Origin of the sequence: Pleurocapsa minor HA4230-MV1, from assembly GCA_019359095.1 — a bacterium.
Taxonomy (GTDB): domain Bacteria; phylum Cyanobacteriota; class Cyanobacteriia; order Cyanobacteriales; family Xenococcaceae; genus Waterburya; species Waterburya minor.
Map to the genome: position 1 here is coordinate 230,686 of JAHHHZ010000021.1, position 57,671 is coordinate 288,356.

General features: G+C 40.5%; 58 protein-coding genes (2 of these 58 only partly in view). 33 read left to right on the plus strand and 25 right to left on the minus strand.

Annotated features, from left to right (window positions below; genetic code table 11):
* Both KME09_13290 and thrS read right to left on the minus strand, forming a co-directional pair.
* A protein-coding gene (locus KME09_13290; protein MBW4534903.1) for an EAL domain-containing protein crosses the window boundary here: on the minus strand, positions 1-103 show its 5' portion. The gene continues 2,015 nt to the left of window position 1, outside the view; the window shows 103 of its 2,118 coding nt (coding positions 1-103); it begins with the start codon at positions 101-103; the stop codon falls past the left edge of the window.
* A gap of 918 nt (positions 104-1,021) precedes the next feature.
* Positions 1,022-2,830, minus strand: a complete 1,809-nt coding sequence (gene thrS / locus KME09_13295; GenBank protein MBW4534904.1) for a threonine--tRNA ligase — start codon at positions 2,828-2,830, stop codon at positions 1,022-1,024.
* A 173-nt stretch (positions 2,831-3,003) separates the two neighbouring features.
* On the opposite strand from thrS, the gene KME09_13300 reads away from it, so the two are divergent.
* The 4 genes from KME09_13300 to obgE all read left to right on the plus strand — a co-directional run bounded on the left by KME09_13300 (position 3,004) and on the right by obgE (position 5,962).
* On the plus strand, positions 3,004-3,327 hold the full coding sequence (locus tag KME09_13300; protein MBW4534905.1) for a DUF2605 domain-containing protein: 324 nt from the start codon (positions 3,004-3,006) through the stop codon (positions 3,325-3,327).
* Positions 3,328-3,416: 89 nt separating this feature from the next.
* Complete coding sequence (locus KME09_13305; protein ID MBW4534906.1) at positions 3,417-3,719, plus strand: DUF2973 domain-containing protein; 303 nt, start codon at positions 3,417-3,419, stop codon at positions 3,717-3,719.
* 374 nt (positions 3,720-4,093) lie between these two features.
* Positions 4,094-4,786: a nitrogenase gene (locus KME09_13310; protein ID MBW4534907.1), complete on the plus strand. Its 693-nt coding sequence runs from the start codon at positions 4,094-4,096 to the stop codon at positions 4,784-4,786.
* Positions 4,787-4,951: 165 nt separating this feature from the next.
* On the plus strand, positions 4,952-5,962 hold the full coding sequence (gene obgE, locus KME09_13315) for a GTPase ObgE (protein ID MBW4534908.1): 1,011 nt from the start codon (positions 4,952-4,954) through the stop codon (positions 5,960-5,962).
* Between the two features lie 195 nt (positions 5,963-6,157).
* Here obgE and KME09_13320 read toward each other — a convergent pair whose 3' ends face one another.
* Together KME09_13320 and KME09_13325 are read right to left on the minus strand one after the other, a co-directional pair.
* Complete coding sequence (locus tag KME09_13320) at positions 6,158-6,427, minus strand: hypothetical protein (protein MBW4534909.1); 270 nt, start codon at positions 6,425-6,427, stop codon at positions 6,158-6,160.
* A gap of 226 nt (positions 6,428-6,653) precedes the next feature.
* Positions 6,654-6,896, minus strand: a complete 243-nt coding sequence (locus KME09_13325) for a hypothetical protein (GenBank protein MBW4534910.1) — start codon at positions 6,894-6,896, stop codon at positions 6,654-6,656.
* Between the two features lie 655 nt (positions 6,897-7,551).
* Here KME09_13325 and KME09_13330 point away from each other — a divergent pair.
* The 9 genes from KME09_13330 to KME09_13370 all read left to right on the plus strand — a co-directional run bounded on the left by KME09_13330 (position 7,552) and on the right by KME09_13370 (position 16,377).
* Positions 7,552-10,644: a peptidase domain-containing ABC transporter gene (locus KME09_13330; GenBank protein MBW4534911.1), complete on the plus strand. Its 3,093-nt coding sequence runs from the start codon at positions 7,552-7,554 to the stop codon at positions 10,642-10,644.
* Positions 10,645-10,675: 31 nt separating this feature from the next.
* Positions 10,676-12,679 carry a response regulator gene (locus tag KME09_13335; protein MBW4534912.1) on the plus strand — a complete coding sequence of 668 codons (2,004 nt, stop codon included), beginning with the start codon at positions 10,676-10,678 and terminating at the stop codon, positions 12,677-12,679.
* A gap of 40 nt (positions 12,680-12,719) precedes the next feature.
* Entirely contained in the window at positions 12,720-13,496 is a 777-nt protein-coding gene (locus KME09_13340) for a peptidylprolyl isomerase (protein ID MBW4534913.1), read from the plus strand.
* Between the two features lie 80 nt (positions 13,497-13,576).
* Positions 13,577-13,846 carry a 30S ribosomal protein S15 gene (gene rpsO / locus KME09_13345; protein MBW4534914.1) on the plus strand — a complete coding sequence of 90 codons (270 nt, stop codon included), beginning with the start codon at positions 13,577-13,579 and terminating at the stop codon, positions 13,844-13,846.
* Between the two features lie 12 nt (positions 13,847-13,858).
* Positions 13,859-14,326 (plus strand): PAM68 family protein, encoded by a 468-nt coding sequence (locus KME09_13350; GenBank protein MBW4534915.1) that lies wholly within the window; start codon positions 13,859-13,861, stop codon positions 14,324-14,326.
* An 85-nt stretch (positions 14,327-14,411) separates the two neighbouring features.
* Positions 14,412-14,600 (plus strand): DUF29 domain-containing protein, encoded by a 189-nt coding sequence (locus KME09_13355; protein MBW4534916.1) that lies wholly within the window; start codon positions 14,412-14,414, stop codon positions 14,598-14,600.
* 10 nt (positions 14,601-14,610) lie between these two features.
* The gene (locus KME09_13360) at positions 14,611-14,868 is read left to right on the plus strand and encodes a GNAT family N-acetyltransferase (protein ID MBW4534917.1); all 258 of its coding nucleotides are present in this window, start codon (positions 14,611-14,613) and stop codon (positions 14,866-14,868) included.
* Positions 14,869-14,927: 59 nt separating this feature from the next.
* Positions 14,928-15,986 carry a 3-deoxy-7-phosphoheptulonate synthase gene (gene aroF, locus KME09_13365; protein MBW4534918.1) on the plus strand — a complete coding sequence of 353 codons (1,059 nt, stop codon included), beginning with the start codon at positions 14,928-14,930 and terminating at the stop codon, positions 15,984-15,986.
* A 43-nt stretch (positions 15,987-16,029) separates the two neighbouring features.
* Positions 16,030-16,377, plus strand: a complete 348-nt coding sequence (locus KME09_13370; GenBank protein MBW4534919.1) for a DUF3082 domain-containing protein — start codon at positions 16,030-16,032, stop codon at positions 16,375-16,377.
* 18 nt (positions 16,378-16,395) lie between these two features.
* Here the strand turns inward: KME09_13370 and KME09_13375 are convergent, their stop codons facing one another.
* A complete protein-coding gene (locus KME09_13375) occupies positions 16,396-17,346 on the minus strand; it encodes an isoaspartyl peptidase/L-asparaginase (protein ID MBW4534920.1) in 951 nt (316 codons plus the stop codon).
* A 53-nt stretch (positions 17,347-17,399) separates the two neighbouring features.
* Positions 17,400-17,561 (minus strand): DUF2256 domain-containing protein, encoded by a 162-nt coding sequence (locus KME09_13380; GenBank protein MBW4534921.1) that lies wholly within the window; start codon positions 17,559-17,561, stop codon positions 17,400-17,402.
* Between the two features lie 59 nt (positions 17,562-17,620).
* On the opposite strand from KME09_13380, the gene KME09_13385 reads away from it, so the two are divergent.
* The 3 genes from KME09_13385 to KME09_13395 all read left to right on the plus strand — a co-directional run bounded on the left by KME09_13385 (position 17,621) and on the right by KME09_13395 (position 21,702).
* Entirely contained in the window at positions 17,621-18,400 is a 780-nt protein-coding gene (locus KME09_13385) for an RNA methyltransferase (protein ID MBW4534922.1), read from the plus strand.
* Positions 18,401-19,100: 700 nt separating this feature from the next.
* Positions 19,101-20,048, plus strand: coding sequence for a class A beta-lactamase-related serine hydrolase (locus KME09_13390; GenBank protein ID MBW4534923.1), 948 nt, complete (start codon positions 19,101-19,103; stop codon positions 20,046-20,048).
* Between the two features lie 295 nt (positions 20,049-20,343).
* Complete coding sequence (locus KME09_13395) at positions 20,344-21,702, plus strand: TrpB-like pyridoxal phosphate-dependent enzyme (GenBank protein ID MBW4534924.1); 1,359 nt, start codon at positions 20,344-20,346, stop codon at positions 21,700-21,702.
* Between the two features lie 47 nt (positions 21,703-21,749).
* On the opposite strand, the gene KME09_13400 is transcribed toward KME09_13395, so the two are convergent.
* The 4 genes from KME09_13400 to KME09_13415 form a co-directional block, all read right to left on the minus strand.
* Entirely contained in the window at positions 21,750-21,929 is a 180-nt protein-coding gene (locus KME09_13400) for a Txe/YoeB family addiction module toxin (protein MBW4534925.1), read from the minus strand.
* A 225-nt stretch (positions 21,930-22,154) separates the two neighbouring features.
* Complete coding sequence (locus KME09_13405) at positions 22,155-22,337, minus strand: hypothetical protein (protein ID MBW4534926.1); 183 nt, start codon at positions 22,335-22,337, stop codon at positions 22,155-22,157.
* A gap of 96 nt (positions 22,338-22,433) precedes the next feature.
* Positions 22,434-22,721: a hypothetical protein gene (locus KME09_13410; protein ID MBW4534927.1), complete on the minus strand. Its 288-nt coding sequence runs from the start codon at positions 22,719-22,721 to the stop codon at positions 22,434-22,436.
* Positions 22,722-23,143: 422 nt separating this feature from the next.
* Complete coding sequence (locus KME09_13415; protein ID MBW4534928.1) at positions 23,144-23,560, minus strand: hypothetical protein; 417 nt, start codon at positions 23,558-23,560, stop codon at positions 23,144-23,146.
* A 62-nt stretch (positions 23,561-23,622) separates the two neighbouring features.
* Between KME09_13415 and dut the strand changes: the two genes are divergently transcribed.
* A complete protein-coding gene (gene dut, locus KME09_13420; protein ID MBW4534929.1) occupies positions 23,623-24,054 on the plus strand; it encodes a dUTP diphosphatase in 432 nt (143 codons plus the stop codon).
* A gap of 358 nt (positions 24,055-24,412) precedes the next feature.
* Positions 24,413-25,690, plus strand: a complete 1,278-nt coding sequence (locus KME09_13425) for a glycosyltransferase family 1 protein (GenBank protein ID MBW4534930.1) — start codon at positions 24,413-24,415, stop codon at positions 25,688-25,690.
* A 151-nt stretch (positions 25,691-25,841) separates the two neighbouring features.
* Here KME09_13425 and KME09_13430 read toward each other — a convergent pair whose 3' ends face one another.
* Positions 25,842-26,030: a hypothetical protein gene (locus KME09_13430; protein ID MBW4534931.1), complete on the minus strand. Its 189-nt coding sequence runs from the start codon at positions 26,028-26,030 to the stop codon at positions 25,842-25,844.
* Positions 26,031-26,319: 289 nt separating this feature from the next.
* On the opposite strand from KME09_13430, the gene KME09_13435 reads away from it, so the two are divergent.
* Positions 26,320-26,523: a hypothetical protein gene (locus tag KME09_13435; protein MBW4534932.1), complete on the plus strand. Its 204-nt coding sequence runs from the start codon at positions 26,320-26,322 to the stop codon at positions 26,521-26,523.
* Between the two features lie 5 nt (positions 26,524-26,528).
* Here KME09_13435 and KME09_13440 read toward each other — a convergent pair whose 3' ends face one another.
* The 4 genes from KME09_13440 to KME09_13455 form a co-directional block, all read right to left on the minus strand.
* Complete coding sequence (locus KME09_13440; protein ID MBW4534933.1) at positions 26,529-27,404, minus strand: NTP transferase domain-containing protein; 876 nt, start codon at positions 27,402-27,404, stop codon at positions 26,529-26,531.
* A 225-nt stretch (positions 27,405-27,629) separates the two neighbouring features.
* Positions 27,630-28,751, minus strand: a complete 1,122-nt coding sequence (locus tag KME09_13445; protein MBW4534934.1) for an RNA methyltransferase — start codon at positions 28,749-28,751, stop codon at positions 27,630-27,632.
* Between the two features lie 119 nt (positions 28,752-28,870).
* Entirely contained in the window at positions 28,871-30,328 is a 1,458-nt protein-coding gene (locus tag KME09_13450) for a diguanylate cyclase (protein ID MBW4534935.1), read from the minus strand.
* A gap of 369 nt (positions 30,329-30,697) precedes the next feature.
* Positions 30,698-31,924, minus strand: a complete 1,227-nt coding sequence (locus KME09_13455; protein MBW4534936.1) for an MFS transporter — start codon at positions 31,922-31,924, stop codon at positions 30,698-30,700.
* Between the two features lie 391 nt (positions 31,925-32,315).
* Here KME09_13455 and KME09_13460 point away from each other — a divergent pair, with 391 nt between their 5' ends.
* The 4 genes from KME09_13460 to KME09_13475 all read left to right on the plus strand — a co-directional run bounded on the left by KME09_13460 (position 32,316) and on the right by KME09_13475 (position 35,487).
* Positions 32,316-32,540: a Calvin cycle protein CP12 gene (locus KME09_13460; GenBank protein MBW4534937.1), complete on the plus strand. Its 225-nt coding sequence runs from the start codon at positions 32,316-32,318 to the stop codon at positions 32,538-32,540.
* 304 nt (positions 32,541-32,844) lie between these two features.
* Positions 32,845-33,438 (plus strand): DUF3177 family protein, encoded by a 594-nt coding sequence (locus KME09_13465; GenBank protein ID MBW4534938.1) that lies wholly within the window; start codon positions 32,845-32,847, stop codon positions 33,436-33,438.
* A 97-nt stretch (positions 33,439-33,535) separates the two neighbouring features.
* On the plus strand, positions 33,536-33,838 hold the full coding sequence (locus KME09_13470) for a hypothetical protein (GenBank protein ID MBW4534939.1): 303 nt from the start codon (positions 33,536-33,538) through the stop codon (positions 33,836-33,838).
* A 233-nt stretch (positions 33,839-34,071) separates the two neighbouring features.
* Positions 34,072-35,487: a phosphoglucosamine mutase gene (locus tag KME09_13475; protein ID MBW4534940.1), complete on the plus strand. Its 1,416-nt coding sequence runs from the start codon at positions 34,072-34,074 to the stop codon at positions 35,485-35,487.
* A 374-nt stretch (positions 35,488-35,861) separates the two neighbouring features.
* On the opposite strand, the gene acnB is transcribed toward KME09_13475, so the two are convergent.
* The 4 genes from acnB to KME09_13495 all read right to left on the minus strand — a co-directional run bounded on the left by acnB (position 35,862) and on the right by KME09_13495 (position 41,017).
* The gene (gene acnB / locus KME09_13480; protein ID MBW4534941.1) at positions 35,862-38,459 is read right to left on the minus strand and encodes a bifunctional aconitate hydratase 2/2-methylisocitrate dehydratase; all 2,598 of its coding nucleotides are present in this window, start codon (positions 38,457-38,459) and stop codon (positions 35,862-35,864) included.
* A gap of 175 nt (positions 38,460-38,634) precedes the next feature.
* Positions 38,635-39,624 (minus strand): chlorophyll synthase ChlG, encoded by a 990-nt coding sequence (gene chlG, locus KME09_13485; GenBank protein ID MBW4534942.1) that lies wholly within the window; start codon positions 39,622-39,624, stop codon positions 38,635-38,637.
* Between the two features lie 58 nt (positions 39,625-39,682).
* On the minus strand, positions 39,683-40,771 hold the full coding sequence (locus tag KME09_13490) for an ArsA family ATPase (GenBank protein ID MBW4534943.1): 1,089 nt from the start codon (positions 40,769-40,771) through the stop codon (positions 39,683-39,685).
* 51 nt (positions 40,772-40,822) lie between these two features.
* Positions 40,823-41,017 carry a DUF2862 domain-containing protein gene (locus tag KME09_13495; GenBank protein ID MBW4534944.1) on the minus strand — a complete coding sequence of 65 codons (195 nt, stop codon included), beginning with the start codon at positions 41,015-41,017 and terminating at the stop codon, positions 40,823-40,825.
* A 359-nt stretch (positions 41,018-41,376) separates the two neighbouring features.
* Here KME09_13495 and KME09_13500 point away from each other — a divergent pair, with 359 nt between their 5' ends.
* From KME09_13500 to KME09_13520, 5 genes are all read left to right on the plus strand, one after another.
* On the plus strand, positions 41,377-42,396 hold the full coding sequence (locus KME09_13500) for an ATP-binding cassette domain-containing protein (GenBank protein MBW4534945.1): 1,020 nt from the start codon (positions 41,377-41,379) through the stop codon (positions 42,394-42,396).
* A gap of 15 nt (positions 42,397-42,411) precedes the next feature.
* Positions 42,412-43,797, plus strand: coding sequence for a cytochrome P450 (locus KME09_13505; protein MBW4534946.1), 1,386 nt, complete (start codon positions 42,412-42,414; stop codon positions 43,795-43,797).
* Positions 43,798-43,857: 60 nt separating this feature from the next.
* Positions 43,858-44,754 (plus strand): ABC transporter permease, encoded by an 897-nt coding sequence (locus tag KME09_13510; GenBank protein MBW4534947.1) that lies wholly within the window; start codon positions 43,858-43,860, stop codon positions 44,752-44,754.
* Positions 44,755-44,789: 35 nt separating this feature from the next.
* Positions 44,790-45,146 carry a hypothetical protein gene (locus KME09_13515; GenBank protein ID MBW4534948.1) on the plus strand — a complete coding sequence of 119 codons (357 nt, stop codon included), beginning with the start codon at positions 44,790-44,792 and terminating at the stop codon, positions 45,144-45,146.
* An 88-nt stretch (positions 45,147-45,234) separates the two neighbouring features.
* On the plus strand, positions 45,235-45,600 hold the full coding sequence (locus tag KME09_13520) for a DUF29 domain-containing protein (protein MBW4534949.1): 366 nt from the start codon (positions 45,235-45,237) through the stop codon (positions 45,598-45,600).
* Here KME09_13520 and KME09_13525 read toward each other — a convergent pair.
* Positions 45,513-45,716 (minus strand): NblA/ycf18 family protein, encoded by a 204-nt coding sequence (locus KME09_13525; protein ID MBW4534950.1) that lies wholly within the window; start codon positions 45,714-45,716, stop codon positions 45,513-45,515. The genes KME09_13520 and KME09_13525 overlap by 88 nt on opposite strands.
* Positions 45,717-46,084: 368 nt before the next feature.
* Between KME09_13525 and KME09_13530 the strand changes: the two genes are divergently transcribed.
* Entirely contained in the window at positions 46,085-46,285 is a 201-nt protein-coding gene (locus KME09_13530; protein ID MBW4534951.1) for a chlorophyll A-B binding protein, read from the plus strand.
* A gap of 105 nt (positions 46,286-46,390) precedes the next feature.
* Here KME09_13530 and KME09_13535 read toward each other — a convergent pair whose 3' ends face one another.
* Positions 46,391-48,115 (minus strand): ATP-binding protein, encoded by a 1,725-nt coding sequence (locus KME09_13535; GenBank protein MBW4534952.1) that lies wholly within the window; start codon positions 48,113-48,115, stop codon positions 46,391-46,393.
* 149 nt (positions 48,116-48,264) lie between these two features.
* Here KME09_13535 and KME09_13540 point away from each other — a divergent pair, with 149 nt between their 5' ends.
* Both KME09_13540 and KME09_13545 read left to right on the plus strand, forming a co-directional pair.
* The gene (locus KME09_13540) at positions 48,265-49,242 is read left to right on the plus strand and encodes an aldo/keto reductase (GenBank protein MBW4534953.1); all 978 of its coding nucleotides are present in this window, start codon (positions 48,265-48,267) and stop codon (positions 49,240-49,242) included.
* A 135-nt stretch (positions 49,243-49,377) separates the two neighbouring features.
* Complete coding sequence (locus KME09_13545; protein ID MBW4534954.1) at positions 49,378-50,715, plus strand: response regulator; 1,338 nt, start codon at positions 49,378-49,380, stop codon at positions 50,713-50,715.
* A 223-nt stretch (positions 50,716-50,938) separates the two neighbouring features.
* Here KME09_13545 and KME09_13550 read toward each other — a convergent pair whose 3' ends face one another.
* Complete coding sequence (locus KME09_13550) at positions 50,939-52,072, minus strand: glycosyltransferase family 4 protein (protein MBW4534955.1); 1,134 nt, start codon at positions 52,070-52,072, stop codon at positions 50,939-50,941.
* Between the two features lie 197 nt (positions 52,073-52,269).
* Here KME09_13550 and KME09_13555 point away from each other — a divergent pair, with 197 nt between their 5' ends.
* Positions 52,270-53,907: a carboxylate-amine ligase gene (locus tag KME09_13555; GenBank protein MBW4534956.1), complete on the plus strand. Its 1,638-nt coding sequence runs from the start codon at positions 52,270-52,272 to the stop codon at positions 53,905-53,907.
* A 138-nt stretch (positions 53,908-54,045) separates the two neighbouring features.
* Here the strand turns inward: KME09_13555 and KME09_13560 are convergent, their stop codons facing one another.
* Positions 54,046-54,747 (minus strand): ROK family protein, encoded by a 702-nt coding sequence (locus KME09_13560; GenBank protein ID MBW4534957.1) that lies wholly within the window; start codon positions 54,745-54,747, stop codon positions 54,046-54,048.
* A 159-nt stretch (positions 54,748-54,906) separates the two neighbouring features.
* Here KME09_13560 and KME09_13565 point away from each other — a divergent pair, with 159 nt between their 5' ends.
* Positions 54,907-55,515, plus strand: coding sequence for an alpha/beta hydrolase (locus tag KME09_13565; GenBank protein ID MBW4534958.1), 609 nt, complete (start codon positions 54,907-54,909; stop codon positions 55,513-55,515).
* Here KME09_13565 and KME09_13570 read toward each other — a convergent pair whose 3' ends face one another.
* Complete coding sequence (locus KME09_13570; protein MBW4534959.1) at positions 55,516-57,117, minus strand: alpha/beta hydrolase; 1,602 nt, start codon at positions 57,115-57,117, stop codon at positions 55,516-55,518.
* Between the two features lie 297 nt (positions 57,118-57,414).
* Positions 57,415-57,671 carry the 3' portion of a phycobiliprotein lyase gene (locus KME09_13575; GenBank protein MBW4534960.1) on the minus strand. It continues 280 nt past the right edge of the window, so the window shows 257 of its 537 coding nt (coding positions 281-537); the start codon falls outside the window, past its right edge; it ends in the stop codon at positions 57,415-57,417.

Genomic DNA, 57,671 nt, shown 5'->3' on the forward strand with positions numbered 1-57,671 from the left:
CGGTATAGATTGGATTGGGAATTAGTTTACTTAATATTTGAGTATCTAAACTGGGATCGATCGGCGTTTTTTCTGACCGACTTTTATGTAGCTGCCCTAGCATAATGATCGGGACGCTGGGAGGATAATTGTCGAACTTAGATTTAGCCTCTTCTGGAATTAAATCATTAATTACTTCAACTTTAAGAGATTGGCTATAACGTTTTTTGATCTCTGTAATTTCCTCTAGGTTAGCTCTACCTCGATCGCTGGTGTCGTTAATAATCAGGGCGGTATTTGTCCAAGTCTGTCTGGTGGCTTCTAAAACTGTTTCCACAATCGAGCGATCTTCGACAACTCCTGTTAACCAGTGAGTATCTAACACTTCTTGGCTCAATTCTTCAATTCCCAAAAATACTACGGGAATTTGCGGAAAAAACTCTTGATGCTGACGTAGCATAAATTCTAAACTGGGTTCTTCCACAACCATCAACAGATCGATTCCGCCACGCCGATATTTATGATCGAGATATTCGACAAATTTCTGTTCGTCTTGGGCATTAAAATTATATTGGTTGTCAAGAAACTCATGATATATATGATCCTGGGGGGCGATCTCGGCAAATCCCTGTTCAATTGCCAACTGACTTTCCTTGGTAGAAGCAAGCTCAGAATCGTAAGCATGAATTACCAAAATATTTTCTTCGGCATCAACTCTGGGGATATTAAAACTAAGCCCTAGTAAACTAAAAATTACGACAGTGCTTGACTTTTTAACGCAAAAACGAAGTAACGATATTATGCCTATCAGCAATCCATTGGTATGATGTGTCATCGATAAATCAGATCGTGGTAGTGCTTTAAAACTAACGAAATGCCGTAAAATATTTTAGCCAAGCTAAGTGTCAATTAAATATTAAGTGTAGGTGATCGATAGATCGCTACTCTCTAAGAAAATCTTAGCTTTTTAATCATTTTTAGCTAAGAGCGAAGTTGCGGTTAACCTCGCTTTTAAACATCTCAATAAGTTGAAGTTGCCAAATTAAAAGTGACTGTGTTCTGAGATCGCTGTAGTTAGCTTATTAATCACTTCCTCGATCGCGATCGCCCCTAATTCTCCTGAAGCACGTGTCCGAATACTCAAAGTATGATCCGCTACTTCTTGATCGCCAACTACGGACATTACAGGAATTTTTTGTTTTTCAGCATTACGCACCATTTTACCCAAGCGATCGCCATTGGTATCAGCTTCGGCACGAATGCCTGCTGCCCGCATTTTGGCTGCCACTTCTTGAACATATTCATAATGATCGGGTCTAACGGGCAATAAACGCACCTGAACAGGCGCTAACCACAGAGGGAAGTCTCCCGCATATTCTTCAATTAAGATGCCGATTAGCCGCTCCAAAGAGCCAAAGGGCGCACGATGAATCATAATTGGACGCTGACGAGAACCATCTTCGGCAACATATTCTAGCTCAAAACGTTCAGGTAAATTGTAATCGACTTGAACTGTCCCTAGCTGCCATTCTCGACCTAAAGCGTCTTCAAAAATAAAGTCTAGTTTTGGGCCATAAAACGCTGCTTCGCCAATTCCTTCAAAATGGTTCATGTCCATTTTTTTCACTGCTCGACGGATCGCATTCTGGGCTTTATCCCAAGCATCATCAGAGCCAATATATTTATCCGACTCTGGATCGCGGAAGCTAAGACGAGCTTTGAAATTCTTCAGTTGCAAACTCTTGAAGACAGTTAAAATAAGCTCCACCACCTTCAAAAACTCATCATCTAGTTGTTTAGGGGTAACAAATAAATGAGAATCATCCACAGTGAAGCCCCTCACTCTAGTCAAGCCACCCAGTTCTCCAGACTGTTCGTAACGATATACTGTACCAAACTCAGCATAGCGTATGGGCAACTCTCGATAAGATCGCAGTTCACTTTGATAGATTTGAATATGAAAAGGACAGTTCATCGGCTTGAGGACAAAACCCTGTTCTGCTACTGCTGCTGCCTCATTCTCTGCCATCATCGGGAACATGTCTTCTTTGTAGTTTTGCCAGTGTCCCGAAATCTTAAACAGATCGACTTTACCTAGATGAGGAGTGACAACAGGAGAATAACCCCGCTTGATTTGTTCTTGCTTGAGATAATCTTCCAACTGCGATCGCAAAATAGTCCCTTTAGGTGTCCAGAGGGGCAAACCAGAACCCACCGCATCGGCAAAGATAAATAGTCCTAGTTCTTTCCCTAACTTACGATGGTCGCGCTTTAAGGCCTCTTCTTTACGGCGGTGATACTCTGCTAGCTGTTCGGGAGTTTCCCAAGCAGTACCGTAGATCCGCTGTAGTTGAGCTTTAGTCTCGTCTCCGCGCCAGTATGCCCCCGCAACACTTTCCAGTGCGATCGCTTTCGGGTCAATCTCCGCCGTATTTTCTAGATGAGGCCCTGCACACAAATCCCACCACTGTTCGCCCAAATGATAGATCGTAATTGGTTCTTGAATGCTATCGAGAATTTCCAACTTATAGGGTTCATTTTGGGCTTCAATTCGACTTCTAGCCTCTTCTCGACTGACCTCTTCACGGATTACAGGCAGTTGACGGTTAATAATCTTGATCATCTCCTTGCGAATTTGCTTCAAATCCTTCTCAGTAAAAGGATCGGGACTATCAAAATCATAATAAAAACCAGTTTCCGTCCAGGGGCCAATCGTCACTTGTGCCTTGGGGAACAACTTTTGTACCGCCATTGCCATGATGTGAGACGCGGTGTGGCGGATTTTCTGTAATGACTCGGACTCACTGGTGCGGAGTAATTTGATCGATTGTTGTGGTTCTGCTTCAGGCATCGGCTAGTTATTAAAGGCGCAAGTAATACCGTTTCCTTCCCATTTTAGATCGGGATTGCTCTGCAAAATTAAAATCGTTGCTGAATCAAAAAAATAATAGTTATATTAAATTTTGTAAAAAACGCTAAGATTAATGTTGGAATAATAAACAAGTTTTAAAATAAAAGTAATTAATGTCTACCGAACAACCTACTGAAAAGGAGCTACTAAAAACGGTTTTAGAGCCGCTGCTAGAAGATTTTCAATATTGGTTTGGGCGATCGCGCACTTTGTTAGAGTCGGAACAGATGTCTTTCTTCACAGCTCAAGAGCAAGCGGAATTACTAGCCAGAATTGTTCACAGTCAGCAAGAAGTTCAGACAGTAAAAATGCTGTTCCAAGCAACTGAAGGATTAGCGGGTATAGACTCTAAGATGTTGCTTCCCTGGCATCAACTAGTGGCTGAGTGTTGGGATGTTGCCCAAAGATGGCGGGAAAACAAGCAGTTACCAAATTAGAGTTCCGAAATCTAAAACAACAGTAAAAAAGACTCAAATCATTCCTTTTGCAGATTATTGTTATGAGTTTATGAGGGAAAATAATTTATATGTTGCATTTAATTTACATTTTAGCTTTCACGGTAATTGCTCTACTAGCAGTTAGCAATCTGATTCGTAGTTTGGTCACTTTAAGCGTAGAATCTCAGAAATTTTATCCTCCCCAGTACAATGGTTCTCATCAAGGAACGCCTTCATCCAAGCAAATTCATCCCGAATTGCTAGATGAGCAGGGCAAAATAATTGAAGAACCACTACTGTTAATGCGTTCTGTCTCTGTAGATGATGCGCGATCGCGTTTGAATGCCTTGTACGATGCCTCTCCTAATAAAACTATCGATCCTGAAGAATAATACTTGGTGAAAATATTTTATTTAAAAAAAACATTTTAATTTAATTCTGGATTTAATTGTGTTCTAGTTTGGGCAGTCTGATAGTGAAGGTGCTTTGTGTACCTCACTTAACTTTTGTAAGTAACAATTTAAATAACAAATTAAATAACAAAATCTGGGCGATCGCTACAAGTTAAATAGCAGATAAGATGATCTTGGCTGGGATGCGATACGATTTTCCTGGGCATTTTTTCAATCTTAAACAGTTTTGCCTCTGGTTTTCGCTATGATTGGTATGGTCGATTTGGCATCAGGTTTTGTCTGGTGATCGAGATCGATATTTCATTTTTCTCTTACACAAATTTTTGGGTAACCCATAGTAACAACAGCTTTTCATGACTACTATTATAGAATCAGCCTACAGCGATCGCCAAATGGTAGCTTGGTTTAGAGGCTTGTACACCATAGCTTTAGCGGATGGACATTATACTCCCGAAGAACAAGAGTTGATTGGTCAATTAACTCAAGATTTAGTTGATATCAATGCGGTAAATCGTCTGGAAAGCATAACTCCTGAAGAATTAGCGACAACATTAGGTAAAGAACCCGATACAGCCGAAAACTTTCTCCGTACAGCAGTTTTAGTCGCGGTGGCTGACGGAATTTATTCGACATCTGAATACGAACTGCTACATCAATTTAGTGATGCCTTAGAGATTGAAGTAGAGGCGTTAAAATCTCTGGAAAATAATCTCTATCGACCAGAAGTTGCTGTAGAGAGTGATTCGTCTGCTGCTTTAACCCCATCCAAGCAATGTAAATTAAATGTCGATGTACTTCATCCTGTTAAAGATTGGCTCGAAGGAATGGAAGTGAAAGATCCCCGATTAGCTAAATTTATTTGTAAAATAATTCCGCCTCAATGTCCCTTTGAACGAGATATAAATTTATTTGGACGTAAAGTTGCTCATATTCCACCTCTTTGCAAACTTAATCCTCTGTACGAGCAGTTTACAATGTTACGTTTTCGCTCCCTGTCGTATCTAGCTGATGAATGTGGCGAAGATGTGACTAAATATGTTCAATAGCCATTAGCTCTTAGCTCTTAGCTCTTAGCTAATTAAATAGTAGATTTGGACTACTATATTAATTCAAACTCTTCATCTTTTCAAGATAGAAGAGAAGACTTTAACCCAGAAGCTAAAAGCTAATAGCTAGTTAAATTCCCGTAATCAATTATTTGAGCCTAATCAATGCAGTTTATCGATTTAGCAGAAGTAGAAGTAATCGCTGGTAAGGGTGGTGATGGCATGGTAGCATTCCGTCGGGAAAAATATGTTCCTGCGGGAGGCCCTGCTGGGGGAAACGGTGGCTGGGGTGGATCGGTAATTTTGGTAGCCTCAAATCGTCTCCAGACTCTGTTAGATTTTCGCTATGCTCGGATTTTTAAAGCAGAAGACGGCAAAAAAGGTGGCCCGAATAATTGTACGGGAGCTAAAGGAAGCGATCGCCTGATTGAAATTCCCTGTGGTACTCTAATTACAGATGCGGATACGGGAGAATATATTGGCGATTTAACCGTGGACGGGGAAACCCTCTGTGTGGCTGCTGGCGGTAAAGGCGGTTTAGGTAATAAGCATTTTTTAAGCAATAGCAATCGCGCTCCAGAATATGCCTTACCAGGATTGGAAGGAGAAATCAAACGTTTACGTCTAGAATTAAAGCTCATTGCTGAAGTGGGCATTATTGGTTTACCCAATGCTGGGAAATCAACCTTAATATCTTCTTTGTCTTCTGCTAAACCCAAGGTAGCAGACTATCCGTTTACCACCTTAGTCCCCAATTTAGGCGTGGTGCGTAAACCCACAGGAGATGGAACTGTATTTGCAGACATTCCTGGCTTAATTTCGGGCGCATCTGAAGGAATTGGCTTGGGTCATGACTTTTTACGGCATATCGAACGAACTCGTGTTTTGTTGCATCTGATTGACGCTACAGCCGATAATCCCATTGCCGACTATCAAACGATTCAACAGGAATTAGAAGCCTACGGACACGGGTTACCCGAACGACCACAAATTATTGCCTTTAACAAGATTGACGCGGTAGATAATGAGACTTTAGAATTCATTACCTCTGAACTACAAGAATTAACTTCGGTGCCGCTTTTTCATGTCTCCGCAGTGACTCGTGCAGGCTTAGATACCTTAACGCAAAAGATCTGGACAATTTTGGATGCCGAGTCAGCATCCGTGTTGATCTAATTCTTTCCCGACAGCTTTTAGCAGTGCGTCAAATTACTATTGCTATTGAATCAAGTAAATGGGTCATGTCAGGCAAAAAGTTCTGTGCCTAACTATGCCCGTTAAGTCACAATTATTTTAAATTTGCTATATTACGAATCCAATTTATGTCAGATATTTTGAATCGGTACTTTAGCAGTTAACAAAAGTAAACTGTCAATAATTTCCTGCACTAATAAAAGCGCTGCTACTAGAAACAATGCTTTCCTCTGTTTCAACGACTTGGGCGTTGAATTCAACATTTAGATAGGGATTATCTCCCTCATTTAAACCAGTAATTGAAAATGAAGCAGAACCATTAGGTGTAGAAGCAACACCTTGGAGAGAAGCATATTGAGATTTTCCGCCAACTACTGTTTGAGCTTCAAAGCTGTTTATATTCTTAAGTACTGCTTCTGGTTCAATATTTTTAATTAATAATCCCATCTATCTACTATTATTAATGGATTAAGCTTTACACGAATACAGAATTTTGCCACGCACATTACACCAAGCAATGTCTGCAACCTATTCGTCTAATTGGCAGACTTGTCGCATCTAAATAAAAGAGCGAAGAAATCTACTATCAAAATCTTAAGCAAGATTCTGATAGTAAATGCAACTATCTAAAACTAAGTAAGGTTCAAATTAAGTTGCTAAAGTAACTTGTGGCTTACTCACCCATTGTCAAAGACCCAGCCAATAAAGCTGAATGATTTGCAGGCTCATCTATATCGACAGTTTCACCTATAAGGTCAAAACTGATATCAGCGTTAGCAGCACCTACACCACCATCCTTAAAGATAAAGTCAAATTTAATGCCAGCACCACCGCCACCAATAACTTCATTGGCCGCAGCAAATTTAACTTCAGAAAGTACATTTTCAGTTGCTATTTCAGAAATATTGATTTTCACAATTCTTCTCCAGTAAATTTAAATTGGGATAATTTATGATATTGACAGGCAGAAGTAATTTATTGGTTTCGATCTATATCTTTTTGAACAAGTTGAACAAGGTTGATATTTATTTGTTCACACCAAAATCAAACAATCAGAATGTTGACTTATGGAGTGGATTACAATGCTTGTCAACATCACAAAACAGACAATATCATATAACAACTACTTCGCGCAACAGTTTTTTTTTAAATACGTAAATTTTTAAAAATTACCTAAATATTGGTGTTGAAAGTTACCATAAAGCACTATTTAATTATTTAATTTTTGTTTAAATACAATTCGCTTAACAACGCCAGATTTTAAAAAATATTGCTCTCAAGCCTTTAAATAAAAAGCTTGATGACTATTTAAATAATTTATCATTAATTGAATCTTTAAATAATTTTCAAAAATTAATAGTAATTTATATTTAATGTAATATATTTTAACAGCCAAAATCTTCAATATTTCTTTAAGATTATTTTATCAAATAGCAAAATAAAGCAATAAGAACAAATAATTTAGTCTAAAAATTAAAATTAATCTTTATTTATTCTAATAAATTATATTTAATGACCCGAAAGATTTTATGATGTTCTCAATCGAAAAAGCATGAGCTTAGAACTATTGCATGGTTGTTTCACGAAAAATCTTAGAAGATCGGCTGATTAAAACCTTGGGACGCGGTTGTTTGCCAGAGCTGTCCAAAATTATCAATCGGGTTGACTTATTCGAGCCTGAAAAAGGTCAATTATTTTGGAGATCGCAAGATGCAGAATCTACAATAGGTATAGTTCTCCAAGGAAAAGTAAGAGTGATCGATCGCGACAATAACTTGGTAATCTCGTTACCGCCAGGAACATCATTTGGCGAACTGACCTTATTTGCCGATGCTGATTTTCAACCTTATTCGATTAGAGCTTCCAGCAACACCTTACTCTGTTATGTAAATGCTGAAGTACTATTACCAGTGATCGAACAATATTCAGCAGTACGGGAGCATCTATATTCACAGGCAAAGCTGCAAGATTTATTGTTACTTAACTACAAAAATGGTCATGGCGATCGCCGAGAAACTCAGAATTTACTAGAAATCCTTCCTTTACTGGAAAATCATCAACTGTCCCCTGGAACTGTCCCCGACTCAGTTTGGCAAAAACAGCAGTTGTGGTTGCTGCGTCAGGGAGAAATATTGCACTCTTCTGGTCAAAAATTAACCCCAGGAAAAACTTATGCTCTTGAGAGCTTGCCACAAACTGGAGCATGGTTGGTCACCAATCCCGTCGATTTATATACTTTAAGTCAGGCATCTGCCCTCAAAAAACCAACGCCAGCCAGCGATCTAGATGCAGACTTAGCTCTTGAGCAGTCGCTACAACAGAGATCAGCCAATCTCGATGGTGAAGCAATCGAGCCAGAAAGCAGTGTCAAAACAATTACCAAATCGGTAATAGGGCAAATGCGATCGCCTCAAGCTAAAACCAAGACGAAAACCAAAGCTCAAAAAACTGTTAGTAAAGCTTACTTTCCTAGTCCTAGCTTACAGGTTAGTCATTTATGGCAACAAATCAGCCGACGCTATCCTTTCTTTTTACAACAGAGTGCCTCAGACTGTGGCGCAGCTTGTCTAATCATGGTCGGGCGTTATTGGGGGAAACGTTTTAATGTTAACCGCTTACGCGATTTAGCTGGGGTAGATCGTAACGGTGCTTCTTTAAATGGTTTGGCTGTTGCAGCTCAAAGTATCGGCTTTACAACTCGAATGGTAACGGCGAGCCTCGACATTTTGGCACAGCAAGATCTACCAGCGATCGCCCATTGGGAAGGCAGACACTATATCGTAGTTTACAAAATAACTCGCAAACAAGTAATCATATGTGACCCAGAAATTGGGCAGCGTAGTTTAAGTCACGCGGAATTTAAATCTGGCTGGACTGGATATACATTACTGCTACAACCAACGATACTACTCACTAAAACTCCAGAAACTGCTACTTCGTTAGAGCGATATTTTGAGTTAATTAAACCCTATCGCACCATTATTGGGGAAATTGCGATCGCTTCGATCGCCATTCAAATATTTGGGCTGATCGTGCCACTGTTGACTCAGCTGCTGTTAGATCGAGTCGTGGTGCAACGCAGCGATATTACCCTGACGGCGATTGGTTCTGGATTACTGATCTTCGGTTTGTTTCGGATTGCCATGACAGGGTTACGCCAGTATTTAGTAGCTCATACCGCCAATCGTGTCGATCTCGCTCTGATTGTGGGGTTTGTCGATCGCGCGTTTCGTCTGCCCTTATCATTTTTTGAGTCTCGCTATGTCGGAGATATTATCTCCCGAATTCAAGAAAATCGTAAAATACAAAGATTTTTAACTGGCGAAGCTCTGACAGTTATTCTCGATTTACTGACAGTTTTTCTTTATCTCGGGCTGATGTTATGGTACAGCTGGAAATTGAGTCTGATGGTCGTAGCAATTATCCCATTTTTTATTTTAATGGCACTAGTAGCTACGCCTTTTTTAAAGAGAATTTCACGCGAGATTTTTAATGCCTATAATCAAGAAACCAAATATTTAATTCAATCCCTGACGGGAATTCGGACGATCAAATCAATGGCGGTAGAGCAGCTAGTCCGTTCCAATTGGGAAGAATTATTTAGCGAGTCGATTCGGAAAAACTTTTCTGGTCAACTAATTAGTAATAATTTACAAATTGTTAGCTCTCTAATTCAAACTTTAATTACTGTTGGGTTGCTCTGGTTTGGCGCTTGGCAAGTAATTCACGACGAGTTGACGATCGGACAACTAATAGCGTTTAACATGCTGCTGGGTAACGTTATTTCCCCCTTTAATCGATTGACAATGCTGTGGAACCAGCTACAAGAAGTTTTAATCGCTGTCGAGCGAATTGAAGATGTGATCGATTCTCCTTTAGAAGAAGATTTACAAAATAATTTGCGCCAATCCCTACCACCAATGATGGGACATGTGCGGTTTGAAAATGTCACCTTTCGTTATCAAGCACAAAGCGACATTAACATTCTGGAGAATATTTCTTTTGAAGTATTTCCAGGGCAAATGGTCGCATTAGTTGGTCGCAGCGGTTCTGGTAAAACAACAATCTCTAAAATGATTTTAGGTTTTTATACACCCTTAGAGGGTAAAGTGCTAATCGACGGCTACGACGTGAATGGTTTAGCTTTACATTCTTTACGATCGCAAATTGGCGTTGTCGATCAAGATACTTTTCTCTTTGGCGGTACAATCCGCGAAAATATCAGTTTGAGTCGTGCCGATGCCGCTTTAGAAGAGATCGTTAAAGCTGCCCAACAAGCAGGCGCTCATGACTTTATTCAAGAATTACCCATGGGTTATGAGACTCAAATTGGCGAAGGAGGCGGAATGCTCTCTGGTGGACAAAGACAAAGAATTGCGATCGCTCGCGCCCTATTGGGGGATTCTCGCTTATTGATCTTTGATGAGGCTACTAGCAATTTAGACACGGAATCAGAACGCATCATTCAAAATAACCTAAGTACTATTGCTCGCAATCGAACCACGATAGTCATTGCTCATCGTCTCTCTACAGTGAGAAATGCAGATTTAATCTTAGTGTTAGATCGCGGTGTTGTAGTAGAAAGCGGCTCTCACGCTGAATTAATGAGGAAGCGCGGTCAATATTATTATCTAGAGCAACAACAAATGACAATCGCTCATTGAAATCAATCCCTTGATTCTTACTCTATAACCTATGACCAATCACAATTCTTCTATATCCCACCTGGAACCCAAACCCAATCTTACCGAACAGATTCGGATTTTGATCGTGGACGATCAGCATTTTGCTCACATTTTTCTCGAGAAAATCCTGATGGGCGATCCCGAATCAAATCTCAAAGTCATCGGTACAGCTAGTAATGGTCAAGAGGCTGTGCAACAGGTAGAATTCCTCCAGCCAGATGTCGCGATCATGGATCTAGAAATGCCCAAGATCGATGGAATTACTGCCACCAAGATGATCGCGCAAAAATTTCCCGACTGTAAAGTTTTGGTTTTTAGCAGCTATGACGACGCCAAACATTTACATAATGCTTTGCAAGCTGGAGCCACAGGATATTTACTCAAAAATACTCCTAGCGAAGAACTGAGAAAGTCAATTCGGTTGGTCAATAAAGGTTATTACCAGGTTAGTCCAGGATTATTAGCCAAAGCTTTTGCCGAGCGACAAGAGAATGACCCAGCGCTGGTGGGAATTGAGTCGAGTTCATCATCGCCGACACAAACCCAGTTACCTTCTGCGCCAAATTGTTCCAGTTCTACTCAAGAATTGCTCAATACATTTCCCCGCGTTTGGAGTAGAGGCTTGGTGTATCTATTGCTAATTTTTATAGCGATTGGTATACCTTGGACTATATTGGCTCGCATAGATGAAACGGGTACTGCTAGGGGCAAAATCGAACCAAAAGAGAAAACGCTGACCATAGACGCTGCCGTAGGTGGGAAAGTAACCGAGGTTCGAGTCAAAGAAGGTCAACAAGTTAAAGCAGGACAAGAATTACTGGCGATCGAATCGGCAGCAGTTACTTCTCAACTACAGCAACAGCGAGAAAAGTTAGCAGGGCTAAAAAATCAACTTATTCAACTAAAATCCTTAAAAGACCGACATCTACAGGGAATTATTTCGCAAAAACGACAAAATCAAGCCCAAATAATCGAACAACGAGTCAAACTACAACAGGCAGAGCAAAGTATCGCATCTTTACAAGCCTTATCTAATCCGCAACAGCAAGAAAAGCGCGCTAGTCTAGAGCAAGCCCAAAAAGCGATCGAAACTAGTCAAGCCGTCTATGAGTTGGCTCAAATTCGCTTACGCTCGGCAAAAGAGAAAGTTCCCCGTTACCGTCAAGTCTATCGAGATGGGGCAATTTCTCAAGACCGCCTGTTAGAAATAACTCAACTAGCCAATGAAGCGCAACAAGAGCTAGCAAAAGCCAATGCGGAGTTAGATACAGCAAAATCTAGTTTAAAAGAAGCACAGAATAGTTATCAGACTTTGCTGGAAGAACAAACGGCTGGAAACCAGCAAGCAAAACTTCGTTTGTCAGAAGAACAGGGCAACTATAATTCTCTTTTGCAAACAAATCATCTAGCTCTTTTACAAAATCAAGAGAAACTCAAAGACACAGAAGCAAAAATTGCGACTCTCAACGGAGAAATTGCGCAAACGGCAAGTCAAATGAAATCTTCCCAGTTTGAGTTAAAGCAATACTCAATTAAAGCTCCCGTAACTGGAACTATTTTTCAGTTTCCCATTCAAAATGCGGGAACTACCGTCCAGGCGGGAGATACAGTCGCAGCGATCGCTAAAGGGGTTAAGCAGGATGCTTCCAAGTCAAGTTTAGTGTTGCGAGCAAAGATGCCAAGTTCGCAAACGGCTTTTTTGAAAACGGGATTGCCTGCTAAAATTAAGCTCGATGCTTATCCCTTCCAAGATTACGGCATAGTTGAAGGTCGCGTTAGTTGGATTTCTCCAGACTCGAAAGTCGCTGACCAACAGCAATCAACGCAGCAGCAAGCTGAATTTTTTGAATTAGAAATAATTTTAGACCAAGCCTCTATCAACACTGCGGGTAAACCAATTACCATAAATCCAGGTCAGACAGCAAGCGCAGAAATTGTGATTAGACAACGCCGCTTAATCGATTTCTTTTTAGAACCTTTTCAAAAATTAAGAAAAGGCGGTTTAGAACTTTAGTCGGCTCGAAATACAATATTATTTTTGATTATTTTGGTTTATGTCAAAATCTCTGCAAATTTCCTCAGCCGAAATTCTTGAGCGCCTGATCTTATCATGTCAAATACCTTCAGTAGTGAAGGAAATCGTCCGTCATCAAATTATCGATCGCGCCGTTCAAGCAGAGGGAATAGTAGTAAGCGATCGCGAATTACAGCAAGCTGCCGATCAATTTCGCGTCAAATACGATCTTTACGATCCACAGACAACTTGGCATTGGCTCAACAAAAATCATTTGACAGGAGATGATTTTGAAAAACTAATTTACGAATCGATAGTTTCTGCCAAACTGGTTCGGCATCTGTTTGACGATCGTGTCGAAGCTTTTTTCTACGAACGTCAGCTAGATTATACCCAAGCAGTTTTGTACGAAGTGCTGTTTACTGATTTCGATACGGCAATTGAAGTATTTTATGCGATCGAAGAACAAGAAATTAGTTTTGTCGAGGTTGCTCGTCAATACATTCAAGAACCAGATTTGCGTCGCCGATATGGTTATCGAGGAATAATCTCCCGTAAGGCTATAAATTCGGCAATTTCAGCTGCCGTGTTTGCTGCTACTCCTCCTCAAGTACTCAAACCAATTGCGATCGGTCAAAATATTCATCTGATTTTAGTTGAAGAAATTATCGAGCCACAATTAGACAAACAGTTACGCGGTCAAATTCTGACTGAATTGTTTGCTGCTTGGCTGGAAAAACAGCTATTGCAGTACTCGATCGAAATTGAATCTGAATTACGTCAAGTTCCTTCTCAGGCAGAAATCTCATCCAGTTAATAAGTCGATATTGAAAAAATCGATGATAATATAATAGTTTGCAGTTTAAACATATCAAGACAATCAAATCTAGACTAACTATGACTCTGACTCAACAGCGCAAGCAAGAATTAATGGCAGAATACCAAGTTCATGAAACCGACACTGGTTCTGCTGACCTACAAATTGCCGTTTTAACCGAAAGAATTAATCAGTTAACTTCTCACCTGAGAGCCAATAAAAAAGACCATTCCTCCAGAAGAGGTTTACTAAAAATGATTGGCCGTCGTAAGGGTCTTCTTGCCTACATTCAAAAACAAGATTTTGAGCGCTATCAAAAATTGATTGCTCGTCTTGGCATTCGCCGTTAATCACTAGACATTATGCCATCAGATTCTAAACGGGGTCGCTTACCATTTGAACCCCGTAACAATAACAAAAAAGAAAAGCCCGAAAAAACTACTCCTGTAAGCACGGTAAAACCGAAGCGATACGGTACTTCTAGAAATTCTCGTCCTAACTCTAACCTGTCGGCGATCCCAGATGTCGTGAGTAAGCGTATGGGACGGCGCATGGCGATATTCTGTGGGATTCCTTCAGCCTTGGGAATGTTGTCTTTGTTGGTTTTTTACTGGCTTAAGGTAAACGAAGTTGTCGAATTACCTCCTTATGCTGCTTTTGCCGTCTCCTTTGGCTTTTTGGGTCTAGGAGTTCTAGGCTTGAGCTATGGTCTGTTTTCCGCTTCTTGGGATGAAGAGCGCGTTGGTAGCAGCTTGGGGGGTGACGAATTTAAAGTTAACCTGGGAAGAACAAGAGACGCTTGGAAAGCCTCAAAAAAGGCGGACAGTTAACTTAAAGGGTATTACACGCTCTCAACGAAGTAATTAAAGCGATCGCAATCTAATACTAGAGATCGGGAGGTTAATTCACTAACTAATGAATCAGTTATATAAACAAGATTTTAACCTTTGGCTCAAAGAAATAGCGATCGCGATTAAAAACCGAGATGTTAGCAATATGGATTGGGACAATCTCCTAGAAGAAATTGAAGATATAGGAGCGAGTCAAAAAAGGGCTTTACGAAGCTATCTGAATCGTTTAATAGAACATATCTTTCAGTGGTGAAATAAAATCAATGCGTACTGCTAAAGCTCACCGTCGTCGAGGAGTCGCCTCAAAAATTCTCGAACACATCATCGAAGAAGCTCAAAGACGTGGTTATAACTGTCTAAATTTGGAAACAGGTGCTTCGCCTGAGTTTGCTCCCGCACGCGCCTTATATGCACTTTATGGGTTTGAGTATCGAAATCATTTTGCTGAATATATCGACGATCCCAATAGCGTGTTTATGATGAAAAAGCTAATGGGCGATCGCCGATCATCCATTTGGTAAAAAAATTTACTAATATTACTGATAGGGTCATTTAGTCGATAAATTGGGGTTGTTAATTCATGATTGTAGTAATGAAAGTCGGTTCTCCTGAGCAAGAAATTCAGAGAATAGAAGAGGAATTACAGGATTGGGGATTAACTCCAGAGAAGATCATCGGCAAGCACAAAATTGTTATGGGGTTAGTTGGCGATACTGCATCTTTAGATCCTTTACTGCTACAAGAAATTAGTCCTTGGATCGAAAACGTCTTGCGAGTTGAAAAGCCTTACAAAAAAACTAGTTTAGAATATCGTAACGGTGAACATAGTAAAGTAGTGGTGCCAACTCCCAACGGGGATGTTACCTTTGGCATCAATCATCCTGTAGTTGTGATTGCAGGGCCTTGTTCGGTCGAAAACGAAGGGATGATCATTGAGACAGCCAAGGCAGTTAAGGCTGCTGGAGCCAGCTTTCTTAGAGGTGGTGCTTATAAGCCTCGCACGAGTCCCTATTCTTTTCAAGGTCATGGAGAAAGTGCTTTAGAATTATTAGCTGCTGCGCGGGATGCTAGCGGTTTGGGCATTATCACCGAAGTAATGGATACTGCTGATGTGGATAAAGTAGCAGAGGTTGCTGATATTGTGCAGGTAGGGGCGAGAAATATGCAGAATTTCCCCTTACTTAAAAAAGTTGGCGCGCAAGACAAACCAGTGTTTCTCAAACGGGGCATGTCAGCTACTATTGACGATCTGTTAATGGCAGCAGAATATATTTTAGCTGCGGGTAATTCCAACGTAATTTTATGCGAACGTGGTATCCGCACTTTTGATAGCCAATATGTGCGCAACACTTTAGATCTAGCAGTCATACCAGTATTACGCTCCTTGACTCATTTACCGATCGCGATCGATCCCAGTCACGGTGTCGGAGTGGCAAAATTCGTTCCCCCAATGGCTAAAGCAGCGATCGCAGCAGGGGCAGATTCACTCATGATTGAAGTCCACCCCAACCCTGCTAAAGCTCTATCAGATGGCCCTCAATCCCAAACTTTTGAGGGTTTTGCTAACTTGATGCAAGAATTGAGCGTTATTGGTCAAGCCGTTGGTCGCTGGGCTGAATCTCCTGTAACGATAGGCTAAAGCTAGGGGATAATATTCAACAATGAACAATGAACAATGAACAATGAACAATGAAACCCCTAATGATTCTGATTCTGCCGTTAGTGATCCAAAAACAGATGTCTCTTTAGACAAAACAACAGAAACAACGACACCATTACGCTGTTTCTTTGCTTCTTGCATTTCTGGAGTACTCGCCTTTGCTTCCTATTCACTATTTAGTTCAATAGTGCAAACTTATGCGACGAAGGCAGTAACTTCCCACAATCCGATCGTAATTAATATAACTTCCGCCGTCAGAACATTGGTAATGGGAGTTGTGGCTTTGGCTACAGGAGTCTTTGCCATGGTAACGATTGGCTTATTTTTACTAGGAATTCAACTAATGGTACAAAGTTTCAAAAAGGCTTAACTTGCCTAAAATCAGTGATTAAGAGTAGCCAATTAAATCTTGGTTATTCCAGTTAATCGTATCGCCAATTGCTTGACCATCATGATAAGCCGCTAAAATTACCTCGCTAGTTTTACCCCAGCAAATAGTTCCGTCAGCAGCGATCGCGATCGCGCCTAAGTCTCGTTTACGACTACGAGATTCAGTCATAGATTTTTGCATAGCTTCTGGTAAGGACATCCCATCGGTAACGCGAATGACAATTTTGGCAGCTAGACATTCATCCATGATATCTTCGCCGATCCCTGTACAGCTTACTCCAGCAGCAGCATCAGCGTAGTTACCTGCGGGCATTGCTGAATCGCTGACTCGACCAATTCTTTCTAAACCTTTACCACCAGTAGAAGTCCCTGCACAGACTTTACCTAAGCTATCTAATGCTACTACGCCGATCGTACCTTTACGGGGTTCGTGAATCAAAGCTTCTTCAGCAACAACTCCTGCCATATTTTTATCAAAATTCTCATCTCTTTCCTGTATCCATTCTTGGAGGCGAATTTCCACTAAAGGATCGTAGATCGGGACATTTAATTCTCGCAGTAGCTCTTTCGAGCCATAGTCTGACAGAACGCGATCGTCTTCTCCCTGTAAATATTGGGCTAGTTCGATGGGATGTCTAACGCGAGAGACGTTAATAATGCCACTAAAACGCTGTTTTGCACCATCCATCAGGGCAGCACTCATGCGAATCTGACCATCAGACTGCAAGACTGAACCCGTACCAGCATTAAAAGTTGGCTGGTTTTCCAGTAGTTGACAACCCAACACCACAGCATCGACTGCGCTGCTACCATGAGTAAGTAGATCGTAGACTTCTGCTACAACATTGTGAAGAGCCTGGCGAACTTTAGCCTCTCCCTGTTCGCTTTTAATATGTCCTCCTGCGCCACCGTGAATGATCAGTTTGGGTTGTACTTGATTAGCAGACATAATGTGATGAAGATAGTGATATGACTAATATTTTTAGGCGTTAACAGTGTCAATTATGATTCACTGTTAGCAGACTGTTTGCGACGACGACAGCGATCGCTACAGTATTTAACATCATCCCAGCATTTTTCCCATTTTTTACGCCAAGTAAAAGGGCGATCGCATACAGGACAAATTTTAGTCGGAAGATCTGATTTTTTGCGCTGGTTTGCCATGTTTTGCCAGGATAAGAAGCACAGTTTTATTATTCCTCATTAATTGATAATTTAGACATATGAAGCAAAACTTGTTGGCAAATATTAGGATTGTGCTGGTTGAACCTGCGGGAGAGTTGAACGTGGGTTCGATCGCCAGAATTATGAAAAACATGGGGTTGACTAACCTGGTATTGGTTAATCCCAGGTGCGATCTCGAATCTGATGAAGCCAGACAAATGGCGGTACATGCGGTAGATGTCTTAGAAACGGCGCAGATTGTAGAGAGTATCCCGATTGCTTTAGCAGGCTGTCAGCAGGCGATCGCCACTACCGTACGTTCCCGCAGTGTACCGATTCTGCTGGAATCCCCCGCAACAGTACTGACTGGATTACTCGTGCCTAATATTCAATCAGCCTTATTATTTGGCGCTGAAGATCGGGGGTTAAGTAATGATGAACTCAAACATGCTCAAAGATTTATCTGTATTGAGTCTAATCCTGATTATCCCTCCTTGAATTTAGCTCAGGCAGTGACAATTTGCGTTTATCAGCTTTATCAAAGTTGGCTAGAAATGAGTAGAGGTCAAATTCCCGAACCAGTTGCCTCTTCGCCAGCGATCGCACCTATGCCCAATAATGCGACGATTGAAGTCTTGGAAGGATATTATCAAGATTTAGAGGCAATGTTACTTGAAATTGGCTATTTGTATCCTCATACTGTCGCTGTCAAGATGGAAAAGTTTCGTCGCCTTTATAACAAAGCCAATCTACAGCCTGAAGAAGTGGCGATGCTGCGGGGAATTTTACGTCAAATTCGTTGGGCAAATCAAAATCAAGTAAAACTCTCTGAGAATTGACTATTCATATTGCTGAAATTGCTCAAAATTTCTCAACATACACACAGCCTAGGGGAAAAAATCCGTAAATTTACCAGTGTAAATTATGGGACAAAACTACATACTGTTGATCGATGAACAATCAACGCTGAATAGTTGATGCTCTCTTTAATATTGCTCGTTGTCAATCAGAGTGATGGAGAAGTGGCAGAAATTTTAGTTTTAACTTTTAAATTAGGTTCTGTTCGATGGTGATGAGATAGGATTAAACTGCTTTACTGGCAGAGATTAAAGCCACTTTCGGTCAAGATTGACTATATTTCTCATCAATAGAGTATGATTAAGCGCCATTTTCCTTGAGGGTCAATGGAAATGAACTAGTTGCTTGCTTCCATAATATGTAGTTGTTTTCCAGGAGTTGAGAGTGAATCGCAAAGGCAAAAAGTCTTCTCTTACCAGAGCTAAGGGTGTTAAAGTTAATCCCAAATCTAAACCTAGTTTGTTAGGCAATTCTGCCACAGCCAAAAAACCCAGCGAGTCTAAACCAAAGCGAGTTAAAAATAATTCTCGCTCGAAACAAAACTTAACTGCAAAATCAAGTTCTAATCGTCGTCCCAAAAAAGCGACCAATAGTCGAACTACAAAATCTCCCAAAACTTTAAAATTGGCTACCTATGTCCTAACTATTACGATTGGACTCAGCACTATTTTTGGCTCTTTGATGTCGATGGCAAGCTCTTTTCAGGCGACTGAATTACAAAAAGCGCCTAATTCCACCATTAAAGTAAAGGTAAATCGCGAACACAAAGCCAAACTAGATAGTTTATTTGCGATCGCCTCTTTAGGCAAAGAAATTACTACCCTCAAATCTCAACTGGAACAATTAGCCACTCAATATCCCGATCTTCAGCCAGAATTATTCTTCGTAGATTTAGACACCAAAGGTTTTGTCAGTATTAATAGTAAATTAGCACTTCCCGCTGCCAGCACAATTAAATTACCGATCCTCGTTGCTTTCTTTCAAGATGTAGATCGGGGAAAAATTAACCTGGCAGAAGAGTTAATTATGAGCAAAGATGTCATTGCTGGTGGTTCTGGTGGTATGCAGTATGAGCCACCCAATAGTAAGTTTTCGGCTCTGGAAACTGCGGAACAGATGATGACCATTAGTGATAATACCGCCACCAACATGCTGATCAAACGTTTGGGTGGCATGGATCAATTAAACCAACGATTTAACAAGATGGGATTGGTGGCTACCAGGTTACATAACCCACTGCCAGATTTAACAGGAACTAACACCACAACTTCAGCAGATCTGGGTAATCTATTAGTCAAAATTGATGGCGGAAACTTAATTTCTTTGCGATCGCGCGATCGCATGTTGTATATTATGCGCAACATCGTTACCAATACTTTGCTCCCCGAAGGTTTAGAATCAGGGGCAATCATTGCCCATAAAACAGGAGATATCAAGTCTGTTTTAGGTGATGTGGGAATTATTGATATGCCTAATGGTAAACGCTATATTGCCTCTGTTTTGGTCAAGCGTCCCGATAATTCTCCCCTAGCAAAAGAATTTATTCAAAAGGCATCTGGTACTGTTTATCAATACTTCAAAAAGCCCCAAACTACTAAATTTAGTTTAACAGAGAATCAAAAACGCTAAGAGCTAATTCCAGCTTTTGATCTTTAAGGTGTAATATGAAGTCCGTTGAAACAATTCCAATTAAAACTCGCGCCAAGACGCTAAGACCTTTATCCCGCTTAGTTTGAGCGTGAGATTCGGCGAATTTATTTCGCCTTGAATAATCGCGCTGTTGGGGCCCTAAAGGACTAGCTTCGCGTCGCAAAGATTTTATTAGAAGTAATTAAGCGGACTTGATATAAAAGGTTGTTGCGATCGCTTTCTATTCGATCAAAGATTGTGCAAACTTATTGAGAACAGATCTCTAGAGATTCAAATGAACGAAATTAAATACCTCCTCTCAGAAAACCAAATGCCTAGTGCTTGGTACAATATCCAGGCAGATTTACCCACCCCTTTATCTCCGATTCTGCATCCTGGCACTAGACAACCGATCTCGCCTGCTGACTTAGCACCCCTCTTTCCAATGAGCTTAATCGAACAGGAAGTGAGTCAGGAACGGTGGATTGAGATTCCTGACGAGGTGCAATCCATTTATCAACAATGGCGACCTACCCCTCTGTATCGAGCGCGCCGACTGGAGAAAGCCCTCGATACTCCCGCCAAGATTTACTATAAATATGAAGGTGTTAGTCCTGCTGGCAGCCATAAACCCAACACGGCTGTTGCTCAGGCTTATTACAACAAACAAGCGGGTATCAAACGACTAATCACAGAGACTGGAGCAGGACAGTGGGGGTCTGCACTTGCTTTTGCAGGTGCGCTATTCGACTTGGAAGTCCTGGTCTATATGGTAAAAGTCAGCTATAACCAAAAACCCTATCGTCGTGCCTTTATGGAAGCCTATGGAGCGAGAGTTGTTTCTAGCCCTAGTGAAGAAACTGAAGCAGGACGAGCGATTCTGGCAACAAGTCCCGACAGTACAGGCAGTTTAGGCATTGCTATTAGTGAAGCCGTTGAAATTGCTGCCCAGGATCGACAGAGTAACTATGCTTTGGGCAGCGTTCTCAATCACGTTCTTCTCCATCAAACTGTCATCGGACAGGAGGCTTTAGCACAGATGGAAATGGCGGGTGATTATCCAGATCTGGTAATCGGCTGCACTGGCGGGGGTAGTAACTTTGCGGGAATTGCTTTTCCGTTTTTGGGTGCCAAGTTAAGAGGAGAGCGGGAAGTTGAAATTATTGCCGTCGAACCTGCTGCTTGCCCAACCCTCACTCGTGGTCAATATGCCTATGATTTTGGCGATACGGCGCACTTGACACCATTAATGAAAATGCACACCCTAGGTAGCACTTTTGTCCCAGAAGGCATTCATGCTGGAGGCTTACGCTATCACGGTATGGCTCCGCTAATCAGTCATGTGGTAGCTTTGGGACTTACGCAACCAAGATCGGAACACCAATTAGGCTGTTTTGCAGCTGGGCTAACATTTGCTCGTGCTGAAGGCATTCTACCTGCCCCTGAAGCGAATCATGCTGTCAAATCTGCGATCGACGAAGCCCTCAAATGCAAAGAAGCGGGTGCAAGCAAAGTAATTTTGTTTAATCTCTGTGGTCATGGACACTTTGATATGCAGGCATATATGGACTATCAAGCGGGAAAACTGATCAACACCGAATACAGTTCCGCAGAAGTAGCAATGGCACTAGCAGGATTACCTTCTATTGGTTAAACCTCTCATAGTCTATTTTTTTGCTCTAGCGGGGGCTAATTTCTTGGTTAATAATGATAACGAGCCTGTAGAAAATACACTCGATTATCTTTTACTTTGTAAACTAAACGGTGTTCTAAATCTAGACGACGCGACCAAAGAGCAAAAGCTATATATTTCAAAGGTTCAGGTTTGCCAATTCCTTTAAAAAGATCGCCGTCTAAAATATCTGCAACCAAATCCAAGATTTTATCTCCCTTCTTTTATCTGCTGTTGGTCTATTACTTCATCTAAGATACTGGCTAAATTAGCTCTAGCTTGGGAATAGCTGGTTTCTTTACTTAACACGATCTATTTTTGATTACTTGTACAACTTTATCGTACGTTATGTTTTGGCTTGAGTTTAGGTGCGGCTCAACAACTAGCTACAATGGCAAAATTTGGTAACTTAAATAGACAATAGCCGTACCGTTTCACCAAACGGAAACTGAGATAAATCTAAACCGCCAGGAGTAACCACCCATAAAACAGGTCAGGGATTGCCAAAAGTCGTTGTTGTAAAAGATATTTTTGCCGTCTGTTGCAGGAGTCGAAATACTTTGAGTTGGTATAAATTTAGCGAATAAAGCTATGGTAGCAAAGAAAGGCGATCGCATTCGTAAACGGAGTAATGACGCGCTAATTATTTTTTGGATGATGTTTAAGGGAGTATTATAATTTTGAGCGATCGCGTTACTATTGCTTGCTAACCTTCATGAGGTAAGTTCAATTTTATCTTTTGTGAGATTAGATATATTGTCTAAAATTTTTAAGTCAAGATCTTTATTCGATATGAGACTGCGCAATAGATCTTGGTTGTTAATCGCCTTATCTACTAGTTTTTGAGGTGGATTAATGTTATTCGCTAGAATTAGAGAATATATTTTTTCCTCTGACTCTTTTTCTTTGTTAGTTATTAATAGTTGTTTTATTACTTTCTTGGAAGCATTTTTGTTTGAAGCGATCGCTTCTCTAATATAGCTACAATCATACTTAATCACTGATGTTACGCACTTTTGAGCAAATGCAGTTCAGACATAGCTTGTTGTAAAGCTGTAATATAAATGCGATTTCTCAAAGTAAAATGATTCATTTTATGTTTCAACTTCATGCTCTCTAACTATATGCGAAGCGGTATACCATTTGCGAAGCTTATCCTTTAGGACAAGGGTATATCCGAAGGTGTATCCTTTAGGACTAGCTACGCGTCGTCCTAAAGGACTGGTTTTACTAGTTTCCACAGCTCAAATGAAGTCCAAGTCCTTTTTTGACAGAAAACGGGTTATTTTGACATGACTAACACTTCCGCCTAATGCTTTTGACAATCCCGTTGCTGTTACTTGTCCAAACGAGCTGATAATATAGTCGCTATATAGTTCCAAAAACTTTATATCCATTTCAATATGATAGCTTTTGCGTAACGTCAGTTAAATAACTCAAATACTTGGCGACAAAATAGTTTGAGCTGTTTTTCTGCATCCTGGGCGGGTTGATATTGACCAACACATTGCCAATTATCTATGGTGGAAAATTTCCAAGCTTGACCTACATGACTAAAGCCACAGGTTTCCACGCCAATAAATTTCTCTACTGGTTCGCTGGGATCTTGGTAGAAACGGATCTGCACTAAAATACTATTGCTTTGATAACGTCTACTCCAGCCAGGAAAATGAAAGCCAATATCAATTGAATCTGGATCGACCAACTCGCGAGTGTCTGGATCGTTTTTCCAGGGCTTGAGATCTGCTTTGGCATCAGGAAATTGTGCTTTAAACAAGGTCACAACAGAGGCAATTTTAGTAGCAAGTTCTAAACTTTTAGCCCTCTCTGATGCGTTCATGTTTAATTTCCTCTCGTAAATCTTTATTTAAACACCTGTTTAACCATTTAGGACAAGAATCTATGGAACTCAAAATTCAGCAACTCCACGAATCGGCAATCATCCCTCATTATGCTCATCCTGGGGATGCAGGGCTAGACTTATTTGCGATTGAACCACAGGAGATCTTGCCAGGTGAGGCTCAATTAATCAAAACTGGTATTGCGATCGCCCTTCCCATGGGCTATGAAGCTCAGATACGTCCTCGTAGCGGACTAGCATTAAAACATTCAATTACTGTCTTAAATTCCCCTGGCACAATTGATGCTGGATACCGAGGTGAAATAGGGATTATTTTAATTAATCATGGGAAAAAACCATTTCAAATTATTCCAGGAATGAAGGTAGCACAAATGGTTGTCACTTCATTTATTCAGACCAAAGTAATAGTTACACAGGATTTAGATAGCACTTCAAGAGCAAATAAAGGCTTTGGCAGCACTGGCAACACATAAGATTTCTCAATAATATAGATCGATTCAAGAATTTGTTAATTACTATCAAGTATTTAACTTTTAACGATAAATACTTAATTTACGACGAAAAAATTATTTATATTCATAAGCAAAGTGTATTTTTGGTTATTTACAGATTCTAGATTCAGCAACGAATTAATAGCTATGTGGAATATTGAAGAATCATAGATAAATATTAAGAAAGTATTAAGTTATACAGCGCACCTCCGACTAAAGAGTTATAACTACGGAAAGATATATAACCAAATATATCTATAACGAAGGAAAGATGCGCTATGATATATTGTTAAAGTATATTAAGCTAAAGCCTTTGATAAATAAAAAAATTCCCAAAATCATGTTACCTAAAAGCCGAGGAAAAATTGCGTTAATCTCCGTTCATGGAGATCCCGCTGTAGATATTGGTAAGGAAGAAGCAGGTGGACAGAACGTTTACGTAAGACAAGTTGGAGAAGCATTATCTCGCCAAGGTTGGCAGGTAGATATGTTTACTCGCTGTAGTGATGCTAATCAAGCAAAAATTGTAGAACATAATTCAAACTGTCGGACAATTCGCCTCACGGCAGGCCCAGAGAAATTCGTAGCTCGACAAAAAATATTTAATTATTTACCAGAATTTGTTGAAGCTTTCTTTAACTATCAGCATCAACAAAAAACTATTTATCCTATAGTCCATACTAACTACTGGCTCTCAGCATGGGTGGGAATGGCAATCAAACAACGCCAATCCATACAACATCTGCATACATATCACTCACTGGGAGCGGTTAAATATCGTTCAATTAATACTATTCCTTTAATTGCTAAAACTCGTCTACGGGTAGAGAAAGAATGTCTGGAAAATGCAGACATGATTATCGCAACTTCTCCCCAAGAACAAGAACATATGCGATCGCTAGTATCGAAAAAAGGTAACATTATGGTTATTCCTTGCGGTACTGACATTGATTGCTTTGGTAGCGTCGATCGCGCAGCAGGTCGAGCCAAGATTGGTGTTGACTTGGACGCTAAACTAGTAATGTACGCAGGGCGTTTTGATGAGCGCAAAGGCATTGAAACACTAGTAAGAGCGATCGCCAGAGATGAAGTTAAACGCCACGAAAATGTCAAATTGATGCTCGTTGGTGGTAGTACTCCAGGAGAAAAAGACGGTATTGAGAGAGACCGAATTGCCGAACTTGTCGAAGAACTAGGTATTCAAGATATTACTGAATTTGCTGGTCGAGTTCAGCATGAAGATTTAGCTTGCTACTACGCTGCTTCTGATATCTGCGTTGTTCCTAGTCATTATGAACCTTTTGGTTTAGTAGCAATTGAAGCAATGGCTTCGCGCACTCCTGTAGTAGCATCTGATGTAGGGGGATTAAAATTCTCCATAGATAATAATAAGACAGGCTTGCTAGTACCACCTCAAGATGAAGTGGCTTTTGCTCAAGCAATCGATTCAATCTTAACCGATGATGAATGGCGTCAAGAGCTAGGTGAAAATGCTAGACAAAGAGTTGAAGACAAGTTTAGCTGGAAAGGTGTAGCCACCCAGTTAGACAAGCAGTACATGGTTGAATTAAACAAGCTGTGGGTAGAATTAGGACTATTAGCTTCTGCTGCGGTTTAATACAAACAGATAAAACATACATTTGTCAAAATACTTTAATTATTAGGGAGATATACTTTATCTCCCTTTTATATCTGCGACGCGAAGCTAGTGCTAAAGCACATTGTACCCTTGTGGTATACCGCTACGCATATCCTTTAGGGCGATGCTTTTATTGGCGGTGAATAATTACTTTGGCTGTTGTAAAGTTGGCAAGCTTTAACTGAGCATTTTGACTTTTTAATTCTGCTAGTCCATACAAGCTGGCGATGACAATCATCATAGTTAGTGATAAGTTTCGGACAAAGGCAAAATTAGTTATCAGTTCAATGATTTCGGCTTTCACTTCACGCAACATCATAAGGCTCTAGTTCTTTTGCTGTTTAGTTGTCAACTAAATACGTGCCAAAAATAGAAATCATGCAATTAGGCAATTTTGTACCTTAAAATACATTTTTTCTGGCAAAATGCAATACACTGCATAAAAAGACAAGATATTGCTTAAATTACATATTTATTTAAGTTTCTCTTTAATTGTGTTTATTTGAGAGAAAAAATCTTAATTTTTATTGATTCTAAAATGTTATTTTAGTAAACTCTAGATTATCCAATTAACAAAACCGAACACAGGGAGCAAATTCAAGAAACCGATGTCATATCATTCCAAACAACTAACAAATGGACGTTGGGGAATTTTTATTAATAGTAAACTAATTGCAACTATTGGTTGCCCTGATACCTGTCAAAAAATTATTTATTTTTTAGAAAATCGTCTATCAAATCAAAGCCTCCCAGTTTTAATGGAACATTATGGAGTGAGCCAGTATTTCCATGACATGAAGTTAAGACCTTGATTTGATCAGTAATCAGTAATCAAATTATTGTAATAATCGATCATAGTTTGACGATAGAACAAGGGCATTCCTGTATCGTAGTATTGTCCCCGAACAAGATAGGCGATCGCACCATATTGCTGACTTAATTTATCTAAGCAGGTTGTTAGCTGAAACTCGCCTTGGAAACGTTCGTTGTTATCTATTTCTGAAGCTAGTAGCTTAAAAATAGTTGGTTCGAGAATATACATGCCGAACATCCCCAAGAATTCATCCTCGTTCATTCCAGGTACTCGTAAATGTTCTCTGGCATATTCTAGGGTGGGTTTTTCGTAGATCTGAGCAATTTCTAAAATAGATTGTGGCGTTTTCCATCTGCCACTAACACATCCCGCCTTGTGAATAATATCCGCCTGCATGACGGTAATCCCAATCACGCTAGTATTATTTTGCTGATAAATATCTAACATCTGTGTCGCACAGCTAGATTCAATCTGGGAAGTATAAACATGATCCCCTAATAAAAGTAAAAATGGCTGATCGTTTACCCAGTCACGAGTACAGTAAACAGCATGACCAAAACCTTGTTGTTCAGTCTGAGTCAAAATAGTAATGCGATCGCCTAAAGCTGCTAAATATTCACTGTATTGCTTATTTTCAGCTGACAACTTAGACCATAATTCAGGCTTAGGAGGAGATTTTAAGAGGTCGTAGAACAAATCGCGATCGCCTGACTGCACCACAATTCCCACTTCTTCGATCCCTGCACTAATAGCTTCTTCAACAATTGCTAGAATAATTGGCTTGGCACGTCCATCGCGATCGATTATTGGCAACAGCTCTTTTTTTACGGCTTTGGTAGCGGGATACATCCGAGTCCCCATCCCCGCAGCAGGTATGATCGCCTTACGTACTTTTCTTGACATGAATGATTACTGGTTATTTGCGAAGCTTATACCACAAGGGTACAACGTCCTTTAGGACTGATTACTGATTAAGTAGGTAGGCAAAATAATTGATCAAACCCCTACCCTTAGAGCTATTTGTTACTCGTTACTTGTTACTCCCTAACCTCATTTCCAATTTAATTACACCCACCTACTTACTATTTCCTATTTCCTACCAAATTAATACATTTCATATTTCAATAAGGTACAGGGAATTGCGCCGTTATAGAGTTTAATGCGCTTGGAAGTTCTCAAGCCAACCTGTTTAGAGAGCTTCATGCTACCTGTAAGAACATAGGCTGTCCAACCTCTAAATCTTTGTTTAAAGATGTCTCCCAACAGCTTATATAGTTCCCCTAATTCGGCTTCTGTACCGAGTCTGACACCATAAGGCGGATTACAGATTAAGACTCCGCGATCTGCTGGAGCTTCCACCTCAGCCAGCTCTCGACGGGCAAACTGCACATAGTCTTCTAAGCCCGAACTTTCAGCATTGACAAAAGCTTGTTTAATTACTTGCAGATCGCGATCGCTACCAATAATGGGGATTTTTAGATCGTGTTTTTGTTGTCCTTCAGCTTCTTTCAATAGACTTTGCCACAAGTTGCGATCGTAGTCTAACCAAGTTTGAAAGCCAAAGTCACGATAGAGTCCAGGAGCCACATTTAAGGCTTTTAAAGTCGCTTCAATGGGTAAAGTACCACTACCACACATCGGATCGAGAAAGGCTAAATCTGGTGTCCATTCTGCCATGTCTAGTAAAGCTGCCGCCAGAGTCTCTTTCATCGGTGCAGCGCCAATGGCAGGGCGGTAACCGCGACGGTGTAAGCTAGAGCCTGAACTGTCTAGGCTAATAATGCAGTGTTTTTCGTCAATATGAGCATTAATTTGTAGATCGGGGTTCTCTGTATCGATGCTAGAGCGTTTTCCTCCTCTAACCTTTTGCCAGTCGGTAATCGCATTCTTGATCTGTAACGCGGTAAAGTGAGTATGATTGAGTAGCTTACTCTTGCCTGTACAGGTTACGGCTAAAGTCATATCAGGCTCTAGATATTCTGACCAGTCAATCTTTTGGATGCTGCGATATAGTTCATCACCATTAAAACTTTTTACTCTAGCGATCGGTTTTAAGATGCGAAAAGTAGTCCTCGTCCAAAGATTTGCCTTATAAAGTAATCTTCGATCGCCTCTAAAATGTACCCCTGTAAATTCTGGGCGCACATCCTCTGCACCAATTCGTCTTAGTTCATCCGCAGCTACTTCTTCCAAACCGCGAGACACCGTAGCAAAATAATTATCCATGTTTATAGCTTTGGGCTGCTAGCTTTGGGCTGTTAGCTTTAAAACCTCTGAGTAAAAGCGATCATTGTAGTTATCATACCTGGATTCATCTCCGATTTGAGGATGATCTCGATCGACAATCAACATCGCTTAACGCGATCGCGCCCTTGTTCTTTTGCTTGATATAAAGCCTTGTCTGCTGCTTGAATTAACTGCTCGCTAGTGATGCCATCGTCAGGAAAACAGCTTACGCCAATCGAGACAGTAATCGATTCGAGTTCTTGCTCATCGTATTTTAGTTTTAATTGTTTAATTCCTGCCCTAATTTCTTCTGCTCGCATTACAGTATCGCCAATAGCAGCATCAGGCATGACGATTACTAATTCTTCTCCTCCGTAACGACAGGCAAGATCATACTGGCGGATTTGAGATAAGAGGTAATTGCCGACTTCTTTTAGGACTAAATCGCCGACACTATGACCATAAGCATCATTGAAATTTTTAAAATGGTCAATATCGATCATGATTATGCCGATAAACTGCTGCTTTCTGTGAGCGCGATCTAGCTCTTTCTCTAAAGATTCCTGTAAATAGCGACGATTATATAATCTAGTTAGAGGATCTCGCAGACTTTGATATCTCAGCTGTTCTTGTAGCTCAAGACTGGCAAAGGACATGGCAATATTTTGCGCTACCGTTTTTGCTAATTCCTGAATTAATTCGCCGATCGGCTCAAGAGTATCAAAACGTAAATATAGCATTCCTAGAGTATTACTTCTGGCAATCATGGGGATGCATAAAGTTGTCTGATGGCAGGCACTGCGATCGACATGACTACAATAGATACCAGGAGTACTGGAATCGGCTAGATGTAAGTCTCCTTTGCGCAATGCCCAACATTCATTGGGTTCAAAAGTATCGCTGTTAACTATTCCCCAAGTGGCGATCGCTTCTAACAGATTTTTGCTATTTTTCATCAAATAGACTGCGCCATGAGTATTAGGAAATAATGGCTGTAAAAGACTGCTTAATGCTGTTTGAGCCTCTTTAGTCGTTAAGCAAGCCTGCAAAAACTCATTCATTGTTGCCAGCTTTAAATGTTTATCACGCCAGTTTTTTAAAGCTATAACTTCTTCGGTTAATTTTAGATTTCTTTTAGTAGTTTTAAGCTGAAGTTCTTTGATTTCCGTAATATCTTGAGCAACTCCTAAAATTTGAGTTGGTTTCCCTAAAACATCTCGTTCAAAAACTGTGTCTTTGCTTTCTAACCAATGCCAATGACCTTGTTTATCTTGGACTCGATATTCAATAGTTAAGTAATCACCTTGATTTAACTGCAAACAATCCTGATGATGCTGGGCGATCGCATTTAAATCTTCTGGATGAAATATCTTACTCAGCAGCAGTTTCATCGACTTTATTTCTGAGTTGGAATAGCCTAAAATTTTACTGAGCAAAAGATTAGAGTAGACATTACACCTTTTTTCTAGATCGTATATATAAATAATATTAGGAGCTAACTTAGTTATTTTCTCCGTTAAACTAGCATTACTCTGCAAATCAATATTTGTTAGATCATTAGTAGATCTTTTTAACATAAAAATAAAACATGATACTTCTAATGTATTTCTGTCTATTATGTTGTTATTCAACAAGATTATAGTCAGCAATGATATGATTTGAATTTAACAATTTATTGGTTTATTGTCGATAGCGTGAATAATGTATATAGATATAAAAGTAAGCTGTATGTCAATAAAATAAATCTTTTACTAAAAATAGTAAATAATTATAAACAATTATTTGTTTAATATGTTTAAATTGAATACTCCGTTAATTTACGGATAAAAAGTTATTTTAATATTTATTAATAAGTAAATTTTGAAATATAGCAATAATAGATAATATTAGGACTTTTTTTATTACCTACTACCTATATGCGAAGCGGTATCCTTTAGGACTACCTACTACCTAATTTTAATTAACCGTTTGAGATACTGTAAAATTCCCAAACCTAATAAGATTGAAGCTGCACAGATTAGCCAAAAATAGCTTGTAAATTGCGGATGATCTAATGCCCAACCACCTAATGGAGGCCCGAGCAAATAGCCGATCGCCCAACATTGAGAATTAATCGAAAAGTATACCCCGCGCAAAGATTCAGGTGCTAATTCTGCTACTAAGCCAGAAGCAACAGGAGTATATGTCACCATGCCTAAAGACATGACCCCTAAAGTTAAGCCTGCCCAAATCAAAGTATGATCGGATACATTGCCCGTAACCCAAACGCAGATAAAACCTATTCCCCAAATTAAAAAAGACAAGCTCAATCCTGCAATCCGACTAAAGCGGTTGAGTATCCAAGCAGTAGGAAGCTGACAAATCGCCGCCAAGGCAATGTGCCAAGTAAATAAACCACTGATGACCTTTTCGGAGAAACCAGTTGTAGAGTCAGATAGCTGGACAAAGTTTTTCAAATACAAAGGCATGGTGCTTTGTACCTGGGATAAATAGATAGTGAATAAAATATTTACCGCCACAAACACCATGAAAGCGCGATCGCGTAGAGCAAAAGACCAACCATTCTGCTGATTTTCCAGCAATTGTGGTTTAAATTGATAAGTTTCGGCGATCGCAAAATAAATTACGCCGAAGAAAACAGCAAAGGAAACGCCGTCAATCAGAAACAAAGTTCGATAGTTACCAGAGTTGGCAATTAAAGCACCCCCTAACACCACCCCCAAACTCAAGCCCAAACTATCTGCTAGTCGAGTTACCGCAAAAGCTTCGTTACGTTGCTCAGGTGTAGTTAAATCGATAATTGCTGCTTCAGTGGCTGGCCAATACATCCCCACACCAAAACCCATCAATAAATTGCCCAATACCAGGGTGGAAAAATTAAAAGACAAGGATAAAACTACGTCTGCTAAAACTGAAATCGCAGCGGAGATTAATAAAATTTTCCTGCGTCCCCAACGAGCTGAATCTACTCCCTGTCCTGCCAAAAATCTACCCACAATGCCAGAAATCGAGCCACTACCCAAAGCTACCCCCACTAACGTCGATGAAAGTCCCACTTCGTTAACGAAAAAAATCGGCGCATAAAACAAAGTAAAGCCAGTGCCAATTTCCGACAACAATCTACCTGCTGCCAAAATCCACACCTTGGGACTAAAATTTAATACCTTAGCCATAAATAGTTAAAATATTCAGAACTTTTCTCAGATTGCGATCGAGTATTTTATGCTAAGAAAAGTTTATTATGTATTGGTTTAATATTCCTTAGCCCCAACTGCAAACCCGATTATGCAATGGTCTGAACTGTTTAACTGAAGCTTATGGATAGAATTAAGTCTATAGATAGATCCAAGGTAAAGGCAATTAGAGCAATGTTAAATTATAGAGTATAAATGCTTAGGAAAACCACAATGTCGTCAATGAAACAACTAGCGAATTGTAAGTCTTATAATAAGTTGTAATAATTAACGGTTTATTTCCTAAGTTAAGGAAATGCGAGCATTTATCACAGTCGAAAACCTTGCTGTGGTATAAAATAACCCAGATATTAAATAAAAGAGGACTAATATGAGCGATTTACAAGAACAAGTACAAAAAGCTAGACAAGAAGCTAGAGAAATTTGTAGCACTGAAGGAGATACTTCGGGAGAATGCGCGGTTGCTTGGGATACAGTCGAAGAATTATCTTCTGAAGCATCACACCAAAAGCAAAAAGCTCCTGTCAAAAACTCTCTAGAGGTCTACTGTGATGAAAATCCTGATGCTCTAGAATGCCGCGTATACGAAGACTAACAATTCCCTCAAAGCTAATTGGCGGAAATTTTCTCATAAATTCTCATAAATTAAGATTAACCACAAAGGTGAGAGTAAGTCGGACTCTCATCTTTATTTTTTGCCTTTTACTCCATCTTTAGGACTACCTACTACCTACTACTTACTACTTACGAGCCGATCACCCTAATTGTCCTAAGCTAATTTTGTACGGCTATACATCAGCGTTGACTTAGAGCAATTGTTAATGCACCCTTAAAAGACAATTTCAAGCTGTTTAATTTTTAACAGCAAAATAGTATATACAATTTCAACAAGATAAATAATGGATATTTGGTTTAGATCTTTAGTATGGATGGACTATCGTTTAGGAGTATTGTTAACAGTAATCCTGCCTTTAGGATTATTAATCTGGGCTTTATTTCAGAAACAAGAAGCCATGCAAAGATTACTGATCATTTATTGGCGAGTTGCTAGTTTATTAATGATCACGGTTTATCTCTTAATCCCTGGCTGGAAAGTTGGATTTATTAGTGGTTTTGCAGCCCGCATCTTGATCGCCATTTCTCTGTGGTTTTGGGTCGATCTCAATGAAGAAATTCGCGACACACGCCAAACTTTGCTTAAATTAACCTTTACCTCCTGGCGCTGGGCGATGACAGCCTATTGTACTTTGGGAGCGATCGCTAAATCATTATTTCTTCCCTGTGGTATATCTAGCAGCACTGCTAAAACTGCTTTTTGTCAGGTATGGTTAGAAGCGCCCGCAGCCTATCGTAACTTCTTCCACAATAAACCAGGAAATGAAGGATTTTTAGGCTTTATGGGTTCAGTTGGCTTAGTTATCTACATCATCTATCTGGCATATTTTGTCCTGATCCGTCTCGGTAAACAAGGGCGATCGGCGTTGGAACAGTAAGTAATGATGAGCGAGAATCAAAATAGCAAAATAGGGAAAATAGGTCTAGGCTAGTGCCTTTTCTGTCCGCAAAGTTGAACTTAAAGTTAGAAAAATTATGCTAGAACCCATTGGCTTACGTTTAGAACAATATACCCTCAAGCGCAAACAAGAGGTCTTAATGGTTCACCTAGAGACTGCTACGGGTGAATCCGATACGGTCATGATTTTTGCTGGTTTCTCTAGTTCTTTGGTCATGCCGACGGCTTTTGATCCTGATATTCCGATAATTGCCGCAGATTCAACGATTAATTCAATCGATCGCCTTGTCAGCCCCTATAATCCCAGCAACCCTCGCTATCTTGAGTCGGGGCTTACTTTACCAGAAATGATTAAGATCCTCGAAACAATGAATTTATAGATGAATTTAGAGATTAAATAATCTTAACCATCCCTTGGCTTTAAGCAGATATACTCAATGACAGTGTTGTTTTACCCAAAATAGCAAAATATCGTTTAGCTTATTGGGTAGATACAAGGAATATTGAGTATATATTAAATTATTAATTGTAGTATGTTTTGCATCAATTATAAAACAATATTATTTGGCAAAAACACTAAATAAATTTAATTAATGATCAGCTTTAGGAGTGTATAGGTGTGAACAATTTAGCCCAGACTTTATTTGATCCAAGTCAATTACCGCAAACCCCTTTATTTGGCACAGATGGAATTAGAGGGAAGGCGGGAGATCTTCTAAATGCACCTTTCACCCTACAGCTAGGATATTGGGCTGGTAAAGTTTTAAAGCAGACAGCGACTCATCAGGGCCCAATTATTGTGGGGCAAGATTCACGTAATTCTAGTGATATGTTAGCTTCGGCGATCGCAGCAGGATTAACAACCGCAGGACTAGAAGTTTGGAACATAGGTTTATGTCCTACCCCCTGTGTGGCTAATTTAGCCAGTGACAGCGAAGCAATTGGCGGAATTATGATTTCGGCTAGCCATAATCCCCCACAAGATAACGGAATTAAGTTTTTTGGCAAAAAGGGGACTAAATTATCTGACTCTCTAACCCAAAAAATTGAGACTCACCTGAGAAATGATCGGATACTCCATGAGGCTAATTTAGTTTGGGGTAAATCTTATCAGCGCCCCGAATTAGTTCAACAATATGTCCAGTCTTTGCAACAGTCTCTGCCTCAAAACACCAATTTTCAGGGAATGCGTATTGTCTTAGATTTAGCCTGGGGCGCATCGGTCAAGGTGGCTCCAGCAATCTTTGAGCAGTTGGGGGCAGAAGTAATTAGTCTTAACCATTTAGCCAATGGCGATCTGATTAATGTTAATTGCGGTTCTACCCATTTAGAACTATTAAAGCAAGGGGTAAGAGACTATCATGCCGATCTAGGATTTGCCTTTGATGGTGATGCGGATCGAGTGATGGCGGTAGACAGTCAGGGTAGAGTAATTGATGGTGATTACATCCTCTATTTTTGGGGTGATTTACTACGTCAGAGCCAGCAGCTACCCGATGATTTAATTGTGGCTACAGTAATGGCTAATTTAGGCTTTGAGCGAGCTTGGCAAGCCAAGGGAGGTAAGATCCAGCGTACTGCTGTAGGCGATCGCCATGTTCAAGAAGCGATGTGGCTGACAGGGGCAATGTTGGGGGGAGAACAGTCAGGACACATTCTTTGCCACCACCACGGAGTTTCAGGAGATGGTATTCAAACCGCCCTACATTTAACTTCTTTGGTTAAACAGTCTGAAACCTCTTTAAAAGAATTAGTAGATAACAGTTTCCAAACCTATCCCCAAATTCTGCGCAATGTCATAGTCGAAGATCGCGAACGTCGTAGCAAATGGCAAGAATGTGAACCTGTCCAGCAGGCGATCGCTCAAGCAGAAGCAGCAATGGGTGAACAGGGCAGAATTTTAGTTCGAGCTTCAGGAACAGAACCCTTGATTCGCGTCATGGTTGAAGCTGCCGAACAGCAGTTAACTATCTATTGGACAGATAAACTGGTGCGAGTAATCGAACAAAATTTAGCTGCTGCGATCTAATAAAAAATCTACAAATGTTTGCTACAAATGGAAGACTTGCCCTAAAGGACTAGCTTCGCGTCGGGGACTTGGAGACTATTTATCTGTATCATTCTTATTTGTATTTCATCTAAAAAACATATGATCTAGTAGGGGCGAATTGCCCCAAACTAAGCGAGATAATACCATTTCTCAAAAGTAATAAGAGACTGGGTAGTAGGGCGTCTAGGCTAAAGTACTGGGTTCATTTGAGTAGGGTGGGCAATGCCCACCCTACGGATTTTGATTGTTTTAACTTCTTATAAAATCTTTGCCCCAAACTAAGCGAGATAAACGTCTTTGCGTCTTTGCGTCTTTGCGCGAGTTTTATGGCAATTGTCTAAACGGACTTCGTATCAAACAGGCATCCCTAAAATATCCTCAATCTTAGGCATATCTTCTAACGCAATCACTCTACCTTCATCGGCAAAATTCTCAATCTGATCGAAGTTGAGATAGCGATATAAATCACCTTCAAAGGGAGCAATTTTCTCTTTGACAACTGCCATATATTCATCCACTGTAGGAATCTTACCCAACAAGGCACATACAGCAGCTAATTCCGCTGAACCTAAGTAAACCTGCGCGCCTTTACCCATACGGTTATTGAAGTTACGGGTAGAAGTAGAAAAGACAGTGGCGTTATCTTCCACACGGGCTTGATTACCCATACAGAGGGAACAGCCAGGCATTTCAGTCCGAGCGCCAGCAGCAGCAAAGATGCCATATATTCCTTCTTCACGGAGTTGTTTTTCATCCATGCGAGTAGGAGGACACACCCAGAGTCTTCCTTTGACGACTCCCGCACCTTCGAGGATCTTAGCAGCAGCGCGATAGTGTCCAATGTTAGTCATGCAAGAACCAATAAACACTTCATCTACTTTGTCTCCCGCACATTCTGACATGAGCTTGACGTTATCAGGATCGTTGGGTGCAGCAACGATCGGTTCTTTGATTTCACTCAGGTTGATTTCAATTGTGTCGGCATATTCTGCATCTTTGTCCGCAGACATTAATTCAGGATTGGCTAACCATTGTTCCATTTTGGCTACCCGACGCATTAAGGTACGACCATCACTGTAACCCCGCGCTACCATGTTTTTTAGCAGCGCTATATTAGAACGTAGATATTCAGCAACGGTATTTTCGCTAAGTTTAATCGTACTGCCAGAACAAGAACGCTCGGCGGTAGCATCGGTAAGTTCAAATGCCTGTTCTACTTTAAGATCGGGCAAGCCTTCCATTTCCATGACTCGTCCGTTAAAGACATTTTGCTTATTTTCTTTGGAGACGGTTAGTTTTCCTTGTTGAATAGCCACCCAGGGAATAGCGTTAACAATATCTCTGAGAGTAATTCCTGGCTGTAATTCTCCTGTGAAACGAACCAGCACAGATTCAGGCATATCTAAAGGCATGACTCCTAATGCTGCTGCAAAGGCGACTAAACCAGAACCAGCAGGGAAAGAGATGCCGAGAGGAAAGCGAGTATGGGAGTCGCCACCAGTCCCCACTGTGTCGGGTAACAACATTCTATTGAGCCAAGAGTGAATAATTCCATCTCCTGGGCGTAAGGCTACACCACCACGAGTAGAGAAAAAGTCTGGTAAATTCTTGTGAGTATTGATATCCACAGGCTTGGGATAAGCTGCGGTATGACAGAAAGTTTGCAGAGTTAAATCGGCATTGAAACCAAGACAGGCTAACTCTTTTAATTCATCTCTAGTCATTGGCCCAGTGGTATCTTGAGAACCAACTGTAGTCATCATTGGCTCGCAGGATGTACCTGGGCGAACTCCAGTTAAACCACAAGCCTTGCCGACCATTTTTTGTGCCAGAGAAAAGCCTTTGCCAGTATCGACTGGTAGAGACGGACGAGTAAAGACTGATGAGACAGGTAAGTTTAAGGCTGCACGAGTTTTATCAGTTAAGGCGCGACCAATAAGTAAGGGAATTCTTCCCCCCGCACGAACTTCATCAATGATCGTGTCTGGTTTGAGGGTAAAAGTAGAAATCACCTCACCCGCTTCGTTAGTAATTTTGCCTTGATAGGGATGAATAGTAATGACATCTCCTGTTTTCATCTGAGAGACATCGCACTCAATGGGTAATGCCCCAGAATCTTCTGCTGTATTGAAGAAGATCGGTGCAATTTTATTGCCTAAAATATAACCCCCAGCTTTTTTATTAGGCACAAAGGGGATTTCGTCACCAATATGCCATAGCACCGAGTTAATTGCCGATTTACGAGATGAACCAGTACCAACTACATCACCGACATAAGCTACAGGATGACCTTTGGTTTTTAACTGGGCAATAGTTTCCAAGCCATCAGGCATCTTCGACTCTAGCATTGCTAAGGCGTGGAGGGGAATATCGGGACGAGTAGTGGCGTGGGGTGCAGGAGATAGATCGTCGGTGTTTGTTTCCCCTGGTACATTAAATACCGTTACGGTAATGGCTTCAGGTGGCTGAGGACGACTAGTAAACCAAGCTGCATCTGCCCAAGAATCAATTACCTGCTGGGCAAAAGAATTACTTTTAGCCAGTTCTAATACGTCGTTAAAGGCATCAAACACTAATAGAGTCTTGCTTAAAGCCGTAGTTGCTTCTGTAGCGATCGCCTTATCTTCAGACTTGAGTAAATCCACCAGAGAATGAACGTTATAGCCGCCAATCATCGTTCCCAGTAAATGTACTGCCTCTACCGCCGAAACTATCGGACAGTTAATTTCACCCTTAGCTACACCAGTTAAGAAACCAGCCTTAACATAGGCTGCATCATCTACACCAGGGGGGACGCGATCGCGCAACAACCCCAACAGTTCCTCTTCTTCGCCTGCTGCTGGATTTTTTAAAATTTCACATAATTCTGAAGTTTGTTGTGCCGTTAAAGGTAAAGCAGGAATACCCAAGGCTGCTCTTTCTGCTGCGTGTTTTCTATAGCCTTCTAGCATTATATTTAGTTCTCCTTTCTAATATGCAGATAAATAACAGAATATTTATTCTCTCATCGATCTCTTAGTCTATTTTGTTCACAAAGAGTATTTTTAAATGAGATATTGTCGATTAAGCTTCACGTTATCAATAGGCGCGCGATCGTTCAACATTGAGCAATCGATGTTAATTGATTTATATTCCTGCATGTCCCAAAGCAATACCCGTAAACAGCATCCCGAATACTAGGAATGGTTGAGCGCTGGCTTGATATTTAACATCATTTTCTAAAGGATTACGCAAAAAGTACATATCCTGAAAAACAATTTGGGGAATCACTAGCAAAAAGACAATCGTGGCGTAAAGATTTTCATGAACTGACACGAGATAGCCACTGATGCCGATTTGAAAAACATCGATCATAATTACGCAAATCCAAGCAGCAGTAGTTACCCCAAACATAACAGGCAAAGATTTCAGACCTAATTCGCGATCGCCTTCGACGCTTTTAAAGTCGTTGACAATGGCAATTCCTAATCCAGCAAAACTATAGATTAGGGTCAAAATGACGATTGTCCAGTTTAAATCGCCAAATAAGGCATGACCAGTCCACCAAGGGAGAGCAATATAGCTCGAACCCAAGGCATAAGTACCTAGCCAGCCGTTTTGCTTCAGTTTTAATGGTGGTGCGGAGTAAATATATGCTACCAATGAGCCACCCAAGGCAATACAGAGGATGGTGGGGAAATCATGACCCACGGCAAGATCTAAACCATAGGCTAAAGCTATGCCAGCAAATAACAGCACAAAGATCTGTACCTTTACCTGGGGTAGAGAAATCGCCCCAGAAGGAATCGGCCGATATGGCTCGTTAATCGCATCAATATCGCGATCGTATAGCTCGTTAACGGTTTGCGTATAGCCCGTCATTAAAGGGCCTGAAAGTAACATACAGGCTGCGGAAAGTAAGAAGTTTTCCACTGTCCAGGTATAGTTGCCCGAAGAAGCTGCGCCACAAATAACGCCCCAGATCAGCGGAATCCAGGTAATCGGCTTCATTAGCTGAAGGCGTATTTTCCAAATAGATGTTTCTCCTGCTGCTGCGCCTTTCATCCCCAGCAGTTGACGAGTCTTAGAATTACCTGAGTTATTCGGTTGTTCGGGATTGGTGGTGGAATCAGACATGATGATATTAAACGTTTGTTTGCTTTTGACTCTTGTGTGGCTGCTTACCCCTACTCAACTAACCTACCGTTACTTCTAAATAACCATTGGCAAATTTAGCCCCTGTGACTGAGTTACCACGCCAAGCAGGAGGAAGGGTAATATTGCGTCGCTGATCTCCCGCTTCAATGGTAATTTCTGGCCCATATTGAGTTAGCTTGACATCTTTTTTGTCAAATCCTGGCAAGTATACTTTTACTTTACGCTCTGCCATGACAAATTCTGTTGCTTGAGGAATATCAACACTGCTTGGCATCTTCGGCAATTGATCGATCAAAGGTTGCCAGTTGTTCCCGTCGTAATTCGGCATTGAGGTAACTGGTAACGGTTCAAATTCATCAGTGACCGCTTCTCCTCGATTGACCAACACTCCCCCAACACCTAAACCAACCTGTTGAGCGCTACCCCAGAGATACTTAGCTGTAGCGATCTCTATAGGGTCAGGAGTCGTGACTAAATAAGCCATCACATTACCTTTGCTCAATGCTGCTGTACCGTCTTCGAGCATTTGAGTTGCTGGATTATTAGCATTGCCTGTCAGATCATTGGCTGACCAAGAAGTGTTAAAAATAGCACTGCTCACAGGCTGGACGAAAGGAGACAGAGTTTTGACAATATCGGATTCAGCAAAAATACCGCGAAAACGGCGGAAATACCAGCTTAAGTTAGCGGGTAGACCAAACATCCTTAAAGTGTCGATGCCTCCTGTCCCATCATAAACAATTACGTCATATTGATTGCTTTGATAATATTCGCGAATAGCATTAAGCGCTAAGGCCCGATCCATGCCTGGCAGGATACCTAGCTCTTGACCATATACCTGTTTAAGAATTGGCGATCGCAAATATTGGGCTTCAATTTGCTTAACTTGTTCCCAGCTATTTTCTAACAAGACGGCAGAGTTTAACTGCATCACCGCCAAATTCGCCCCAATCTCTTGGGGTTCGGTAGTTGGTGGTACGCCTAAGATTAAACCAAAAGCAGGGGTAGGATCTTGCCCCATTAAAAGTACTTTTCTGCCTTCTGTAGCTAGTTTTTTAGCAGTTGCGATCGCGCTGATGGTGCGACCCGTACCGCCTTTACCTAAAAAGGTGACGATCGAGGACATATTTAAGAATTTAGTGAAATTTTAGTCTGTTATAGATTTAATTTATTATGACTAGTTTACGGGCTTGATTTCATCCTCAAAAAACCAGGTTGAGGAGCGATCGTCAAATTGAACCACCACACCAACGCCACTGCCATCGGTCATTCTATATTCTTTAATGGTACCAACTTTGCCTAACGTTCCCGCAACGTTTCTATTTACTCGATCTCTGAGGCGATAAACCTTGACCTTTTGCCCGATTTCCATTGCTATGAATTTATCCTGAATTATAATGAGCCAACTCACAGTTTAAAGCAAAACCACCCCTTCTTAAAAGTCAACGTTACTCTAGATCTAACGTTACGCAAGTAATTGCAATTATTTAGGGAAGTAGGGAAGTAGGGAGATAGAGAAATAAAAAACTAGCAGTTTGAAGTTAATATATCAGCAAGTCCCCAAGTCCCCGACGCGAAGCTAGTCCTTTAGGGCAAGTCCCCAAGTCCCCAAGTCCCCAAGTAAAAACCCTAGGGTAAATTAGCAGGATCTAGATAATTACTTAACATCTGTCATCAGCAGAACTATTACAATAAATATATAAAATGTAGACAAAACAATTTTTAAATAGTATGTCGGCTGCCGTTTTAATTGAAAACCTACAAAAAAGCTATGGTGATGTCCAGGCGGTAAAAGATATTTCTTTCACTGTCCAGCCAGGAGAAATCTTTGGTTTATTAGGCCCCAACGGTGCGGGCAAAACCACCACTATTCGCTGTTTGTGTACTCTAGCTAAACCTAATGCTGGCAAGATTGAAGTCGGGGGAATTAGTGCGATCGCTTCCCCGAAAGCAGTACGACAACGGTTGGGTTATGTGGCCCAAGAAGTAGCAATTGACAAGGTATTAACTGGTAGAGAGCTATTGAAGTTACAGGCAGCACTTTACCATTTACCCCAAAAAATAATTGGCGATCGCATTCAACAATTAATTGAAGTATTAGGCTTGTCAGAATATGCCAACAAGAAGACAGGCACTTATTCTGGGGGAATTCGTAAACGTCTAGATTTAGCAGCGGGATTATTACATCAGCCTGAAGTTTTGGTTTTAGATGAGCCTACAGTTGGTTTGGATATTGAAAGTCGGCTGGTGGTGTGGGAGTTTTTACAAGAACTGCGCGCAGCAGGAACAACTGTTCTAATTACTAGTCATTACCTAGAGGAAATCGATGCTTTAGCCGATCGCTTGGCAATTATCGATCAAGGAGTGGTGATTGATGAGGGTAAACCGTCAGAATTGAAAGATAAATTGGGTGGCGATCGCGTTACCTTAAAAATTAGAGAGTTCACCAGTGATGAAGAAGCAGCTAAAGCCAAGCATATTTTAGAATCTTTGCCTTTCGTGGAAGAAGTAATTATCAATGCTGTCCAGGGTAATTCTCTCAACTTGATTGTCAAATCTGGTCAAAGTTCCCTCAGTAAAATCGAGCAGTCTCTAGCAGAAGTCGAGCTACCGACATTTAGCTTATCGCAGTCTCGCCCTAGTCTTGATGATGTTTATCTCGCAGCTACTGGACAAACTATTATGGATGCTCAAATAGCTGCATCTAGCACCAGGGATCTGAAAAAAGAGAAAAAACAGCAAATGAAGTAACCTGTTTATTAAACGATGACTACTGTAATTCCCTCATCAGCTAAACCCAAACTTCCTCCTGGTTCAAAAGCTCCTGCGATCGTCGTTATGGTTCAAGCTTTACTCGATCAGTTTGGCACATTAGAAAGATATAACCAAAAATATGGCGAGATATTTTATGGCTCAAAATCTTCTTTAATGCCTCCTTATGTAATTTTCAGTAATCCTCAAGCAATTGAACAAGTATTTACCGCCGATCCTAATTTATTTGAAATTGGTCAACAGTCCACTGCGCCAATCAGAGTTTTGCTGGGAGATAAATCTTTAGTATTGCTAGACGGCATCGAACACAAACAACATCGAAAGTTACTGATGCCACCTTTTCACGGGGAGAGGATGAAAAGCTACGGTCAAACTATGGTTAGTGTGACGGAAGAAGTGATATCTCAATGGCAGGTTGGTCAAACTATTTGTATTCGAGATTATACTCAAGAGATTTCCCTGCGGATTATTTTAAGGACTATTTTTGGTTTGGAGCAAGGACAAAGATTAGATCACCTTAAAGCAATTTTAGTCGATTGGTTGGAGACGTTTAACTCGCCACTGCGTTCTTTTTTCTTATTTTTTCCCGCCTTACAAAAAGACTTGGGTGGATTAACTCCCTGGAGTAAGTTTCGCCAACAACAAGATCAGATTAAAAAGATTTTACAAGAGGAATGCGATCGCCGTCGTCAAAATCCCGCTACTATGGGGGAAGATATCCTCAGCTTATTGCTATCAGCTCGATACGAAGATAGTCAAGCAATGAGCGATCGAGAGATCGCCGATGAATTGATGACTATGTTATTTGCAGGACATGAAACTACTGCAAGTTCTTTGGCTTGGTCATTTTACTGGCTACATCGTTTGCCTCAAGTCGGTCAAAAGTGCCGACAAGAATTAGATTCGTTGGCTAAAAACAGCGAATTTACCGATATTGCTAAACTTCCCTATCTCAGTGCGATCGTCTCAGAAACCCTCAGATTAAATCCCGTAGTGGTATTTGTTGGTCGTCAATTAAAACAACCCTTTGAATTAATGGGATATCGGCTGGAAGCGGGAACATCTTTATTTCCTTCTATTTATTTAACCCATCAACGAGAAGATCTTTATCCTCAAGCAAAAGAATTCAAACCAGAAAGGTTTATTGAAAGACAGTTCTCTCCCTATGAATATTTGCCTTTTGGCGGGGGAAATCGTCGATGCTTGGGTTATGCTTTTGCCTTATTTGAAATGAAGCTAGTTTTAGCGACTATTATGTCCCAGATCAAATTAGAATTGCTCGATCATCGCCCATTGAAATCTGGTCGTCGGGGTTTTACTTTTACTCCTGAAGGCGGAGTTAAAATGAAGGTAATAGGTATAAAAAATAGGCAAGCATAACAAGTTAAACTAACTAATTTTAAATCAACCAACATCCTGTTTACCATCACCAATAAATTTATGAGTCAATCTATCTCTAGTAGTAAAATCAAGTCGGCTTTAGCACCTAATATTGGTATCAGCAGACAAAATAGTGAGTCAAGTAATTCTCTGGGTGATTTTATTCAGGAAACATTAGCCCTGACTCAACGTCTATTTATTCAACTGCAACGTCGTCCTTCGACTCTAATTGCGGGCATCATTCAACCCTTTATGTGGTTGGTCTTATTTGGCGCCTTGTTTAGCAAAGCACCATCGGGATTATTTGGTACTGACTTGAGTTATGCCAAATTCCTAGCGCCAGGTGTCATTGTCTTTACTGCTTTTTCGGGAGCATTAAACGCTGGATTACCTGTAATGTTTGACCGTGAATTTGGGTTTTTGAACCGTTTGCTAGTAGCACCATTGTCTTCCCGTTACTCTATTGTGGCAGCTTCGACAGTTTATATCATTGCCCTGAGCTTTATTCAGACCGCAGTGATTATCTTCGCCAGTGCTGTATTAGGTGCGGGGTTACCAGGGTTGGCTGGGTTAAGTGCGATCGCCTTAATCGTCTTTCTCATCGTTCTAGGAGTTACCGCTTTGAGTCTGGGTTTGGCATTTGCTCTCCCTGGTCATATTGAACTAATTGCCGTGATTTTTGTGACTAACTTACCCCTATTGTTTGCGAGTACGGCTCTTGCTCCCTTAAGTTTTATGGCGGATTGGCTTCAGGTAATTGCCAGTCTTAATCCGTTAACTTATGCGATTGAACCAATTCGCTATATTTATAGTCATGGAGATTGGGGGATTAACAGTCTGGTAATGGATACTCCCTGGTTCGGGTTTAGTTTTGGTGCTGTTATCTTAGTATTGTTAGCGTTTGACGCTTTGATCTTACTGGCAATTCAACCTTTATTACGTCGTCGTTTTGCCTAAAAAAATAATATTAGCTTTTATGGTGAGGTTTAATTATGATTAAAAATAACCGCTTAAATCCAATTTGTTGGTCAGTAGGAATAGCTTTAGTGGCGATCGCGGGATTAAATTCCGCTGTTTTAGCTCAATCTAGTACGGGTGCTGATGACGGCTATCAGCCTAACGAAAAAAATGGGATCTATGGAGATGCGCCTGCGGGGTTAAATCCTCTAGATATTATGCATCGCGCTCAACAAGCAAATGGCCGTAGTGCAGACGAGTTTGGTCAAGAATCTCAAATTCAAATGGACAATTCTGCTTCGGACTTTAAACGTCTTCAACAGCAAAGAATTTTAGAACAACAGCAGTCTGTACCAAAACAGCCAGTGGAAACCAGAGAAACTGTTAAGTAGACTATAAAATTTTGCTAGTTAAATGGGTTTGGCGATCGCTGAACCCATTTTTTAGTTTTGACAAGACAAATCTTCTCAATTATAGGTAATGCAAGACTTGAAAAGTATCAAAGAATTACACGATCGCGACTTCAATTTATGGGTTGAAGAAACCAAAAAAGCAATTCAAAATCGAGATTTTGAGAATATGGACTGGGATAATTTGCTTGATGAAATTGATGATATGGGGAAATCATCAAAGCGATCGCTTGAGAGTTATTTAGAACGCTTGATTGCTCATATCTTAAAATTACAGTACTGGTCAGCCGAAAAAGAACGTGGCGGCTTTTTGGTAAGAGTATTCTTCCCAAAAACGCGCCACCGTAACTATAAGCACTGGAAAGTAGAAATAATTAATTTTCGACGGCGAATTAAAAGTTTAATCAAACAAAACCCCAGTTTCAATATCATCTGACGTTGTAATTCAACTATTAATTCTTGTGCTTGTTGCTGAGATAAACTTTTAGTTTGATCCGCTATTTTTCTCAGATGAAACTCTTGCTCGATTGTTAGTGTATTATTTTCGCTCATCACACACCTAAATGTTTGAAATAATGTTTATTACTTTGATAGTAATCAAAGCTTTTTTAATTGATACCTATCTAAAGACCGATCAAATATTCCACATTTAAATCTTGGACAAAAAGTTATTTATAATACTTTTTTAGCTAATTTTCTGTGATTATCTTAGCTTTTTTGTGATTTATGATACATTTAAATACTTTTTGGTATCACTTATATCCAATAACGCACCTATGCTTCTGGATAAATAAAATATTGAGATGACCTGAATCTATTTTGAAATATTACTAAAGATAGATAACATTAAGAAATATATTTTCTATCTTAAAAGTAGTTAATCTTTCATCACAATTAAGGGAATTATAAAAATGGCAAATATGCAAAACAAAACACCAGACGAACATTATGGATCTCAGTCCGAGCGCAAATATGGTGAATTTGCGACTAAATTTCAATTCGGTTCTAATCCTAGTGCAGAGATTTGGAATGGTAGATTAGCAATGATTGGCTTTTTAGGCGCAATGGTTGTGGAATTAACTACTGGACAAGGCTTTTTTCATTGGCTTGGCATAGCATAATCTCTGACTTAAATTTTTGAAGAAATTGATAGCGAATTAGCGAATTAATTTAATTTATAACCCTGTCTTTGACGGGGTTATTTTGTAGTAGTTTTAAAATCCTATCTAAAATCCTAAGTCAGCCTTGGCAACTTCAGCAGCAGCATATACTTCTTCATTGGGCATTTCTTCCCAATCAGTACAGCCAATTTCGCGATAGAATTGGGCATCGTAAGGGCGAGTACGGACAACTACAGGCATCGGTACAGCATGACCTAAAATTAAAGCCTGTTGTTTAGAATCTAGCTTGGCTAAAACAGATTTTAAGTTTGCTCCTCCAGACACCCCTGTAAAGATCGCCTCGATGTCTTTTTCGTCGTTGAGCAAGCAGGTTACGCGAGTACCAATCTGGGACATAACTTCGTTATCGATTCCTGACGGGCGCTGATCTACTACTAGTAGGGTAACAAAATATTTGCGCATTTCACGGGCGATCGTGCCAAAAATGGTTTGATGAACGACGCTAGAATCGAGAAAACGGTGTGCTTCTTCAATCGTGATCACTAACTGGCGGGGTTTATCGAGGGGGTTTTTAGTTTGCAAGAAGTGATCGGCTTTTTTGACATAGCTGGCATGAATCCGACGAGTAATCATATTAGTCGCCAGCATATAAGACAGCATATTAGACTGAGAGCCAAATTCAATGATTACGTTTTTTCCTGCTGCCAAATCTTGAATTAATTGATCGATATAGTTATGGGGACAGGCTGAGCGAATATATTTAAGGGTATCAAAGCGCATTAGTTTACGCTGCAAAGAGGAGATTGAACCCTGATGTCCCTGTTTTGACTCGCAGAACATTTTAATATCTTCGTTGGTCATGTTGACCAAACGCATGATCCAAGACTTGCCATACTCATTGTAGAGAATGTTGGCGTTATCCATTGCTGCTTCAGATAGTCCTAACTCGGAGGAAACGAGTTTTAAGTCTTCAATCTCAATCTGATCGTAGCTGAGATAAAGTTCCTGAGCATCCCTAACACCTCGGCGTTTAGTAGATTCGGGATCGAGGGTGTACATCACTACTTTACCTGGGAATAGCTGACGCAAACCTTTAACAGTACTTACTTGTTTGCCTTCTTTCATGGCTTCCCAACCATACTCAGAGTGCATATCAAACATCAGATTAACTGCTGCTTCCTTGCGAATTACCCCTGATAGTAATAGGCGAGTTAGGAATGATTTACCTGTCCCAGATTTACCAAAGATGCCGTTGCTTCTCTCCACAAAGCGATCTAGGTCAATACAGACAGGCACTTCCATATCCAAAGGTTGACCAACGGAAAAATTGCGCCGAAAAGGATCGTCTTCCCAACCAAAAACACTGCGAAAGTCATGTTCAGTTGCTTCATAAACTTGACTAAAGTGAGCGGGAATTGTTTTGACAGGCAGTAATTCCATGTCCGCACTGGTGTTTGGCTGCATTGAACCCAAACTAGTATTAAGATCTAGATCGGGATCTATGGGTAAGCTGGGAAAATCGCTCTGGGTTGCTGTCGGCGTAAACATCAACATCGGCGAGAGGGCAACTGTACCGTAAGTACCGCTTCCTGCTAAAACATCTCTTAAAAAAGTATCGTCAATCGGAGGAGGATTAGCAATAATGCGATCGCTCGAACAGCCAAGGGAAACATCAGTCAGTAAACAGAAAAAACGCGATCTAGTCCCCTGTACCACTAAAAATTTACCAACACGCATATCTTCCACTGAGACATCTGGGTGTAATCTTACTTCTAAACCTTTGGTCAAAGAACCTTGAATGACTGAACCTAAAGGGAGTTGTGAGTTCATGTTTTGTTAGTTATCAGATGTTAGTGAAGATGCAAGGGCGAATACATTTTTGCTGATATGCAGGATTTTTCTGCTAAAGAGACGCTTATTCCGCTAATTCTAGCCGATTTAGTTTTTAATATCCTATCAAATTAAATTAAAAAGTTATGGTGTCAAGTACAAAAGGACTAATGTTACCTCAAATGGGTTGCGGGACTTGGGCGTGGGGAAATCGTCTGCTGTGGGGTTATGACCAGAGTATGAATTCTCAATTACAACAAGTATTCGATCTGTGCGTTGCTAATGGCGTTACCTTATTTGATACTGGTGATTCTTATGGTACAGGTAAACTCAATGGTCAAAGTGAAAAGCTGCTGGGAAAATTCGAGCGAGAATATCAGGGGGTAAATAAAGAGCAAATCTGTTTGGCGACTAAACTTGCAGCCTATCCTTGGCGATTAACTTCAAAATCAATGGTCAAGGCAGGACTAGCTTCTATACAGCGCATGGGTAGGGTAGATTTAGCACAGATGCACTGGTCAACGGCCAATTACTTTCCCTGGCAAGAATGGCAGCTTCTAGATGGATTAGCAGATTTGTATGAACAGGGATTAATTAAGGGTGTAGGACTATCTAACTATGGAACCAAAAGATTAAAGCAAGTTCAGCAAAAATTTAGCGATCGCCATATCCCCATTGCCACTCTCCAGGTGCAATACTCTTTACTTTCAACCTATCCCGTAACTGAACTAAACCTCAAGGAAACCTGTGATGAATTGGGTATTAAACTGATTGCTTATAGTCCCCTGTGCTTGGGCATCTTAAGCGGTAAATATAACGAGCCAAGTAACTACCCCAAAGGTTTACGGGGATTGCTGTTTAAAAGATTAGTCCCTGAAGCTAAACCGCTGTTAGATTGTGTCAAGGCGATCGCGCAATCCCGTAATAAAACCATGGCGCAAGTAGCAATTAATTGGTGTATTGCTAAGGGGACAATACCGATTCCTGGAGCAAAAAACATTCAACAGGCACAGGATAATATTGAAGCCAAAAATTGGTTATTAGACGCGGGAGAAATCGCTGAATTAGATTGCGCAGCAGCAGGGATCGATCAATCAATGGTTCAAAACATATTTCAGAGCAAATAAAAAAACTACAATTTATATTAAGAGTTTAATTTAGTTGTTTTTGTCATATTTAGGTATTTAATTTGAGAATCCAACTTCTTTCTGGTATTTTGAGAACAATGCCTTTGAAAACCTAATAATTGATATTGATCGAGTATGACTACTAATGATGTGGTGGAAAGTAGACAATCAGTTGTCGCAGAGCCATCTTCTAAAGATTCTTCTCTTCTTAGTACTACAAAAGATGTCAGCCAGGATTTTTCTGAGCAAAAAATTCGAGTATTGATTGTTGACGATCTCAGGCTTGTTTGTGAAGGATTACAAGCGATCTTTGATGAAGTTCAAGATATTGATATAGTTGGATTTGCACTTAACGGGAAAGATGCAATTGAACAGGTAAGCAAAATTAAGCCCGATGTAGTAGTTTTAGATTTGTTGATGCCTGGGATGGGTGGTCTAGAAACTACCAAAAAAATTACCAAGCATTACCCTGATGTAAAAATTCTCATTTTGAGTTCATTTAATGACGATTCGATCGTCTCAGAGATAATAGCCGCTGGAGCCATTGGCTACGTGTTTAAAAATATGGTTATTAGCGAATTAGCTTTAGCGATTCGCTCTGTTTATCGTGGTTCGTACCATTTTGCCGCAGGATTACTCGATACCCTAGTAAAAAATACGGATCAAGATTCTATCTCCAATGCTCTCAATTTAACTTCTGATACAGTGAGTGCCATAGACTCTCCAGTAGTTACATCCCAACCCCAAGCCATCCAAGCTATCCAAGTTACTCAAATTACTCAAGCTACTCAAGCTACTCAAGCTACTCAAGTCAACCAAACTAAACAACCAAAGTCAGAAAGACCCTTTTTGCCCTATGGAGATTGGTCGCTGGCAGCATTGGCAGTTATTGTACTATCCCAGATCAATGTTATAGGTAATCATCTTGGGCATGTAGGATTATTCTTCCTGATGCTCGCCTTAGTCGCCCGTCCGCTCAAAGGTTGGTGGGATGCTCCTTTGAAATATCGTCGAGCCATTGATGTTATTGCTTTTGCAGCTGTACTTGCTCATGTAATTTATGTTACGAGAGATTCTTTAGAAGGAAATTTAGCCACAATTGGGCTGATGTCTGCTCAACACAAGTGGGGGATGTGGGTAGGTATAATCTCTCTAGGTATCATGGCTCTTATGGCAATGACTAGCTTCCGATTTTTGCAGCGTAAATTAGGCAATGCTTGGCGTCACATTCACTTATTAAGTGTCCCTGTAATGGCTTTAGCAGTGCTGCACACCATCCTAGTTGGCCCCCACTATTTGATGGCAGATGCCCAGGTGGGAGCAATTGACTATTTCCGAACCTTTTGTATTATTGCCGTAGGTCTATCGATCTGGTTACTAAGACAACGTATTGTTTGGTCTAAACTAAAATTGGACAACTTAAACAACTTAGAAAAACCACCTAAAAAACCGATTAAGCTGACGCGCATTTAGACTTAATCTTAAATCTGCAAATGTTTGCTACAAATAAAAGACTTGCCCTAAAGGATATGCCCTAAAGGATATGCCCTAAAGGACTAGCTCCGCGTCGCGTAGCGGTATACCATTTGCGAAGCTTATCCTTTAGGACTAGCTTCGCGTCGGGGACTTGGGGACTTAGGGACTATTTATCTGTATCATTCTTATTTGTATTTCATATTAGAAGCGGTGAGGATAGTCAAATATCACTCAAGGCTAGTTGATAGATCTCAGAGTATTGTTGAAGAATTTTTTGCAGATCGTAGCTCGCGATTTTTGTCCGAGCTTTTGTCGCCATTACTGCCAGGCTATTGGGATCTTCAACTATCTGGGACATTGCTTGTGCTAGGGCGTTAGTATCACCAAGAGGGACTAATAAACCACAGCCGTTCTCCAACAGATCTTGCGTACCGCGAATATTTGAGCCAATCACAGGGGTACTTAAACACATTGCTTCCATAATGCTGCGAGGTAGCCCTTCCTGTTGAGAAACTAGTAATACAGCATTGGCTGCTTGAATTAAGGTGGGTATGTCTTGGCGATAACCTAAAAAATGCACTTGTTTTGCTATACCTAGCTGCTGGGCTAATTCTGCCATTTTTGGTTGAATAGGGCCTTCTCCTGCTAACGCTAAATGAACTTGAGGATTAGCTACTTTGGCTAAAGCATTGAGTAAGTCTTGATGTCTTTTACGAGGAGTAAATTCAGCAATAGAAAGCAATAGAGTATCAGAGTCGGCTAAATTCAACTGCTGACGTACTTGTGCTAGATTTGCAGGATCGACCTTGCCAGAAGCATAATAATCAGTATCTACGCCGATGCCACGAGTATAATAAATTTTGGCATCAGGAAGAAAGTTATATTTTTTAGCAGCAGCTTCGTCTTCTCGGTTAATTGTAATTAAATAATCAGTCCATGCACCAGCTAGCTTCTCTAAACTCAGGAAAATAAAGTTTTTAAGTGCATTACCGCCATGATAAAAGTGAAAACCATGTGCTGTATAGATGACCTTGGTTTTTCGGTTATTTCTTAGAGCATAGCGCGTGACAAAGGCAGCAATAGGAGTATGAACATGAACTAGATCGTAATCTTCTTGTGCCACTACTTGCTTAACTCGCGAGACTCCAGCCCATAAATTTCTCGGATCGAAGACATTACGTGACCATTGAATATCATAAATGCGATCGCATGTCTCTACACAATCTCGATCGCTTTCAATTCCCTGCGCCATACCGTCTACCTGCCAGCCCAAACTTTGGCAATGCTCGATCAAAGGAAGCAGAAAACTGCGAATTGTAATGGGAACTGTCGTCACAACTAATAGTTTAGGCATGGGAAAAGGAAATAGGAAATAGGAAATAGGAAATAGGAAGTAAGAAATAATTTTTCAAAAATGTTCTAAGGTTTTTATGTTTAGCTACTTAAATTCATACTTAAAACAGATGAAACATTGATATTCGCAGAAAGTATACTATAACTCTTGGGGTTTTGCCGACAATTATAGTAGTCAATAGTAGTCATTTTTAAGTCATGGTAGATAGTCATTCAGCAGCAACAGAGCGTTTCCGACAGCTACAGAATCAGCTAAGAGAATGGACAAGATCGCCTGAAGAAGGTCAACTTTGGCAGAGTGTCGATATTTTCGATCAAGATGACTATGATATTTTGGTGATTCCTTCCTTTAGCGTCGATCAGCAGGTGGGCGATAAAGTAGCGGGGTTCTTGCATTACGAAGAAAGACTATTATTTTCTTTGATCCGTCTGCGTAATCCGTTAACTAGGGTAATTTATCTTACTGCTTTGCCTCTGTGTCCCATTGTCATTGACTACTATCTGCAACTTTTACCAGGCATTCCTTTTTCCCATGCACGCGATCGCTTACTATTGATTAGTATTTATGATGGCTCGCTTAAACCCTTAACCCAAAAGATTTTAGATCGTCCTCGACTGGTGGCAAAAATTCGTCGGGCGCTACGTCCTAATAAGTCTTATATGGTCTGTTATAACTCTACCGAGCTTGAGCAGCAGCTATCTTTAAAGCTGGGTATTCCCCTCTTAGCAGCATCTCCTGAAGTACTCAAGTGGGGTTCTAAAAGCGGTAGTCGTCGTATTTTTGCCGAGGCGGGAATTGCTCATCCTGACGGTAGCTACACTGTGAGAAATCCCACAGATTTAATCGAAGATTTATGGCAACTTTGGCAAAGACAGCCTAACTTAAAACGGGTTGTAGTAAAGCTCAACGAAGGCTTTTCGGGAGAAGGAAATGCCCTGCTCGATTTAAGACCAATTCAAGCCTATGCCCCAAGTCAAAACTCAAATCAAAAAAGTGAAGCCGAAACTAAAATAGTCTTAAGTAAACAGCTAGAAAATATGAGCTTTCAAGGGGCAGGAGAAACCTGGGCGACTTTTTCACGACGTATTCCCGAATTGGGGGCAATTGTGGAGGCTTTTATCGAAGGGCAGATCAAGCGATCGCCAAGTGTCCAAGGCTATATTCGACCATCGGGAGAAGTGGAAATTATCTCGACTCACGATCAGATTTTGGGTGGTGTAGATGGACAGGTATATGAAGGGTGCTATTTTCCTGCGGATGCTGACTATCGACATGAACTACAAGAAATAGGGTTAAAAGTTGGTGAAGTCTTAGCTGCCAAGGGGGCGATCGAACGTTACGGGGTAGATTTTATTACAGTGCAAGATCCTCAAACCAAACGATGGGATATTCAGGCGATCGAAATTAACCTCCGCAAAGGTGGCACAACCCACCCCTTTATGACCTTAAGATTATTGACTAATGGCAGGTTAGACTACGACACAGGCAACTTCTTGAGTCAACACAATCAAGAAAAATACTATATTGCCACCGATAATCTTCACAAACCACAGTATAAAGGTCTATTACCCAACGATCTGATGGATATTATTGCTCAAAAAAGACTACATTTTGATAGTAGTAGTATGACAGGGACTGTCTTTCATCTAATGGGTGCATTATCAGAATTTGGCAAGCTGGGTTTAACTAGTATTGGCAATTCTTTAGCAGAAGCTAAGGAGATCTACGATCGCGTCGAGGCTGTATTAGACAAAGCTACCGCAAATCAAACTGATGCTGATGATCCTCAAGCAAACCCTCTACCTCTACCAATCAACTGGAGTAGTAATCAATGAACAATGAGTCCTAAAGGATTAGTTCGCAAGCTCACGTCACAGTGAACAATGAACAATGAACAGAGTAATCAGTAATCAGTAATCAGTAATCAGTAATCAGTAATCAGTAATCAGTAATCAGTAATCAGTAATCAGTAATCAATTAGTCCACAACTTTATGCCTCCTAATAACCCTGTGACGTTGGGGATAATTTTGACATTAGCGGGTAAATTAAACTTGACCTGTTTAGTTTCTCCTCCACCAATATAGAGTGTGTTGTAGTTAAACAGATGTTCTAGATGAGCGATCGCTGTTTCCAGGCGCAGATTCCATTTTTTGCTTCCATGTTTTTCCAAAGCTGCTCGACCTAATTGTTGCTCATAGGTTTCTCGCTTGCGAAACGGATGATGTCCCATTTCGAGGTTGGGAACTAGTTTTCCCTCCACAAATAAAGCTGAACCAAATCCTGTTCCTAAAGTAATTACTAACTCAACTCCATTGCCTGAAATTGCCCCAAGTCCTTGAATATCAGCATCATTTGCTACTTTTACTGGCTTAGACAGTAATTTACTCAAGCTAGTGGCTAGGTCGTATTGTAGCCAGTCGTCATGGAGGTTAACTGCGGTTTTGATTACTCCGCTTTGTACCACTCCAGGAAAACCCACCGAAACACGGTCATATTCTTGTTCTTTTACTAGAGTCAAAATGGTGTCAATTACTGCTTGTGGTTTGGCAGGGTTCGGGGTTTTAAGACGTTGGCGATCGCTTAAGGGATTACCCTCAACATCTAAAACCATTACTTTAATCCCGCTACCACCAATATCTACTGCTAAGGTACGTAACTGTTGAGGCTGGTTCATGGTGTCTTACTTAAGCTAAATTTATCCAGATTATCAAAGTTTAAGAGAGTTGGCTTCTTGTCGATCTTTTTATTAGTAATCAGGGAACTTAGTAGCTTAATATAGCGACTTTATACCACTAAGAAAATCTATTAATTTTTATTACTTTAATTATTTTTGATGAATATCATCCAGATTAACAGACCAGGGTTGATTTACCGATGCTTAATTACTGTCAGCATTGGATTTTCAGCTTTAACAATTCAACCCCAAAACGCTTTAGGGGCGGAGAAAGTGAAGCTAACTTATGGTCTTTTTAAGGGCAAAGTTTCGGTAAATTCCCTAGAAAAGTATGCAGCTACGGGCGAAATGACCTTGGAGTTGCGAGTTTATTCCAAGTTTGCCGAGCGCCAAACCCTAGCTCAATTAAGATCTTGGCTCAATAGCCGTTTTGAATGCGATCGCCTTACTCTGGGTCAGTTTGCTAATACTCCAGAAGGCCAACAGTTTTTGCAAGACTTGGGTACAGTAATCAAAGCCGATCCTCAACGTAATGGATTTTTAGAGATTCGTTCAACTTTGATGGAAACCGCCGATGTACCGAGTAAATCTGATGGTTGGACGATACTTGAGGCAATGCACAACTTTCCTGCCGATGATTTACATGTCAATCTCAAGAATTTAGTCCAGCTAAAAAAATCTTGGTCAGATAATCCCCAAAATAATCAAGCTGCTGCCAAGATATTTACTATTCGTGCAGAAAACACCTCAGCCTCTAATTCTCAGTAATTATTGCTTAAATTGCTCTAATTTAGCTGGATCTAGATTACGGATGATGAAAAGTTTAAAAGCATTATTGTCTAGTTGCGGAATGCGATCTCGCTGTAGATATGTTTGATATTTAGGCTGTTGAGCCAGGTAAACCTGAAAAAAAGCAGTGGTAAGCGTCTTCAAAGCAGGATAGGCATAAATCGGTCGAGGGCCTACCACATCATCAGGTACGGGCAAAACTCCTATACTTTCTTGTAAAAAGCTAAAGTGAGTTGCTGGCTTGACCAAAACTAAATATTTCTCTTTCTCCTTAAGCCAAGAAAAAGGTTCAATTTGCTCTGCAACAGGGGGCATAATGCGATCGTTGATCCCTGAAATGATCATCGTGGGAGTTTTAATTTCACTCATCCCCGTCGAGCCAAAAATCTTTGCCATCGGGTTGATAGCAATTACTGCTTTAACGCGCGGATCTCGTAATTGTACTGGAGATTTATAGAGTTGATTAAAAGTACATTGAGCTAACGACGACAAATCTAGTAAGACATCAGAATCGTCTTCTGTCTGGCACTCAGCAACAGATTGGTCAGGGATTAATTTCCCTCCTGATAATGCTAATGCACTATATCCCCCAAAAGACTGACCCACAATTCCTACTTGGTTTAAATCAAGATTCGATTCTGATTCTAAGCGATCGAGGACGGAACTAATATCTAAAGGCTGATTGACTAAATTATTTGCCTTGGGAAAGGGTTCTATCCCTGCAAGAAAGCGATCGAATTTAGCTAAACTTATGTCATCGTGTTCGATTACGGCAACCGCGAAACCATAAGAGGCTAGATGTTTTGCCAGATAAGCGAAGGTTTTTCGATTGGAAGCGATACCGTGAGAAATGGCAATTAAAGGAACGGGACGCTCAATTTCTGGCTGATAAAGATCAAATAAACCTGTTTGCTGGCGATGAGGATTTTTGTAGGTGAGAGTCCGTTTCTGCCAAGAATATTGCCCAGGAATTTCCAGATCTAATTCTCCCTCAAGGCGATCGCCTAATGCCTTATGCTGATTCTGATGACCATCAAACCAAGTGCGATCGATGATTTCACGGTTTTTTGCTAATTTTGTAGCCTGTTCGAGATATTGAGTTAATACTTCTAAATCAAGATGAACTGTTTTAAGCGGATAGTGGTGTAATAAGTTGATGAGGGTCAATCCTTCATCGTCGAAAGCAGCAGCAATCATAGCGCCTCTCAAGGCATAAAAGCCATTGCGATTAACCTGACTTTTAATACCCTTACCGAAGTTTTTAATTAGAATCTCGCCAACGGTAGAGTTAGTAAATTTGGCGATCGTTAAAGGCTTAAACTCTAGAGGGGTAGATAATAGCTCTGGTAGTTTGGCTTGCTGTTTGGCAGGCAAACGGCGAAGATAATAGTCCAGTTCAGCAGATTTTGATCCTGTAGCAACGAAGGCTTCGAGATCCTTAACTTTAATTTGAAACTGACCGAAAGGAGCTATGTTAAAAGTAATTCTTTCTGCTGCGATCGCTGCTATGGGTAATAGAGCAGCAGATATACCGAGAGCCAGAGAAATTAGCTTATGTTTGATGTTTTGACTGAAAATCACCGACTTTGATGGTTTTTACCCGAGTTTTCTTTTAGTTTAATCGAAATACAGGGTATTGGAAAATGCCCATCATCGCTACAGGGCTATTTCATTCTAACTGTAGTGAACCAAGAAATAAATTTCTTGGCTTAAAATTAAAGTCCGTTTAAACGGACTTAATGTACTTAGACAGAGAATTTATTCTCTGGATATATGAGAATGAAATAGCCCTGTCATCGTTATCAGTCCAAAGTAAATTTGGGCTGGGTTTGACTAGAACATTTTTTCAAGCATTTATTTGCTTTCTTGCTGTTTAAATCAAATTCGTTTTTCTAAATATTGACCGATGGTAATTTCCTCTCCTGCACGAGAAATGACTGTTTGTCTGGTGCGATATTTATGACCCACTAATTTAATCTCTTCTTCAAAAACATTGGCATTATATTCAGTACGCAAGTTCATAGTTTCCGCATTAGGAAAAGAACAGATCGCAATTACTGGTTTAGGAGTGGCGAATCCGCGATCGCGATAGAGAACATTTCCTTTAATGCCAAAAACGGTTGAACCCGTCACAG

Coding starts and splice junctions, on each gene's coding strand:
- thrS (MBW4534904.1), bottom strand. CDS start 2,830: ATGCCTGAAGCAGAACCACAACAATCGATCAAATTACTCCGCACCAGT.
- KME09_13300 (MBW4534905.1), top strand. CDS start 3,004: ATGTCTACCGAACAACCTACTGAAAAGGAGCTACTAAAAACGGTTTTA.
- KME09_13305 (MBW4534906.1), top strand. CDS start 3,417: ATGTTGCATTTAATTTACATTTTAGCTTTCACGGTAATTGCTCTACTA.
- KME09_13310 (MBW4534907.1), top strand. CDS start 4,094: ATGACTACTATTATAGAATCAGCCTACAGCGATCGCCAAATGGTAGCT.
- obgE (MBW4534908.1), top strand. CDS start 4,952: ATGCAGTTTATCGATTTAGCAGAAGTAGAAGTAATCGCTGGTAAGGGT.
- KME09_13320 (MBW4534909.1), bottom strand. CDS start 6,427: ATGGGATTATTAATTAAAAATATTGAACCAGAAGCAGTACTTAAGAAT.
- KME09_13330 (MBW4534911.1), top strand. CDS start 7,552: ATGGTTGTTTCACGAAAAATCTTAGAAGATCGGCTGATTAAAACCTTG.
- KME09_13335 (MBW4534912.1), top strand. CDS start 10,676: ATGACCAATCACAATTCTTCTATATCCCACCTGGAACCCAAACCCAAT.
- KME09_13340 (MBW4534913.1), top strand. CDS start 12,720: ATGTCAAAATCTCTGCAAATTTCCTCAGCCGAAATTCTTGAGCGCCTG.
- rpsO (MBW4534914.1), top strand. CDS start 13,577: ATGACTCTGACTCAACAGCGCAAGCAAGAATTAATGGCAGAATACCAA.
- KME09_13350 (MBW4534915.1), top strand. CDS start 13,859: ATGCCATCAGATTCTAAACGGGGTCGCTTACCATTTGAACCCCGTAAC.
- KME09_13355 (MBW4534916.1), top strand. CDS start 14,412: ATGAATCAGTTATATAAACAAGATTTTAACCTTTGGCTCAAAGAAATA.
- KME09_13360 (MBW4534917.1), top strand. CDS start 14,611: ATGCGTACTGCTAAAGCTCACCGTCGTCGAGGAGTCGCCTCAAAAATT.
- aroF (MBW4534918.1), top strand. CDS start 14,928: ATGATTGTAGTAATGAAAGTCGGTTCTCCTGAGCAAGAAATTCAGAGA.
- KME09_13370 (MBW4534919.1), top strand. CDS start 16,030: ATGAACAATGAAACCCCTAATGATTCTGATTCTGCCGTTAGTGATCCA.
- KME09_13375 (MBW4534920.1), bottom strand. CDS start 17,346: ATGTCTGCTAATCAAGTACAACCCAAACTGATCATTCACGGTGGCGCA.
- KME09_13380 (MBW4534921.1), bottom strand. CDS start 17,561: ATGGCAAACCAGCGCAAAAAATCAGATCTTCCGACTAAAATTTGTCCT.
- KME09_13385 (MBW4534922.1), top strand. CDS start 17,621: ATGAAGCAAAACTTGTTGGCAAATATTAGGATTGTGCTGGTTGAACCT.
- KME09_13390 (MBW4534923.1), top strand. CDS start 19,101: ATGTCGATGGCAAGCTCTTTTCAGGCGACTGAATTACAAAAAGCGCCT.
- KME09_13395 (MBW4534924.1), top strand. CDS start 20,344: ATGAACGAAATTAAATACCTCCTCTCAGAAAACCAAATGCCTAGTGCT.
- KME09_13405 (MBW4534926.1), bottom strand. CDS start 22,337: ATGCGATCGCCTTTCTTTGCTACCATAGCTTTATTCGCTAAATTTATA.
- KME09_13415 (MBW4534928.1), bottom strand. CDS start 23,560: ATGAACGCATCAGAGAGGGCTAAAAGTTTAGAACTTGCTACTAAAATT.
- dut (MBW4534929.1), top strand. CDS start 23,623: ATGGAACTCAAAATTCAGCAACTCCACGAATCGGCAATCATCCCTCAT.
- KME09_13425 (MBW4534930.1), top strand. CDS start 24,413: ATGTTACCTAAAAGCCGAGGAAAAATTGCGTTAATCTCCGTTCATGGA.
- KME09_13430 (MBW4534931.1), bottom strand. CDS start 26,030: ATGATGTTGCGTGAAGTGAAAGCCGAAATCATTGAACTGATAACTAAT.
- KME09_13435 (MBW4534932.1), top strand. CDS start 26,320: ATGTCATATCATTCCAAACAACTAACAAATGGACGTTGGGGAATTTTT.
- KME09_13445 (MBW4534934.1), bottom strand. CDS start 28,751: ATGGATAATTATTTTGCTACGGTGTCTCGCGGTTTGGAAGAAGTAGCT.
- KME09_13450 (MBW4534935.1), bottom strand. CDS start 30,328: ATGTTAAAAAGATCTACTAATGATCTAACAAATATTGATTTGCAGAGT.
- KME09_13455 (MBW4534936.1), bottom strand. CDS start 31,924: ATGGCTAAGGTATTAAATTTTAGTCCCAAGGTGTGGATTTTGGCAGCA.
- KME09_13460 (MBW4534937.1), top strand. CDS start 32,316: ATGAGCGATTTACAAGAACAAGTACAAAAAGCTAGACAAGAAGCTAGA.
- KME09_13465 (MBW4534938.1), top strand. CDS start 32,845: ATGGATATTTGGTTTAGATCTTTAGTATGGATGGACTATCGTTTAGGA.
- KME09_13470 (MBW4534939.1), top strand. CDS start 33,536: ATGCTAGAACCCATTGGCTTACGTTTAGAACAATATACCCTCAAGCGC.
- acnB (MBW4534941.1), bottom strand. CDS start 38,459: ATGCTAGAAGGCTATAGAAAACACGCAGCAGAAAGAGCAGCCTTGGGT.
- chlG (MBW4534942.1), bottom strand. CDS start 39,624: ATGTCTGATTCCACCACCAATCCCGAACAACCGAATAACTCAGGTAAT.
- KME09_13490 (MBW4534943.1), bottom strand. CDS start 40,771: ATGTCCTCGATCGTCACCTTTTTAGGTAAAGGCGGTACGGGTCGCACC.
- KME09_13495 (MBW4534944.1), bottom strand. CDS start 41,017: ATGGAAATCGGGCAAAAGGTCAAGGTTTATCGCCTCAGAGATCGAGTA.
- KME09_13500 (MBW4534945.1), top strand. CDS start 41,377: ATGTCGGCTGCCGTTTTAATTGAAAACCTACAAAAAAGCTATGGTGAT.
- KME09_13505 (MBW4534946.1), top strand. CDS start 42,412: ATGACTACTGTAATTCCCTCATCAGCTAAACCCAAACTTCCTCCTGGT.
- KME09_13510 (MBW4534947.1), top strand. CDS start 43,858: ATGAGTCAATCTATCTCTAGTAGTAAAATCAAGTCGGCTTTAGCACCT.
- KME09_13515 (MBW4534948.1), top strand. CDS start 44,790: ATGATTAAAAATAACCGCTTAAATCCAATTTGTTGGTCAGTAGGAATA.
- KME09_13520 (MBW4534949.1), top strand. CDS start 45,235: ATGCAAGACTTGAAAAGTATCAAAGAATTACACGATCGCGACTTCAAT.
- KME09_13525 (MBW4534950.1), bottom strand. CDS start 45,716: ATGAGCGAAAATAATACACTAACAATCGAGCAAGAGTTTCATCTGAGA.
- KME09_13530 (MBW4534951.1), top strand. CDS start 46,085: ATGCAAAACAAAACACCAGACGAACATTATGGATCTCAGTCCGAGCGC.
- KME09_13535 (MBW4534952.1), bottom strand. CDS start 48,115: ATGAACTCACAACTCCCTTTAGGTTCAGTCATTCAAGGTTCTTTGACC.
- KME09_13545 (MBW4534954.1), top strand. CDS start 49,378: ATGACTACTAATGATGTGGTGGAAAGTAGACAATCAGTTGTCGCAGAG.
- KME09_13550 (MBW4534955.1), bottom strand. CDS start 52,072: ATGCCTAAACTATTAGTTGTGACGACAGTTCCCATTACAATTCGCAGT.
- KME09_13555 (MBW4534956.1), top strand. CDS start 52,270: ATGGTAGATAGTCATTCAGCAGCAACAGAGCGTTTCCGACAGCTACAG.
- KME09_13560 (MBW4534957.1), bottom strand. CDS start 54,747: ATGAACCAGCCTCAACAGTTACGTACCTTAGCAGTAGATATTGGTGGT.
- KME09_13565 (MBW4534958.1), top strand. CDS start 54,907: ATGAATATCATCCAGATTAACAGACCAGGGTTGATTTACCGATGCTTA.